Here is a 48432-nt window from a genome sequence, read left to right as displayed (position 1 = left end):
GCGCACCGCGACGAGATCGTGCTCGCGACCAAGTTCGCCGTCGAGCGCACCGACGACCCGCGGTACCGGGGCGTCCGCAACGACCGGACGTACATCCGCACGGCCGTGGAGGCCAGCCTGAAGCGGCTCGGCACCGAGACCGTCGACCTCTACTACATGCACCGGCGGGACCCCGGGGTGCCCTTCGCCGAGTCGGTGGGCGCCATGGCGGAGCTGGTGGCCGAGGGCAAGGTGCGCCACCTCGGGCTGAGCGAGGTGACCGGGGCCGAGCTGCGCGAGGCGCACGCGGTGCACCCGATCGCCGCGCTCCAGTCGGAGTGGTCCCTCTTCAGCCGGGACGTGGAGCGCAGCGCGGTGGGCGCGGCGGCCGAGCTGGGCGTGGCCTTCGTGCCGTACTCGCCGCTCGGGCGGGGCTTCCTGACCGGGGCCTTCGCCGATGCGGGCAAGGAGCTGGCGGCGGACGACTTCCGGCGCCACCAGCCGCGCTTCACCGGCGAGAACGCCGTGGTCAACGGCGCCCTGCTGACGCCGGTGCGGGAGATCGCGGCGGCCCGGGGCGCCACGCCGGCGCAGGTGGCGCTGGCCTGGGTGCACCAGCGGGCCCAGGTGCACGGCCTGACCGTGGTGCCGATCCCGGGCACCCGCAAGCGGTCCCGCCTCGCGGAGAACACCGCCGTCACCCGCCTCCACCTCACCCCCGCCGAACTGGCCCTCCTGGAACCCATCGCCGCCCAGGTCGCGGGCACCCGGTACCCGGACATGTCCAGCACGTCGGCGAGCCGCGAGGAGGCCTGACGGGGGCCCGGTCAGAGCTGGGCGAGGAGTTCGGCTTTCTTCGAGGTGAACTCGGCGTCGGTGAGGAAGCCCGCGCCGTGGAGTTCGCCCAGGTGCCGGATCCGGTCGGCGATGTCCGCGGGGTCGCTGCGGGGCGGGCGGACCGTCCCGGCCGGCTGGGACGGGCCCCGGCCGCGCACCGCGGCGAGGACGGCCGCGGCGAACGGCAGCGACTCGTGCACCGAGCCGTTGCCCAGGCCGAAGAGCACCGCGGCCGGGTCCTGGTCGGCCGCGGCCGGCGGGCCGTCCGGCGCGTCCCGGCGCAGCAGCCGCAGGTGCCCGCCGGGCGCCTCCGGCGTGTGCCACTCCACGCCGCCGAGCGCGGTCACCGGCAGGTGCTGGTCCCCGGCCTTCCACTTCGAGCTGCTGGCCCCGGTCCGCGACCAGCGCAGCGTCACCGCGCTGCCGTCGAAGGAGGCCCGGGCGTCGGCGCCCTTGAAGTGCCGGGGTGCCTCCGGAGCCGGCACAAGGAAACGATTCGCCACCTCGCCCGCCTCCGGTCCCAGCGCCGCCCGCAGCTCCCGGGCCAGCCCGGTGGCCAGCGGGCCCCGGCCCGCCGGCAGCACCAGCCGGTAGGGGTCGCAGACCTCCTTGAGCTGCCCGGCGGCAGCCTCCAGCAGCGGATCGGCCCCCGGCCGCGGCACGGCGCGCCACACCAGCGTGTCCCGCTTCCCGGGGGTGAGAGTCACCTCGGACAGCGCCTCGTACGGCACCGTGCGCGAAGCCAGCGCCCCCCACAGGCGCGGGCCCCTGATCCCCCGTTCGAAGCGGATGAGCACCGAGTCCGAACCGAACTCCCAGACGGCATGATTTCCGGCCAGTACGTCACCCATGCGGGCCATCGTAAGCGGCCCCCGCCCCGGAGTCCCCGGACAGTGATGGGCGAATTTCCCGTCCCTGTGGGCGTCAGGCCCCATCCGTCCCGGAAATACCGCTCCAGCAGGCGTTTTCACCTGCGGCGCAGACCACCGAGCCGTACGCGCCCACGCCGATGCGGGCGAAGTTGTCCAGGGAGGTCGTCCCTGGCGTGAAGTAGCCGGTGTGCCCCTGCGCCCCGGTGGACGCCAGCCGGCGCGCCCCGAAGGACGGCGAGACGGGGTCGGCGCCGTGGCCCACCCCGCCGAGCTCCATGTAGGGCACGTCCGCGATCCAGTCGCCCTGGTCCCGCATGGCCCACACCTGTGCGGAGGTCTCCAGGTCCGCCGCGGAGCCGGCCCGCATGCCGGGGCTGCCGGCCACCGCGATGTCGGTCACCCGGGCCGGCAGCCGGTGCGCGGCCACCCCGCAGACCACCGAGCCGTAGCTGTGGCAGAACAGCGCGACCGTCGAGCGGCCGGGCAGCGCCGCGGTCAGGGCCGCCAGGCGCACCGCGCCCTCCGAGGCCAGCCGGCCGGTGGCCGCGTCCATGCCGACGCCGACCGGCGAGGTGTAGTCGGCCCAGGCGATCACCGCGGTGCGCACCGTCGGGGCGGTCGCGCGCTCGGCGTCGTACAGCGCCTCGGACATGCCGACGGGGGCGGTGTACCGGCGCTGGGTGCGCTCGAAGGTGAGCAGGTCGGTGTCCACGCCGGGCACGATCACCGAGACCCGCTCGGCGCGGTCGAGATCGCCGAAGACCTCGGCGATCCGGCCGCCGCCGGCCGGGTCGAAGGCGAGGATCCGGCGCTCCGGATCGAGCAGCGAGCGGTAGCGGTGGGCGCGCCGGGCCGCCGCGTCGCGGTCGGCCGGCGAGAGCCGGAAGTTCCCGGACTGGCGCTGCTCCTCGGCCCGGGCCTGGCCGATGGCCCGCCGGTTGGCGCGGTAGCGCAGGGACACCGGGGCGCCGCCGAGGTTGCCCACCACGAGCGGGTAGCGGTCGGCCAGCAGGTTCCGCTGAGGGCCCGTCAGGCTCCCGAAGAACCGCCCGATTCCGGCCGCCGGGGCGTCCGCGGCGGGCAGCCGGCGGCCGTCGATCGTGGCGGTGGCCCACAGGGCCAGGGCGGCAGCGCGCGCCGAGGGCTCGTCGTCCGGCCGGTGCAGGGTGGTCCAGCCGGTGGTGGCGAGCATGACGAAGACCACCGCGAGCGCCAGGAGTGCGCGCAGGGCGGTGAGACCGTCGGCGGGGGAGTCGGTGGAAGTCACTTCGAGAAACGATAGGAGACCCGCCCGGGCGACGGTACGGGGGGTGACCATGCTCACCGCCCCGAGGGTGTCTTTCCCGTCTTTTCCGGCCGGACCACCGGTTTCGACGCTACCCTTCGCTACGCTCCGTGGCCGTGCGCTCGCCCGGGGCTGTCGTCCGGGGGGCCGGCCGGGGTGCGCCAGTCGCCGGCGATCGCCGGCACGAGGTGGTCGAGGTAGTCCTCGGTCATCCGGCGGATGGCCTCGACGCTGCTGTCGTCGCCCTGCCCCCACAGCCGGCCGGTCACCCGCATGACCCCCGAGAAGGCGGCCACGGCCACCCGCGGGCGGGGGTCGGCGTCGACGTCCAGCCCCTCGCGCGCGGCGATCAGCCCGGCGATCCGCTCCTCCAGCTCGGTGGAGCGGCGCAGGTGCACGGCGAGCAGCGCCGGGGTGGACTCGATCAGTTGGTAGGCGCGCATGTGCAGGTCCACCGGGACCACGTCGGAGATGGCCTCCTCGATGGTGTCCCAGGCGACGAGCGCCGCGCGGCGCAGTGCGGTGAAGGGGTTCTCGGCGGCCGGCCGGTCCCGCAGGGCGGCCTCGAAGTGGCGCTCGACCAGGTCCTGGACGGTGAAGGCCACTTCCTCCTTGCTCGAGAAGTACCGGAAGAACGTGCGCTGGGAGACGGCCACGGCTTCGGTGATCTCGTCGACCGTGGTCTGCTCGTACCCCTGGGTCGTGAAGAGCACGAGCGCGGCCCGCAGCAGGGCGTCCCGGGTCCGCTGCTTCTTGCGTTCGCGCAGGCCACCGGTGGCCGGGGCGGCCGCGGGGGCCGGAGCCGGGGCCGGTGCGGCGGGCGCGGGCCGCTGATCCGTGGTCACCCGTTTTGTCCTTTCCTCGCCGGGGCGCGCTCACGATACCTGTGAGCCAAATGACAGTCGCTGTCCTGTTAACCCGTTGGAGAAATGTCAGCGACTGTCACTAGCCTTGCGGTCATGACATCTCAGCTCACCGTCCCCGACGGGGCGACCTCCAAGACCCCGGGCGGCGAGCCGGGCAGGGGGCTGCGCGGCCACCCGTGGCTGACCCTCTTCAGTGTCGCGATCGGCGTCATGATGGTCACCCTCGACGGCACGATCGTGGCGATAGCCAACCCGACGATCAAAGAAGACCTCGGCGCCAGCCTCGCCCAGGTCCAGTGGATCACCAACGGCTACCTGCTCGCCCTGGCCGTCTCGCTGATCACCGCCGGCAAGCTCGGCGACCGCTTCGGCCACCGCCAGACCTTCCTCATCGGCATCGCCGGCTTCGCCACCGCCTCGGCCGCGATCGGCCTCTCCCACAGCGTCGGCCTGGTGATCGGCTTCCGCGTCCTGCAGGGCCTCTTCGGCGCCCTGCTGATGCCGGCCGCGCTCGGGCTGCTGCGCGCCACCTTCCCCGCCGAGAAGCTGAACATGGCCATCGGCATCTGGGGCATGGTCATCGGCGCCTCCACCGCCGCCGGCCCGATCGTCGGCGGCCTGCTCGTCCAGCACGTCAGCTGGCAGTCCTGCTTCTTCATCAACATCCCCGTGGGGCTGGTCGCGCTCGTCTTCGGCCTGGTGATCCTCAAGGACCACCGCGCCGAGAACGCCCCGCGCTCCTTCGACGTGGTCGGCATCGTGCTGCTGTCCGCCGCCATGTTCGGGCTCGTCTGGTCGCTCATCAAGGCCCCCGAGTGGGGCTGGGGCGGCGCCCGCACCCTCGGCTTCCTCGGCGGGGCGCTGGTCTGCTTCGCGGTCTTCGCCGTCTGGGAGACCAAGGTCCGCGAGCCGCTGGTGCCGCTGGGCATCTTCCGCTCCGTGCCGCTGTCGGCCGGCACCGTCCTGATGGTGCTGATGGCCTTCGCCTTCATGGGCGGCCTGTTCTTCGTCACCTTCTACCTGCAGAACGTCCACGGCATGAGCCCCGTCGACGCGGGCCTGCACCTGCTCCCGCTCACCGGCATGATGATCGTCGGCTCCCCGGCGGCCGGCGCGGCCATCACCAAGATCGGGCCGCGGATCCCGCTGATGGCCGGTATGGCCGCCACCGCGGCCGCCTGCTTCGGGCTCTCCCGGCTCACCCCGGACTCCGGCACGACCGCCATGTCCCTGTGGTTCGCCCTGCTCGGCCTGGGCCTGGCGCCCGTCATGGTCGGCGCCACCGAGGTGATCGTCGGCAACGCCCCGCTGGAGCTCTCCGGCGTGGCCGGCGGCCTCCAGCAGGCCGCCATGCAGGTCGGCGGCAGCCTCGGCACCGCCGTCCTCGGCGCCGTGATGGCCGGCCGGGTGGACGGCCGCTTCGAGGGCAACTGGGCGAAGGCCGAGCTCCCGCCGCTCGCCCCGGACCAGCTCGACCTCGTGAAGAAGGGCGTCGAGGTGGGCTACGCCCCGCCCGCGCCCCAGGGCACCCCCGCGGCCGTCACCGACAAGATCGCGGGCGTCGTGCACGACACGTTCGTGTCGGGCATGAGCCTGGCCTTCACCGTCGCCGGGGTCGTCGCGGTGCTCGCCGCGGCCGTGGCCACCCTCACCAAGCGGGGCGCCAACGCCGAGGCGGGCGCGGGCGTCGGACACGTCTGACCCGCCCCGGACCGGGCCGCCGGACCCCGCCGGCCCGGCCCGCCGGCACCCCCGTACGGGCGTCAACCCCGTGCCCCCGACAGCCCCGCCGCACGCATCCGGCGGGGCTGTCGCCTATCCGGGTGGACCCGGCCAGGACCCCTTCCGCCCGGGCATCGGCGCAGGTCAGCGTGGTCTCACGGCGCTCCGTCCGGGCCCCCGGTCCGGCAGGACCACCCGGACGGGCCAGCGCCGCCACACGGGAGTGATCCACCATGCGCACCTTCTCCAGCACCCTGGCCGTCGCCGTCCTCGCCGGCGTGGCCCTGGCCGGCGCCGCGCTGCTGCCCGGCGCGAGCACCGCCCAGGCCCGCCCGGCCGTGCGGACCACCACCACCGCCCAGGCCCCGGCCGCCGGGCGTTCGCCGGCCGCGCCGGCCCCGCCGGGCCGGGTGCTCGGCGCCTGCGCGCCCGGCCAGCTGTGCCTCTGGGGCAAGCCGGGCTTCCAGGGCACCCGTACCGTCCACGAACTCAGCTCGGTGGACCTGGAGAGCTGCACGGCGCTGCCCGCGGGCAAGACCGTGCAGGCCCTGGCCAACCGGATGCGGCGGCCGGTGACCACGTACGAGTCGGCCGTCTGCGCCGAGACCGGCGAGTTCCAGACCTACCCGGGCGACGGGGTGTGGCTGCCCGAATCGCCGTACCAGGTCCGCGCGTTCAAGGTGTGGGAGCGGTAGGCCGTCAAGCGGACCCGTCCCGTCCGGGGCCGGCGGCCGGCGCCGGTTCCGGGTGGGCGGGGGCGGCCGGGTGGACCGGGGCGACCGGATGACCCGGGTGCCGCAGGCAGGCCGGGTGCACGGGGAGCACGGCGACGGCCGGGTGGGCGGGGGCGGCCGGGTGCCCCGGGTGCGCGGCCGCCGCCGGGCCGGTCCGGCCGCCGGCGTCCGCCGACAGCCGCGACACCTCCGCGCGCAGCGCCTGTACCTCCTCGGTCAGGGCGGCGATCGCCGCGGTCTGGCGGCGCTCCTCCTGGTCGTCGCGCTCGAAGCGGGCGATGAACCAGGCCGCGATGTTGGCGGTCACCACACCGAGCAGGGCGATGCCCGACAGCATCAGCCCGACCGCCAGCACCCGCCCCAGCCCGGTGGTGGGGGAGTGGTCGCCGTACCCGACGGTGGTCATGGTCGTGAAGGACCACCACACCGCGTCGCCCAGGTTCTTGATGTTCCCGTCGGGTGCGTCCCGCTCCACGCTCAGCACCGCCAGCGAGCCGAACATCAGCAGGCCCACCACCGCGCCCGCCACGTACGTGGTCAGCCGCACCTGGGGCGCCATCCGGGCCCGCCGGCCCACCAGCAGCAGGGTGGCGACCAGCCGCAGCAGCCGCAGCGGCTGGAGCATCGGCAGCAGCACCGCGCACAGGTCCAGCCAGTGCGTGCGCACGAAGTGCCGGCGGTCCGCCGCCAGCGTGAGGCGCACCAGGTAGTCGGCGGCGAAGGCCCCCCACACCACCCACTCCACCAGCAGGCAGCTCTCGTGCACCGCCGGACCGGCGTCCGGGAAGACGATGGGGACGGCGTAGGCCACGCCGAAGGCGATCGCGAACACGAGCAGCGGGACCTGGGTGAGCCGTTCCCACCTGACCTGTACGGGGTGCACCTTCATGCGGAAATCGTAGAGAAGGCCGGGGCCGCCGGCCGGACACGGGAGCGGGCCCCGGCTGCCGCCGGGGCCCGCTCACCGCACCTCACACCGCTGGGGCGGTCAGGCGTCGCCGCCCGCCGCGCCCGGGTCCGCCGCGGCCACGTCCAGCAGCCGGTAGCGGTCGATGGCCTGCTTGAGCACCGAGCGGTCGACCTTGCCCGCCTTGGCGAGCTCGGTCAGCACCGACAGGACCACCGACTGGGCGTCGATGTGGAAGAACCGGCGGGCCGCCCCGCGGGTGTCGGCGAAGCCGAAGCCGTCCGCACCCAGCGAGGTGTAGGCGCCCGGCACCCAGCGGGCGATCTGGTCCGGCACCGCGCGCATCCAGTCCGAGACCGCCACGAACGGCCCCTCGGCCCCGGACAGCTTGCGCGTCACGTACGGCACGCGCTGCTCCTCCTCCGGGTGGAGCAGGTTGTGCTCCTCCACCTCGACGGCCTCGCGGCGCAGTTCGTTCCAGGAGGTCGCCGACCAGACGTCGGCGCGGACGTTCCACTCCTCGGCCAGGATCCGCTGGGCCTCCAGGGCCCACGGCACGGCCACGCCGGAGGCCAGGACCTGTGCCGGGATCGCGCCGGCCGCGCCCGCACTGATGCGGTGGATGCCCTTGAGGATGCCGTCCACGTCCACGTCGGCCGGCTCGGCCGGGTGCTGGATCGGCTCGTTGTAGACCGTCAGGTAGTAGAAGACGTCCTCGGCGTCCGGGCCGTACATCCGGCGCAGGCCGTCCTTGACGATGTGCGCGATCTCGTAGCCGTACGCCGGGTCGTAGGCCACGCAGCCCGGGTTGGTCGAGGCCAGCAGCTGGGAGTGGCCGTCGGCGTGCTGCAGGCCCTCACCGGTCAGGGTCGTGCGGCCGGCGGTTGCGCCGAGCACGAAACCGCGCGCCAGCTGGTCGGCCATCTGCCAGAACTGGTCACCCGTGCGCTGGAAACCGAACATCGAGTAGAAGACGTACACCGGGATCAGCGGCTCGCCGTGGGTGGCGTAGGCCGAACCGGCGGCGATCAGCGAGGCGGTGCAGCCCGCCTCCGAGATGCCGTCGTGCAGCATCTGGCCGGTCGGGGACTCCTTGTACGCCAGCAGCAGGTCGCGGTCGACGGCTTCGTACTGCTGCCCCAGCGGGTTGTAGATCTTGGCGCTCGGGAAGAACGCGTCCATGCCGAAGGTGCGGTACTCGTCCGGCGCGATCAGCACGAACCGGCGGCCGATCTCCTTGTCCCGCATCAGGTCCTTCAGGATGCGGACGAAGGCCATGGTGGTGGCGATCGACTGCTGGCCCGAGCCCTTCTTGGCCGCCGCGTAGGTCTTCTCGTCCGGCAGCTGGAGCGGCTTGGCGCGCACCACGCGGGTCGGTACGTAACCGCCCAGGGAGTTGCGCCGGTCGTGCATGTACTGGATCTCTTCGGAGTTGCGGCCCGGGTGGTAGTACGGCGGCGCGCCGCCCTCGAGCTGCGCGTCGGTGACCGGGATGTGCAGGCGGTCGCGGAAGCCCTTGAGGTCGTCGACCGTGAGCTTCTTCATCTGGTGCGTGGCGTTGCGGCCCTCGAAGTTCGGACCCAGGGTCCAGCCCTTGATGGTGTGCGCCAGGATGACCGTCGGCTGGCCCTTGTGGGCCTTGGCCGCCGCGTAGGCCGCGTAGATCTTCTTGTGGTCGTGGCCGCCGCGGCCGAGGTGGAGCAGCTGCTGGTCGGTCATGCTGTCGACCATCGCGCGCAGCCGGTGGTCGTCGCCGAAGAAGTGCTCGCGGATGTAGCCGCCGGTCTCGGTGGCGTACGTCTGGAACTGGCCGTCCGGGGTCGAGTTCATCTTGTTGACCAGGATGCCGTCGCGGTCCTGGGCCAGCAGCGGGTCCCAGGAGCGGTCCCAGATCAGCTTGATGACGTTCCACCCGGCGCCGCGGAACTGCGACTCCAGCTCCTGGATGATCTTGCCGTTGCCGCGCACCGGGCCGTCGAGCCGCTGCAGGTTGCAGTTCACGACGAAGGTGAGGTTGTCCAGGCCCTCGCGGGCCGCCAGCGAGAGCTGGCCCAGCGACTCCGGCTCGTCCATCTCGCCGTCGCCCAGGTACGCCCATACGTGGGACTTGGAGGTGTCGGCGATCCCGCGCGCCTCCATGTAGCGGTTCATCCGGGCCTGGTAGATCGCGCCGAGCGGGCCCAGGCCCATCGAGACGGTCGGGAACTCCCAGAAGTCCGGCATCAGCCGCGGGTGCGGGTAGCTGGAGAGGCCGTAGGGGGCCTTCGACTTCTCCTGGCGGAAGGCGTCGAGCTGCTGCTCGGAGAGCCGGTCCAGCAGGTAGGCGCGGGCGTAGATGCCCGGGGAGGCGTGCCCCTGGAAGAAGATCTGGTCGCCGCCGTCGCCCTCGTCCTTGCCCCGGAAGAAGTGGTTGAAGCCGACGTCGTACAGGGACGCCGAGGAGGCGAAGGTGGCGATGTGACCGCCGACCCCGATGCCCGGGCGCTGCGCGCGCGAGACCATCACGGCGGCGTTCCAGCGGGTGGCGTTCAGGACCTTGCGCTCGATGTCCTCGTTGCCGGGGAAGAACGGCTCGTCCTTGGTCGCGATCGTGTTGACGTAGTCCGAGCTGCGCATCTCGGGCACGGCCACGCGCTTCTCGCGGGCCCGCTCGATCAGCCGCAGCATCAGATAGCGGGCCCGCTCACGGCCCCGCTCGTCGACGGCGGCGTCCAGGGAGTCCAGCCACTCGCGGGTCTCCTCCGGATCGAAGTCCGGGACCTGACTCGGAAGGCCGCCAATGATGATCGGGTTGCGATCGGATGCGGAAGCCACGCTGTTCCTTCGCTGTCGGGGGAGTCGTGCCTTGGGTCACACCGCCTCCCATCGTCTACCGCCGGGTCTGAATCGTCACCTTTACCGCTAGGTAACGCCTGGACTCTTGAGCAGTCGTACAGGCGGTCGGGGGGACGGTCCGGACATCTCGCAACCTTACGCCCAAGAGGTTTATGGGGTTCGTAAGGCCGTTCGTCCCGCAAAGGGGTAGGAAAGACACCAACGACTTGCGAATACCCTGGAATGGTGTGGCATGGATCACGGGAAGTGCGGCACGCGGTGCCAGGAGTTGCGTTGAGACGACCCAGATCGTCACCGTTTAGACGGTCTGGACGGCCGGGTACTTGCGCGATCCGCCGCTCCCGTGTGGACTACGCCCAATGCTGCGCGTACGCGCGCCGCCCAGAAGACATTCACCGAACATGAGCAGGAGGCAACCCGTGAGCGCGACCGCGGACCACGCGGAGACCAGCCTGGCCGCCAGGCTGGGCTTCCAGTCCGACCAGGTGGTCCAGGAGATCGGCTACGACGAGGATGTCGATCAAGACTTCCGCGACGCCGTAGAGGAGCTGATCGGCAACGACCTCGTGGACGAGGACTACGACGACGTCGCCGACGCCGTACTCCTCTGGTTCCGCGATGAGGACGGCGATCTGACCGACACGCTGGTCGACGCGACCGAGCTGGTCGAGGACAGTGCGCTGATCCTGCTGCTGACGCCCAAGACCGGCCGCGACGGCTACGTGGAGCCGAGCGACATCAGCGAGGCCGCCACCACGGCCGGCCTGTCGCAGACCAAGAGCGTCAGCGTGGGCAAGGACTGGGCCGCCAGCCGCCTGGTCACCCCGAAGTCGGCCAAGTCCGGCAACAAGCGCTGAAGCAGGCGCACCACAGCAGCCGACGGGACCCCCGCCGACCGCCAGGTCGACGGGGGTCCCGCGTTTTCCCGGGGGCCGACCCCGGGCCGGGCCGCGTTTTCCGCGCGGCCCGCCCGCACGCATAGGCTGGGCCCCACCCGAACAGCCCACAGAAGGGACGCGAGATGGCCATCGAGGTCGGCGACAAGGCCCCGGACTTCGAGCTCAAGGACAATCACGGCGCCACCGTGAAGCTCTCCGACTTCCGCGGGGAGAAGAACGTCGTCCTGCTCTTCTACCCCTTCGCCTTCACCGGTGTCTGCACCGGTGAGCTGTGCGAGCTGCGGGACCAGCTGCCCCGTTTCGTCAACGAGGACACCCAGCTGCTGGCCGTCTCCAACGACTCGGTCCCCACCCTGCGCGTCTTCGGCGAGCAGGAGGGCCTGGAGTACCCGCTGCTGTCCGACTTCTGGCCGCACGGCGAGACCTCCCGCGCCTACGGCGTCTTCGACGAGGAGAAGGGCTGCGCGGTCCGCGGCACCTTCATCATCGACAAGGACGGCGTGGTCCGCTGGACGGTCGTCAACGGCCTGCCCGACGCGCGGGACCTGAACGAGTACGTCAAGGCCCTCGACAGCCTCTGAGCCGGTCCACCGGTGGCGGGCGGCCCCTGCGGGCCGCCCGGCCGCGGGCCGGTTGGGACCCGGCACGGCCGGGCAACCTGGGAAAAGCCGGTGCGGACGGGAACCCGTCACTAGGATCCGAGCGTTGATCCGGATAGCAACCGCACGACGGGGCCCCGCCCCACACAAACCACTGGAGGACCCGTGGGAGTCAGCCTCAGCAAGGGCGGAAACGTCTCGCTGACCAAGGCCGCCCCCAACCTGACGGCGGTCATCGTCGGCCTGGGCTGGGACGCTCGCACCACCACCGGGGTTGACTTCGACCTCGACGCCAGCGCCCTGCTGACGAACGACCAGGGCAAGGTCACCAACGACTCGAACTTCGTGTTCTTCAACAACCTGAAGAGCCCGGACGGCTCGGTCGAGCACACCGGCGACAACATCACCGGTGAGGGCGAGGGTGACGACGAGCAGATCAAGGTCAGCCTGACCGGCGTGCCCGCCGACGTCGCCAAGATCGTCTTCCCGGTCTCGATCTACGAGGCCGAGACCCGCCAGCAGAGCTTCGGCCAGGTCCGCAACGCCTACATCCGCGTCGTGAACCAGGCGGACAACGTCGAGCTGGCCCGTTACGACCTCAGCGAGGACGCCTCGACCGAGACCGCCATGGTCTTCGGCGAGCTGTACCGCAACGGCGCGGAGTGGAAGTTCCGCGCCATCGGCCAGGGGTACGCCTCGGGCCTGCGCGGCATCGCGCAGGACTTCGGCGTCAACGTCTGACCCGACCGCACCTCCACCGTCCGGCGCCGCGCCCTGTGTGCGGCGCCGGACGCGCTGTTTCGCAAGACCGCTGGGCGGGCGGCCGGCCCGCCGCAGCGCCTGAGTGTCCGGGGAGGACCACGACATGGGCGTCACACTCGCCAAGGGGGGCAACGTCTCCCTCTCCAAGGCCGCACCGAACCTCACCCGCGTGATGATCGGACTGGGCTGGGACGCGCGCTCGACGACGGGGGCGGACTTCGACCTCGACGCCAGCGCCCTGCTGTGCCGGGCCGGCCGGGTGCTCGGGGACGACTACTTCGTCTTCTACAACAACCTCCGCAGCCCGGACGGCTCGGTCGAACACACCGGGGACAACCTCACCGGCGAGGGTGACGGGGACGACGAGTCGATCCTGATCGACCTCTCCGCCGTGCCGCTCGAGGTCGACAAGATCGTCTTCCCGGTCTCGATCCATGACGCCGACAACCGCCGGCAGACCTTCGGGCAGGTCACCAACGCCTTCATCCGCGTGGTCAACCAGGCCGACGACCAGGAACTCGCGCGCTACGACCTGAGCGAGGACGCCTCCGGGGAAACGGCGATGATCTTCGGCGAGGTCTACCGCTACAACGGCGAATGGAAGTTCCGAGCGGTGGGACAGGGGTACGCGTCGGGTCTGCGGGGCATCGCTCTAGACTTCGGGGTCAATGTTTCGTAAAGCCGCGTCCGGATGAGGTACATGTGGTTCTGAAAACGTTCGGCTGGTCGTTCGCAGTCACTGCGCTCGGCCTCGCCGCAGCGGTGATCTACGGAGGGTGGACCGCGTTCGGGATCGTGGCGATCCTGTCCATCCTCGAGATCTCGCTGTCGTTCGACAATGCAGTGGTCAATGCCGGAATCCTGAAGAAGATGAATGCCTTCTGGCAGAAGATCTTCCTCACGGTCGGCGTCCTGATCGCCGTGTTCGGCATGCGGCTGGTCTTCCCGGTCGTGATCGTGGCCATCAGCGCCAAGATCGGCCCGATCGACGCCGTCGACCTCGCTATGAGCGACAAGGACCGGTACCAGCAGCTGGTCACCGACGCCCATCCGTCGATCGCGGCGTTCGGCGGCATGTTCCTGCTGATGATCTTCCTCGACTTCATCTTCGAGGACCGGGACATCAAGTGGCTCGCCTGGCTGGAGCGGCCCCTGGCCAAGCTCGGCAAGATCGACATGCTCTCGGTCTGCATCGCCATGATCGTCCTGCTGATCACCTCGATGACCTTCGCCACCCACGCCCACCAGCACGGCGGCGCGCACGTCGACAAGGCGCAGACCGTCCTCATCTCCGGAATCGCCGGTCTGATCACCTACCTGGTCGTGGGCGGGCTCTCGGGCTACTTCGAGAACAAGCTCGAGGAAGAGGAGGAGCGGGAGCACGAGGAAGAGGAAGCGGCCAAGAAGAGCGGCAAGTCCGTCTCGGCCGTCGCGCTCGCCGGCAAGGCCGCCTTCTTCATGTTCCTCTACCTCGAGGTCCTGGACGCCTCCTTCTCCTTCGACGGGGTCATCGGCGCCTTCGCCATCACCAACGACATCGTGCTGATGGCCCTCGGCCTCGGCATCGGCGCCATGTACGTCCGGTCGCTCACGGTCTACCTGGTCCGCCAGGGCACCCTGGACGACTACGTCTACCTGGAGCACGGCGCGCACTACGCCATCGGCGCCCTGGCCGTGATCCTGCTCGTCACCATCCAGCACGAGATCAACGAGGTCGTCACCGGCCTGGTCGGCGTCGTCCTGATCGCCTGGTCCTTCTGGTCCTCGGTCCGCCGCAACCGGCGCATCGAGGCCGGCGAGGCCGACGCGGAGGTCACCGCCGGGGTGTGAGCCGGCAGGGATTGCGGAACGCTCTACGCGGGGCGGCCGGACGGGTTCCACGGACCCGGCGGGCCGCCCCGTGGCATGTTGGGCGCCGGGGCACCGGCCCGTGACACGACCAGGGGGTAGGGATGGGGTTCTTCGACGGCCTGCGGGGCGGGGCGGCGCAGTTCCAGTCGGGCAGCGCGTCCTCCAACGCGATCGCGCTGACCAAGCGGAGTCCGACGGTCTCGCTCAGCAAACAGGGCGCGGTCAGCGGCAACCTCCGCGTCAACCTCTCCTGGCGGATGCGCACCTCCGACATCGGCGGGCGCTCCGGCCAGAGCGGACAGCTGCTGCGCCACCCCTTCAAGCTGTTCAAACCGGAGATCGTGCAGGCGCACACCCAGGGCATGGTCAACGTCGACCTGGACATCGGCTGCCTGTACGAGCTGACGGACGGGACCCGGGGCGTGGTGCAGCCGCTGGGGAACTTCCTCGGCGACATCAACAACCCGCCGTACGTGAAGCTCAGCGGCGACGACCGGTTCGGGGCGCCCTCGGGCGAGACGCTCTTCGTCAACCTCGACCACGCCGACAAGATCAAGCGGCTGCTGGTCTTCGTCTACATCTACGACCAGACCCCGGCCTTCGACCGGACGCACGCCCTGGTCACCCTCTACCCGGTGACCGGGCCCCGGATCGAGATCGCCCTGGACGAGCGGGCCCCGGAGGCGCGCTCCTGCGCGGTGCTCTCCCTGGAGAGCGTCAAGGGCGAGCTGGTGGTCCGGCGCGAGGTGAAGTTCGTCTACGGCTTCCAGGCCGAGCTGGACCGGCTGTACGGCTGGGGGCTCCAGTGGGGCCGGGGGTACAAGACGACGAAGGCCTAGCGGGGCTCGGGTCCGGCGTCCGGGTCCCGGGCGCGGCCCCCTGGGCGGGGCCGGTACGGGGCGTCCCGTACCGGCGCTCCGGTACCGGTCAGCGGCGGAGGAACTGCGGGCCCTGCGGCGGCAGCCGGAAGTCCGGGTCGCCACCCGGGCCCGGCACCGGTACCGGCGGGGCCGAGACCGGCTGCGGGTAGCCGTACATGGGCGGCACCGGCGGCGGGGCCTGGGTCGGCCCGGCCGGGGCCAGGGTCGGGCCCATCCGCTGGGTCTGCTGCCCGGTGGCGCCGGCTGCCGGGGCCTCCCGGCCCGCCGGGGCGTCCTCGGCGGCCTCGGGGGCGGCGGCGTTCTCGTCCACCGAGATGCCGTGGTCGGTGGCCAGCCCCTCCAGGCCGTTCGAGTAGCCCTCGCCCAGCGCGCGGAACTTCCACCCGTCCCCGCGCCGGTAGAGCTCACCGCAGATCATCGCGGTCTCGGTACCGGTCTCCGGGTGCACGTCGAAGTAGGCCAGCGGGTCCCCGCCGGCCGCCGGCCCCGCGTCGTACAGCAGGATCCGCAGGTCGGGGACGCGCTCGAAGGGCACGTCCTCGGCGGAGGCGACCACCAGCACCCGGTCCACCACCGGGCCCAGTCCGCGCAGGTCGGCCTGGACGGCGTCGGTGATCGACTCGCCGAGCCGTTTCTTGCCCAGCCGCCAGACCGCGCCCGAGGGGTGCCGGGGCTGGTTGTAGAAGACGAAGTCCTCGTCGGAGCGCACCCGTCCGTCGGGTCCCAGGACCAGGGCCGAGGCGTCCACGTCCGGGACCTCGGGACCGCCGGTCCAGCGCAGCACCGCCCGGACGGCCGTGGCGGCCACGGGGATGTTGGAACCCTTCTGCATCGCGTGCGTCATGCCGGTCATCCTGCCCTCTGCGAGCGGAGCGGGACAATGCGGCCCCCCTTGTGGTCCGGCGGGCCGCGTGGGCATGGTGCAAGAGGGTTACCTGGATTTCATGCACTTGGGGAACTCTTGACACTCATTCGTACGTACTATTACCGGCCACGCCAGATGGGCCGCCGAGGCAGTACGGGGGAAGCACATGCGTCATTTCGGGCACGTATCGCCTGCGCTCCGTGAGGGCCTCTTCCACCAGGAGCCGGCCGAGTTCACCGTCGACTCCCCGGCGCGGATCCTGTCCGCCGCCCTCGGAGCCACCCTCTACAGCCCCGCCACCCGCCCCCGGCTCGCCGACGACATCCGCAAGCAGGCCGGCCGGGGCGTCGTCTCCATGGTCCTGTGCCTGGAGGACTCCATCGGGGACGGCGAGGTCCTGGCCGGCGAGGAGAACCTGATCCGGCAGTTCGCCGAGCTCGACGCGGGCTCCGGCGAGCTCCCCCTGCTCTTCATCCGGGTGCGGCTGCCCGAGCAGATCCCGGACCTCGCGGCCCGGCTGGGAAGATCCATCAGGCATTTGGCTGGATTTGTACTTCCGAAATTCACGGAAGAGCGTGGCATCGCATTCCTGGACGCCCTCACCGTGGCCGAGGCCGCCACCGGCCGGCGGCTCTACGCCATGCCGGTACTGGAATCCCCCGAACTGCTCCATCTGGAGACCCGCGCCCTCGCCCTGGCGGGCGTGGCCCGCACCGTCGACAAGTACCGGGACCGGGTCCTGGCGCTGCGGCTGGGGGTCACCGACTTCTGCTCGGCGTACGGGCTGCGGCGCACCCCCGACATGACGGCGTACGACGTGCAGATCGTGGCCGGGGTGATCGCGGACGTGGTCAACGTCCTGTCCCGGGCCGACGGCACCGGCTTCACGGTCACCGGCCCGGTCTGGGAGTACTTCCGTCACCAGGAGCGCAAGTTCAAGCCCCAGCTGCGCCGCAGCCCCTTCCTGGACGGCCAGGCCGAGGAACTGCGGACCGCACTGATCGAGCACGACCTCGACGGGCTGTTCCGCGAGATCGAACTGGACCGGGCCAACGGCCTGCTCGGCAAGACGTGCATCCACCCCGCGCACGTCACCCCCGTCCACGCCCTGTCGGTGGTCTCCCACGAGGAGTTCAGCGACGCCCAGGACATCCTGCGGCCGGAGCGGGGCGGCGGCGGCGTGCTGCGCTCCGCCTACACGAACAAAATGAACGAGGTGAAGCCCCACCGGGCCTGGGCGGAGCGCACCATGCTCCGCGCCGAGGTCTTCGGTGTGGCCAAGGAGGAGGTCGGCTTCGTCGACCTCCTCACGGCCGGGCTCTCCGGCTGACCCCGTGACGAGGACGACGGAAGAGAAAGCCAACGACGTGGTGTGGTCGGACGAACGGGAACACGGACGCGGACCTGACGCGGACGCCGCGGCACAGGCCTGGTCGGGCGACTGGGTCGCCCGCCGCCTGGGCGTGGAGCTGCGGGACGGGGACGGGACGGGGGAGGAGCCGGGCGGGGCGCCGGCGCTGCGGGAGCTGCTGGGGCTGGCGCTGCGGCGCAACCCCAAGCGGGCCCACCTGCTCGTCTCGAACGTCCTCGGCAAGCACGTGCCCGCCTCTCCCGGCGCGGTCCACGGCGCCGGGTACGGCCTGGGCCGCCGGGTCCGGGCGCTGCTCGGCGAGGCGGAGGCAGGCCGGGCCGTGGTCCTCGGCTACGCCGAAACCGCCACCGCACTGGGCCACAGCGTCGCCGACGGCCTCGGCTCGGCCCCGTACCTGCACTCGACCCGGCGCCCGGTGCCGGGCGTGGCCACGGCCGGGGGCTTCGAGGAGTCCCACTCGCACGCCACCTCGCACCTGCTGCTGCCGGCCGACCCGGCCCTGCTCGCGGGCTCCGGCCCGCTGGTCCTGGTGGACGACGAGTTCTCCACCGGCAACACCGTCCTCAACACCATCCGCGACCTGCACGCCCGGCACCCGCGCGACTGGTACGTGGTGGTGGCCCTGGTCGACATGCGCTCCCCGTCCGACCGCACCCGCCTGACCACCTTCGCCACCACCCTCGGCGCCCGAGTCGACCTCATATCCCTCGCCACCGGCACCGTCACCCTCCCGGACGACGTCCTGGAACGGGGCACGGCCCTGGTGGCGGAGGAGGAGGCCCGGGCGAACGGGGCCGCGGGTGCCTCCGGCCCCCTTCCGGCGGGGGACGCGCAGTCCGCTGCGTCCGGCCCGGGCAGTGCGCCGGTGGGGGCAGATCCTGCCTCGCGCGGACGCGGACCTGTCCCGGCCGGGGACGCACGTCCCGCTACGTCCGGCCCGGGCATTGCACCCGTGGGGGCAAATCCAGCCTCGCCTGGGGGTACCCCCGGACGGAGTCTGGGGGAGTTTGAGGCGCGGGGTCCGGGGCGGCGCCCCGGGAGCCCGGGTGCAGCCCCCTCGGTCCGCCGCGTGCCGCTCGGCTGGCCCGCCGGCCTTCCCGACGGCGGCCGCCACGGCTTCACCCCCGCCCACCGCGCGGAGCTCGAAGCCGCCCTGCCGGCCATGGCGGCCCGCCTCGCCGAGGCCCTGGCGGAGGGCCAGGAGGGCCAGCAGGCCGGGAAGACCCCCCACCGCGTCCTCGTCCTCGGCAACGAGGAGCTGATGTACGCCCCCCTCGCCCTGGCCACCGCCCTGGAAGCCACCGGCACCATCCCCGAGGTCCGCTTCTCCACCACCACCCGCTCACCGGTCCTGGCCGTGGACGACCCCGGTTACGCCATCCGCACCCGCCTGGTCTTCCCGGCCCACGACCGCCCCGCCGACGGCCCCGGCGACCGCTACGCCTACAACGTCGCCGGCGCCGGCTTCGACGCCGTGGTCGCCGTGGTCGACTCGGCCGGCGACACCCCCGAACTGCACGCCCCCGACGGCCTGCTCGCCGCCCTGGCCCCGCACACCGGCCAGGTGCTCCTGGCGGTCGTCCCCGCGTACGTCCCGCCGTACGCGGAACAGCCGCGCGCAGGGCACCCGCACACGGAGCCCGAGCACCCGAAGCACCCGTACCCGAAGCACCCGTACCCGATCGCCGCGCCCGCGACCCGGCAGGAGCCGACAATGCCCGAGCCTCTCAGAGGCCCCGACTTCTCCTCCTACGCCGCCGAGGACGTCGGCTGGCTGCTGCAGGACCTGTCCGGCGTCGAACTGGAGGCCCCGACCGAGGAGCGCGAGGAGGCCATCCAGGCCGGCGGCGCCCACTACGCCGAGTCGCTGCCGGTCGAGTACCAGCCCAGCCCCCGCTACCAGGAGCTCTACCAGAGCGCCCTGACCGCCTCCGCCGCCCGCATCGCCCGCGCCGTCGGCACGGTCACCGAGACGGTCCTGGCGGAACGTTCCCCCAGCCCCGTCCTGGTCTCGCTGGCCCGCGCCGGCACCCCCGTCGGCGTCCTGATGCGCCGCTGGGCCGCCCACCGCCACGGCCTGGACCTCCCGCACTACGCCGTCTCGATCGTCCGCGGCCGCGGCATCGACGCCAACGCCCTGCGCTGGCTGGCCGACCGGCACGACCCGGCCGACGTGGTCTTCGTCGACGGCTGGACCGGCAAGGGCGCCATCACCCGCGAACTGGCCGAAGCCCTCAAGGAGTTCCCCGGCTTCGACCCGGAGATCGTGGTGCTCGCCGACCCCGGCGGCTGCGTCGCCACCTACGGCACCCGCGAGGACTTCCTCATCCCTTCGGCCTGCCTCAACTCCACGGTCTCCGGCCTCATATCGCGTACGGTGCTGCGTGCGGACCTGGTCGGCCCGGACGACTTCCACGGTGCGAAGTTCTACCGCGAGCTGGCCGGGGCCGACGTGTCCCGGGCCTTCGTCGACACCGTCGCCGCCCGTTTCGACGAGGTGGCCGACCGGGTCGACGGCGAGGTCAAGGAGCTGTTGGCAGCGGACCGTTCGCCCACCTGGGAGGGCTGGGCGGCGGTGGAGCGGATCAGCGAGGAGTACGGCATCCACGACGTGAACCTGGTCAAGCCCGGCGTCGGCGAGACCACCCGAGTGCTGCTGCGCCGGGTCCCCTGGAAGATCCTGGCCCGCCGCGACGCCGCGGCCGACCTGGGCCACGTACGCCTGCTCGCCGAGCAGCGCGGAGTACCGGTGGAGGAGGTCGACGGGCTGCCCTACAGCTGCGTCGGACTGATCCACCCGCACTTCACCCGCGGCGCGACCGGCGCCGACGGCAAGGCGGTGACGGCCAAGTGACCACCCTGCCCGCCCCCGCCGGGGCCACCACCGCGACCGCCTCGGCCGCCGCCCCCGGCCCCGTCCTGATCGCCAGCGACCTGGACCGCACGCTCATCTACTCGCACGCCGCGCTGGCCCTGGCCATGCCCGATGCGCAGGCCCCCCGGCTGCTGTGCGTGGAGGTCCACGAGAGCAAGCCGCTCTCCTACATGACCGAGACGGCCGCGGCCCTGCTCGTCGAGCTGACCGCTGACCCGGAGGTGGTCTTCGTCCCGACCACCACCCGCACCCGCAAGCAGTACCAGCGGATCCGCTTCCCCGGCGCCCCGGCCCGGTACGCCATCTGCGCCAACGGCGGGCAGCTGCTGGTCGACGGCGTGCCCGACCGCGACTGGCGGCGGCAGGTCGCCGCCCGGCTGGCGGCCGAATGCGCCTCGCTGGAGGAGGTGCGCGGGCACCTGCTCGCCACCGCCGACCCGGCCTGGCTGCGCAAGGAGCGGGTGGCCGAAGACCTCTTCGCCTACCTGGTCGTCGAGCGGGACCTGATGCCCGCCGACTGGGTCAAGCAGCTGTCGGAGTGGGCCGAGCCGCGCGGCTGGACGGTCTCCCTCCAGGGCCGCAAGGTGTACGCCGTGCCGCGCCCGCTCACCAAGAGCGCGGCGATGCGCGAGGTGGCCCGGCGCACCGGTGCGGTGCGCACGGCCGCCGCGGGCGACTCCCTGCTGGACGCGGACCTGCTGCTGGCCGCCGACCGGGCCTGGCGTCCGGCCCACGGCGAACTGGCCGACACCGGCTTCACCGGGCCGGGCGTGACCGCGCTGGGACTGGCGGGGGTCGCGGCCGGCGAGGAGATCATCCGGCGGTTCGCGAAGTTCCGCCGCCGCGCGGACGGCCACCTGCCGTAGCGGGCCCGCCGGGGGCACACTGGTCCGCATGAGCAAGGGGAACACCACGCGCATGACGGACGAGCTGTACGCCTACACGCTCGCCCACAACCCCCCGCTGGACCCGGTCCAGCGGGGGCTGGTCGAGTCGACGTACGCCCGCTACCCGGACTCCGCGGGCATGCAGTCGGCCGAGGAGCAGGGCCCGCTGCTGGCCTTCCTGGTCCGGCTGACGGGTGCCCGCCACATCGTGGAGGTCGGCACCTTCACCGGCTTCTCGTCGCTGTCGATGGCGCGGGCGCTGCCGGCGGACGGCCGGCTGGTCACCTGTGACGTCTCGGCGGAGTGGACCGCCCTGGCGCGCGAGGCCTGGGCCGCGGCCGGGGTGGCCGACCGCGTCGAACTCCGGCTGGGCCCGGCCCTGGAGACGCTGGCGGCGATGCCCGCCGAGCCGCACGTCGACCTCGCGTACCTGGACGCGGACAAGGAGAACTACGTCGGGTACTGGGAGGCGCTGGTGCCGCGGATGCGGCCGGGCGGCCTGATCGTCACCGACAACACCCTCTTCCACGGCGCGGTCACCGACCCGGCCGCCACCGGCGCGACGGCGGGCGTCCGCCGCTTCAACGACCACGTGGCGGCCGACCCCCGCATGGACAGCGTCCTCACCGTCATCGCAGACGGCCTGACCCTCTCCCGCAAACGCTGAACCGACCGCGCCGGCGCGGGGGTTCAGTAACAGCAAGACCGGCGCGGCGGTTCAGTAACAGAAGGGCCGGCGCGGGGGCTCAGCAGCAGAGGGGCCGGCGCAGGGGGTTCAGCAGCAGCCCCCGCCGCCGCAGCAGCCCCCGCCGCCACCGGCCGGCGGCGCGGCCTTGGTCCCGCCCACGGCCACGGCCGACAGCAGCTTGACGGTGTCCTCGTGCCCGGCGGGGCACTGCGCGGGCTCGGACGACTGCGCCATGGGCCGGCTCACCACGAAGGTGTCCTCACAACTACGGCAGCGAAACTCATAACGGGGCATGCCCCAAGGCTACGACCCGCACCCCCGAGATCCGAGCCCCGTCCCCGGATCCCCGGGCGGCGACCGGCCACTCAAGGGTCCTCAGGCGCTGGCCCGGGCTCCGACGTACACGACGACCATCAGCGCAGCGAACCCGACCGCGAGCCACCCGGTACCCAGCACGATCCACCGCACGGGCTTCGGCACAGGCTTGGTCCGCTGCTTGAACCGCCGCGCCTGGAAGAGAAGGAAGCCGCCCATCAACAGCAGCCCCGGCAGGTACCGCTTGAGGAAGGCCGCATCGAGGTCATCGGACCCCGCCGCCTGCCCCGCAACGCCCGCATACACCTGCTGAGCTGCCACAAACCCGTGCACCGAACCCCCGCACCGAACACCCGACCGATCCGCGCCAGATCAACTCACACCACCCCACCCCCGGTCAACCCTCAAAACCCACGGCCGGCCCCGCCCTCCTCATCCCGCTCCATCTCCCGAATCACCCGCCGCCGCCACCGCACCGCCACCACACACACCACAGTCCCGACCACGACGGACCCCACCACGGACCCGACAACCCCGACCATGAAAAGATCCCCGAGCGTCTCCACGCCCCACCTCCCCTACGAACCTCCGGCAATGCTCCCCGACAAGCCACGGGCAACCGCCCCTGGGTGCCTTGTTGTTGCCAGTCTTGATCGTCCGGTACGTCGGGAGTCGGCATTCGTCTCGACCACAGGCGTCTTCTCGCCGGTGCAGCCGGCGCAGCTCTTCCAGTGCGCCCGCCGGGAACGAATGCCGCGCCCACTTCCTCCGGTAGCCCTCCGCACCGCACAGATCCAGCACCACCTGGGCACCCCGCACGAAGGCATGGCCGAGCGCCCGCCGTGACTGCGCGGACCTCCGCAACTCGACGCGCCCCACGCGGCGCCGTCCACCGACGCCGAAGGCCCCCGACCATGATCGGTCGGGGGCTTTCGTACTGGTTGGCGCGGACGGTTTCGAACCGCCGACATCTGCTTTGTAAGCTCGGCCGGAGGGGCGGTGCAGGGGCCCTGACCTGGAGCGCGAAGGTTGTCCGAGACCGCCGACAACCGCCCGCGTCCACCCCCGTTGTTGTCAGATTTGGTTGTCAGAACCGAGGGCCACTTGGCGGCTTCGGCCGGCCCCCTCACTCGTCATCGCAACGCTCCAGCACCAAGCCCACGGACCCGTCCTCCAAGCCGTTGTTGTCTTCGAGGTGCAAGTGGCTCCCCTCGGGAACACCATCGCCTGCGAGTACGAGCAGGTGTGCCGCAAGCGTCCTGAGCCCCGCGGCGTTCGCCTCGATCACGACCTCGCTCTTCAGCGCCCGCACCTCGATCCGAGCATCCGCCTCCCACCGGAAGACGAGCCCGACGCCATCGGTCACGGCCGTGACTTGGGTGCTCTCAACGGGGGCGGTGCCGGAGTCAGAGGTCATGGGCACCATGATGCCGCCCAGCCTCTTGGCACCGGACGCTCGTGCGTCCGGCAGCATTTATGGGGGCGTCGGCCACCGTCTACCAGCCGCCGCCAAAGATGGGTTGCAGTGATGCTGCTATGGCCGACAGCAGTCCGAGGATGCCCCCCAGCGTCGTCAAAGCTGTCGTGACGTTCGGGAACAGTTCACGGCGCAGCTCGCGCCAGCGCTTCCTGACCACGACACCCTGAAGCTTCTGCCACTTGTGCTGCCGAATATGGCAGCCCATCATCACGCCCTTGCTGTTGTTCCTGCACGCGCCGTCTCGCCCCAGAGCCCCGCACCAGGCCGGAGCCAGGAAGAAGAAGTAGACGGTGCAGACCCCGGACAACGCCAACAACAGGCCTGGGCCGAGATCAGACGTGAGCCAGCCCGCTAACAGGACTGCGAAGACAGCCCATCCCCAATACTTCTGGAAGTCCTTCATGCGCACCGGAAGATAGCGATGCGCGCTTCACGCTGGAAGGGAGCGTGCGAGGCGCAACGGTGGCACATGCCAGCGCAGGTGATCCATCGCTCAACGGCTGATGGGGACCTCATAAACGATCTCGCACAGCGCGGCGGGCACGATGATGTCCGCGGTCTCCACGGGCCGGCCCTCGTCGCTGTAGTACGTCCGCCGGATGTGGGTGACGAGTGAGGCCTTCTGGATCCCAAGGAGGGACGCCTCCTCGGCGGTCGCCTGCCGGGGCTCCGGCTGCTCGACGGCATGGCTGACCGTGATCCCGATCTCGGCCATCCGGTTCACGACACCGATGCCGGCGTGGGGCCCACCCTCGGGCAGGACGACGAGCGTGCCGGCCGTCAGGTCGTACGGCTCCCAACTCGTGGACAGCTGCACGGGCCGGCCGTCAGCAAGGAACTCGTACGCGGTGCGCACGCACAACTCACCCTCGCCGATCCCGAGCCGCGAAGCGATCTCGGCCGGCGCCGGGACCTTCGCCTCGGTCCGGCTCTCCCACCCGCCCCGCTTGCCGGCGGCCTGCATGTCGGCCCGGAACGGCGACTCCTCGCGGTGCTCACGAGCCGAGGAACGGACCACCCGGACCCGCCGCCGCGGCTCGGCGACGTAAGTCCCGGATCCCGCGCGACCCTCCAGGACGCCCTGGGAGATCAACAGCTCCTGCGCGCGCCGGACCACGTTCTCGCCCACGCCGCACTCCTGGGCGATCTGCGCACGTGAAGGAAGGCGGTCGCCGGGCGTCCACTCGCGCCCCGAGATCCGCTGCCGGAGTACGTCGGCGATGCGAAGGTACGGCGGCTGCTCAGGCATATGGAAAATCTAGTCCACTAGCTCTAATCTAGTTAACTAGCTTCACCGAAAGTAACTGCTCGGCGACGGAGGTCCGCTGTGCCTGGTTCGGACGTGAGGGCCGAAGAGCTCGCCGCCCGGCTGTGGGCGCTGGGACTCGCTCCCCGCGTGGAGCGGCACGTCCGCCACATCTCGATCGAAGTGGAGGTCCCGGAAGCAGTCGCCGCCGAGACGTGGCGCGCGGTCCTGGCGGTGGCAGCCGAAGCAGACCGGTTCGGACTCATCGCCAATGAAGCAGCCGGCCGCATCTTGTGGGCGGCCGTAGACAGAACGGCCCCCGCGACGGGCGACGTCCGGGGACCTGGCCATCAGCGATAGGAGCTGATCAGCATGTTCAACCGTATCCGCCGACCAGATGCCCGCACCAGAAGGCGTCAACGGCCGGTAGCCCGCTTAACTCTGACGCGACCGCCGGACGTTCAACCCCGACGAGCACGCTTGCTGCGTCCGGGCTCCTGCTTCGAAGCGCTCCCGGAAGGGGTGCTTGTGCCGGCTTCGGTAGAACGGGCCCGGAACGGAGCGAGCGCGACCCTCGAGTACCAACCGGCCGGAGCCGGCCTCCTGACGCCGGTCCACCCGCGGGGGCCGCTGGTGCCCTGCCGCTGCCAGCACCGCCCCGCGACCACTCCGTACTGCTCGCCCTGGTGCCGCATCGGCACGCACGCGGACTGCCGCCACTCCTCCCCGCCCCCGGCCCCGCCCGGCGTCCCCGTCGTCTACGAGACGTGCTGCTGCACCTGCCACGCCACGGAAGGCAGGGCTACTGCCCGGGGGGTGGCCGGATGAGGGGACAGTTCCCGGCCCCGGCCGCGGTCGCTTCCATAGAGATCACTTCCAACAGCGTGAAGCGCGGCGACGTCATCCAAATCGGCGGCCAGCCGTGCCGCGTCGCCGACCTGATCCACCTGCCCCGCGGAGCGAAGCGCCTCGTCTTCGAGTCCGGCGAACTCCTGACGATGCACCACCAGACCCGCTTCATCGCTCTACGCGTCCAACGGAGGTGGTGACCATGCCCGCCACGTCCCGCCGCCACGCAATCGCCGCCGACCTCCGAACCCAAATTACGGAAGGCCACCTCAAGGCCGGCGACCGCCTCCCCGCGGAGACCCAACTCGCCACCCAGTACGCCGTCAGCACCCCCACGCTCCGCAACGCCCTCGCCGACCTCCAGGCGGAGGGTCTGATCGAGAAGATCCACGGCAAGGGCAACTTCATCCGCCACCCGTGCTCCCGGATCGTCTACGTGGGCGGCGGCCACCCTCTCGCCGAACTGCCCTCGCCGGATGCCCCACTACTGGTTACCGTCCGTACCACCCAGCTCCATGCCCAGGGAGACTTGACCACGCTTCTGAAAGTGCCACCAGGCAGCTCCCTCGTCGAATACCGCTGCCTAAGCCAGGAGGGGAGCGAGCCCCGCACCCTGGCCCGCATCTACGTCCCCCAGGACCTGGCGCCAGCCCACGCTTCAAACGATTCCGGCTGGACGAAGGCCCTGGCAGACCGCCTGTCAGCCTGTGACCACCGCTCGACCGGGATCGAGGAGACGGTCACCACCCGTCGCCCCACCCCAGAAGAAGCCGCCCTCCTCCACATCAGCCCCGCCCTTGCCGTCCTCACGATCACCCGCGTCGCATCAGATAAGGCCGGCCGCGTGATCGAGGCCGTCCGCCTGATCCTCCCCGGCGACAGAGCGGAAGCGACCTTCACTATCCACTCCACGCCCAACGAAGAGGGATCAGAAGGATGACTCCCCACGAGGAGCTACGCCTCCTCCCGTGGTCTGGCCCAGACGAGAAGCCCTGCTTCCTGAGCACCGACAGCGAGCACAGCCACCTGTCCCGCCTGGCCGACGAGATCGAAGAGGCATACCTGGCTGCGGCCGCTGACCTCGCCGGTCATGCCTTGAAGATCATCGCCACCGCAGACGTGGACTCGGCGGAACTCCGAGACTTGGCCGCGGGCCTGTCGCAGTCCCTCTCGCGAACCCTCCGTGTGGCCCAAAGTCGGGGGCGCCGGCTGGCGTCCCCCGATCGTCTGGCCAGCGACGAGAACGGCTGAGATTCGAAGGTGCCAGGACAGAGGCCCCCAGCTCTGCCGGGGGCCTCCTGCCTTGCATCTGCTCGGCAACAGCGGCCTTTTACGCGTCTGAGGGACCTTGTTTGTAGCAATGCGGCGTCATGTGGTGGCCGTCATTCGGCGGGGGCCTTCCGGCGGAGTATGGACCGGTTGGCATGCTTGGTAACGACGCGCAGCTTTGCGTGCTTGCGGTGGTACTCCTGCCAGTCGTTGACGAGCGCAGTGTCTTGCAGCTCGGCAACTGAGAACCCGGCCGCATTGTCTGGGGCGATGACGAACGCCTCCAAGCCGCCGTGCTCTTGGATGAAGCCTGCGGCCAGTTCCTCGAACACTGGCTTGTGGTGGTCCACGTCCGCGTCACGTGCGGAGCCGATGCTGTCTCCTGTGACGGCGCACACCACCGGACCGTGCGCGAAGGCGTCAGTGACGTGCGCGATGACCTGATCCTTGACCGCCCGCCGTAGGCACCCACGTACCTGCTGGCCGTGTGGAGTCGCTTTAAGGCACTCCAACCATGAGATATCGATCTCGGAGCCATCGATCCGCAGAAGCATCAGCCCGCGGTTGTTCCACTCGGTCCGCACCACCATGAATCCGCCGACCCCCACCCCCGCCTTCTCCTCGTAGTCGGGGTGGCGGGTGATCAGGTCCCGCAGGAATTCTTCGTCGCTCTCGCCAACTATCTCGTCGTAGCGGTAGGAGTTCATGATCCCCTGTACCCGCTCCCGTAAGGATTTCTGCGTCCGGAAGTGCTCACCATTGATCAGGTATTCCAACCGCGCCACAGGCCCACCCCTCATCGCCGAAAGCTTCAGGGGAAGTCTGGTCGCCGGCGTTCGCGTGTGTGGCGGACACGACCGAACTGGGCAAGGGGGGCGCTGGGTTTGCGCCAGTACCTGCTGGAGGTTGACCGCTTGGGCTCAGGGAGTTGAGGTGCCTCGAGCGATCAGCACTTGAGAGACCGGGAGGGCTGTCAGGTCAGCTTCTCTCAAGCCGGCACGGGCTGCATGGCCTCTCTGGCACCTATGTTCTCCCGCGGCTTCCGCCACATTTGGCATGGTGCGGCACGGGATGCCCTGCTCCGTGCCGCACCATGCGTCGTACCCTCAGGCGTTGATGATCTTCTGGACTTCGCGAAGCTTCTCTTCCGCAGTGAGCGCCGAGTAGTCGCCACTCACCAGCCCGTCCAGAGTGCTGCGTACGTTGTTTGAATTGGGGCGCAGCACAGCGTCCAAGATGCGGGCACGCTCGCTTCCGTCTCGGGTGTACACCCACACCTGCTGCTCCTTGCGTGGTTCTGTATTGCATCGAGGATCGAGGACAGTGAGTGGGAAGTACCCGAGACCCGATGCTTCGAGCTTGCGAGCGATGGAGCCGAGGACATGCTTGCCGAGCCTGTCGAACCCCAGTGCTGTCCGCAGGCGCCCCAAGTTGTCTTGCATCAGCCCGCCCTCGTCCTCACACGCTTCAGCGGTCTCTTGAAGATCAGCCACTGCACCCTCCCCTGGTGTGTCGTTGAGTCGGAAGCCTATGAGGATCAAGGAAACAGGGCTAGGCAGAGGCGTCAAACTGTCAGACCTTGGCCCACGAATAGGCCGCCGCCACCATCATCGGCTCTTTGGTCGCCTTTGGGAGCCGATCCTCGGAAGGAGGCTGCATCGGCGGCCTGTCACGCCGTGCCTTTCGCTCCACAGTCGCTCTCCCGACCGGGTGAGCATCCATCCGGTGCCCTCGTGGGGCATAAGCTCACCAACGTTAAGCTGTCCGAGCAGGTGTGTCAGCTCGTCGGCGACGCGGAGGTCATGTTCGCGCTGTCGCTCCTCAGCATTTGCGTATCCGTCAGCGCGAGCGACGAACTCCTCATAAGTCATCTCCCCGATCCGGCGTCGGTGGGCCTCCAGGGCTGTTCGCTCGACGTATGCATCGGAGTACTCCTTGTCGAAGCTTCGTCCATACTGACGGACACGATCTTTCTCCTGATCGAGCAGGTCAGGACTGATCCGTCGTTGGCGGGCACTCTCGATGGAATCTGCCCTGGCTAGGAGCTGAGAAAGGGGAGAAGGGCACAGGAAGATCGCAAGCCTTCCGTACCCCTCCCAGTTGCAATGGGTGTAGCTGACTGCTTGATCAACCCATCCGTATCGATCGCTCACGCTGGAGTTTGGAAAGAGGTGCTTGAACTCGACGCCGAACGCAGGGTCAGGGTCGAGCCATGGTTCTGGATCACGAGGCTTCAGCACGGCGTCTATGCGCGTGCGCTCGCCGGTCCAGTACTGGCCAGAGACCTGCTCTTCGACGTGGAACCACTGGTCCATTTTGCTTAGGACAAATGAGGATAGATCCTTCTCGCTGGCGAATGTTCCAGGGGGCGGGGGTAACATCTTCGGTCCGTAGCGCACGCGGCGGACTCTACGCCGGCACCGCGACAAGAGGCCACCCTTGCTGTGCAGTTGCGTTGGCGCCTGGCTTGCAACGCTCGGCGAAGTCGGCTACGGGTGAAAGAGGCATCCGCGAGCCATTGCGGCATCTCTAAGCTGCCGGCCGATCTGCTTTCTCTTTCCCTTGCTGGACACAGCCGTGAAGTCGACAGACGCGTGGTCTGCCTGAGCGCTAGCGGCGGCGTCATCGATCGCTGTGAGGCCGTGAGAGTTTATCTCCCCGACAGATATTCCGAACGTGCCTACCGATTTCATTTGCATGTCCTCGGTCCAGCGGCGATGGGCCTCCTCTGGCCCCACGCGTTCACGCAAAGTCGAAAGCAGATACTTGTCTCGCTCGGATGGAACAAATGCCTCACTTGACGGCGTGTCGACAAGGAACTGGGAAGGGTGGACCTGCCTGAAGAGAGTTTCTTTCAGGTCGGCAATGAGGGGAGATTCTTGATATTCGGTCAATTCATACTCCCGCTCGTGAGGAACTTGACAAGCGCGGTCTCTTCAAATTCCAATTGCTTCTCTTGCAGGTCGTCCGTGACGGTGTTGTCGACGCAGAGAAAAAGTTCATTGTCGTGTTCAATTGCCGCCGTCATCTCCGAATCGCCTCGCCGCCATTCAAGAACAATGGCACCCTCGGCGTTTGGAATTACTGCGACTGGAACACCCAAGCGGGCGATATGTGGCACAAGCCTTCGGACTTTTTCTAGCACTTCCGGTCCTGGTGCCACGCTATCCATGCCAAGCCATCCGACTTCGAGGCCGGCGATATGGTCTAGCCGGGCGAGGATTTCCTTCTCTTCGATTGATCTAAGGAGGGTGATTCTCGCAACACTGACCAATTTCGGATTCTTGGCCAGCGCGTCAGTCGTAACGCCTTCCACGACAACGTCTGGCGCTGTGATTCCGTCAGCTGCCAGGTATTCTTTGGCCTGTCCGGCCAGCTCGGGATGGTCGGGATCTAGGCGACACGTTGAGATTCCCGCCCTCGTCTTGACCCGGAAGCTGAGGCTGGACCCGTCATACTCGACGATCACTCCCTCCACCTGGGCTTGCTCGGGGGTGGGGGCGAGTTCTTCGATTTCTTCCAGGAGTTCGCGTACCGCGTGATCGATTACTGCGCGATGTGTCTCTTTTACGGGGTCGCCCAGGATCATGGTCTCGGAATCGTGAAGACTCGAACCAACGCGTCGGATAGCCTGCATGACGCCCGGCGAAAAATTAATGGACGTCTGCTGCGTCTCTGCGACATTTTGTAGAGTTTCCGTCAGTCTGTCCCGCGCCCGCGCGTAACAGTCAGACCATTCTGACCACTCTTCGTCAGATGCTCTCCTCGAAGGGCGATGAAGTAGCATTCGAGGTCGTGCACTTCCGCTCTCTACGGCAATGAGGCGGAGATCAAAGGATTCGTTGAAGCCGCTGGGTACCCGCTGGCGGTCCGAGTTCCCTTCGAGCCAGATATCCCTTGCGATCTTCAGAATGGCTTCGCGCAAGAAGCCGACCTCGCGTGCTGTCTCGACGGGCATTCCGGGGGCATCAAATCGGTCACCGGTCAGCGACAAGAACGCAAAGTATTCACCTTCGCTGCTCTCCATATCTGAACCCATCCCTCACCGGCGCGTCGAGGCGTCACAAGGTACCAGCGGACACCGACATGCCTGCCTGGTTGGCCTACTCTCTTCCCTCGGCAGAGTGGCCGCAAGCTGGTTGAGCAAGAAACTTGCTGCTGTGCGTTGCAGTCCAGGTCGGTGGAGCGGCTTTGGCCGGTGTCCTGCCCGGTTTGGGGTCGAGCATGATCAGGGGGCCGTACGCTAGTTGGCAACTCGGTCAGGTCTTTGGACCTGACCGCAATGTGATCGAGTGGCCCCCTGGTCTTGCTCGACGCGGGACCCGAACCGGGGAGGTGGGTAAAGCCGTGGAGCCGGCCGCCCCAGCCGCAGTGGGTTTCCCGCCATCTATCCGAGCCGTAGGCGTGCGGACGGCGGCCGGGCTGGAGCGGGGCGGAGACAGGAGCGCAGGCCCGGGCGACGGGCCGCGCGCGCCGCGCCGTGCGCGGCGGGGGTGCCTTGATGAAGTAGGGAAAGTCTTACCGCAGGGCGGCTGGGGTGGTCTGAGGACGATTGGCTTGTAAGCCAAGGCTCGGTCTACGACCCTTTCGGCCGTCGGCTCCGGGTCTGTGTCCCAGAAGATGTAGTCACTGATGTGCGGGCAGCCCAGGGCTCGTTCGAGACCGGGCAACGGCAGGATCCGTTCTGCGTCGCGCCGTTGCGGTGGCAGCGGATGAGGCAGGCGGCCGTGATGGAGAAGGCGGGGGAGGGGTGGGTCGAGACCGGGTACGTGTTCACCACTCGTACCGGGCGGCCGATCGAGCCGCGGAACCTGTACCGGTCCTTCACGCGGGTGGCGAGTACGGCCGGGCTGCGGGTGATCCGGCTGCATGATGCGCGGCACGGGACGGCGACGCTGCTCACCGCCGCTGGCGTCCCGCCCCGCGTCGTGATGGAGATCCTGGGGCACTCGCAGATCGCCGTGACCATGAACGTGTACGCGCACGTGGTGCAGGAGACGCAGAGGGAAGCGGTCGGGCAGATGGACCGGCTGCTCGGGCGGGAACCCCGCCGCTGATGCGGCCGTAATCCGGCGCCGTTGTTGTCAAAAATAGTTGTCAAAGGCCCCCAGCCAAGATCGGCTGGGGGCCTTTTCCCTGGTGGGCGCGGACGGTTTCGAACCGCCGACATCTGCTTTGTAAGAGCAGCGCTCTACCCCTGAGCTACGCACCCGTGGATGAAGGGACAGCCTACATGGGGGGCGGACCCCTGACGCAAACCCGTTCGTGTGGGGGAGAATGGACCGGGCATGGCGGACGCGGTACGGGAGAGGGACAGTGACGGCTACATCCCGGCGGTGGTTCGGTGGGCGGGACGAGAGCCGACGGGCCGAGGCGCAGGCCGCCAAGGATGCGGCCGCGGCCGCCTTCTACGAGCTGGACACCGCTCAGCGGGATCTGCGGATCTCCATGGAGACGATCGCGGCGGCCGACGGGTCGGCGGCGGCGCGGCAGGCGCAGGACGGGTTCGGGGCGCTCGGGCAGCGGATCGACCAGGTGTCGGGTCAGTACATCGAGACCGTGGACCGGTACGACCTGGACCGCCCGGAGCTCGAGGCGGGGGTCGCGGCGCGGGCCCGGGGCGAGCTGGAGCGGGCCCGGGACGAGCTGGGGCGGGTCAAGGGCGAGCTGGACCGGTTCGCGCAGGGGCTGGAGCCGCTGTTGCAGAACGCGGCGAGTCAGTTGGCGCGGGTGGCGCCGGCCAGGGAGCGGGCGAGAGCGGCGCTCCTGGGAGCGAGCGATGCTCTCGACGCGGTGCGGGCGTCCGGGATGAGAGCGGATGATCTGGCGGCCCGGCTGGCCGCGCTCGGCCCCGAGCTGACCAAGCTCAACCAGGGTGCCGCCCAGCACGGCGTGCAGGAGACCGTCCAGCGGGCCGACCGCATCCTGCGGGACGCCGAGACGATCCGGGCCGAGGCCGAGCGGCTGCCCGAGCGGGCCGCCGAGATGGACCGCCGCCTGGTGTCGCTGCGGACCCGCGCCCAGGCCCTGCGCAACCGCGCCGACCGGGTCGACCCGGTGCTCAGCGAACTGCGCCGCCGTTTCAGCGCGGCCTGCTGGCAGGACCTCCAGAAGGTCCCCGAGCAGGCCGACGAGAGCGTGCGCCGGGCCGAGGAGCAGCTGGCGGCGGCCGGCCGGGCCCGGGAGGAGCAGCGCTGGGCCGATGCGACGGCGTCGTTCGCGACGGTACGGGCGCTGCTCGACTCCGTCGACGAGGCGGTGTCGGCCGCCGGCGACCGGCTGCGGGCGCTCTCCGCCGTGGCCGAGGACCCGCAGGAGGAGATCCAGCGGACCCGCTTCGCCATCCGGGACGCACAGCGGCTGGCCATGGAGGGCCGCAGCGTGCCCGATCCCCGGCACGCCCGGCCGCTGGACGAGGCGGTGCTGCGGCTGGAGCGGGCGGTGGCGGCCCTGGACGCCGTGCACCCGGACTACTGGGCCTTCCTCCGCGAGACCGAGGCGGTCCGCGGGGTCGTGGCGGGGGTCGTGGGGGAGATCCGCCGCCAGCGGTGACCCCTTGGCGGGTGCGCCCGCGCCCTGGCGGGCTGCGCCCGCCGACTACGCCCGCCGACTACGCCCGCCGACTACGCCCGCCGGTTGCGCCCGCCCGCTGTGTCCGGTGGCCGCGGGCCCGGTGGCCGCCCGCCCGCGGGTATTCGCCCGGTCAGCAGCCGTCCCGGCGGCAGGCCCGCGGAGTCGCCCTCGTGCCGTGGCAGTGGCCGCCTCCGGCCGTGGTCCTCGTACGCCCCGCGGCCGCGTCCCGCGGTGCCCGCGCCGTCCGTCCCGCGATCGCGGGGGCACCCGGCGCGGGACGGCGTGCGTCCCCGGTGCGGACGCCGGGGCCGGCCAACTCCTTGGCGGTCGCCGCGCTGGGTGTCGTACGCCTGGCGCCGGTCCCGGCCGGCGGTTGTCGTCCGGCGTGCGGCGGCGGATGCTGGAGGGGCGGGGGAGGGTCCGGGTCCGGGGGCCGGCGTAGGAGGTCGTGGTGGCTGCTGGAACGACGCATCGCATCCGCCGGCCGGTCGGCGCGCGGCTGGACGAACACCTGCCCGTCGACCACAAGCTGAGCAGCGTCTACCGGGTCGGGGCCGGCCTCACCGGACTGCTGCTGCTCTGCTTCGGCGTCCTCGGCCTGACGGACCGCATCGGCTTCTTCGACACCGGCGGCGACCGGGTCCTCGGCCTCAACACCAACGGCGCGCTGAGCGTGTTGTCGATCTGCGTCGGGCTGCTGCTCTTCGGTGGCATGGTCGTCGGCGGCAACCTGGCCTCCACCCTCAACATCGTCCTCGGCGTCGGCTTCGTCGCGAGCGGCTTCCTCAACCTCGCCCTGCTCGACACCGGCCTGAACTTCCTCGCCTTCAAGATCCAGAACGTGCTGTTCAGCTTCGTCGTCGGCGTGATGCTGATGTGGTTCGGGATGTACGGGCGGGTCGGCAGCGCCCTGCCGCACGACAACCCGTACTGGCGCGCCCGCCACCCCGAGCAGGCCGCCCGCGAGGACCGGCGGGCCACTCCCGAGATGCGGTCGCTGGCGGGCCGCCGCCTCTGAGCGGCCCCGGCCGCGCGCCGGAGGCCCGCGTCGCCCCCGCCCCCGGCCCCGCCCCCACCCGTACCCCCGGTAGCCGCCGTGCCGGCTGCCCGTACCCCCGGTAGCCCGCTGACCGGGGGTTTTGCTTATTTACTATTACTTGTGCAAATCTTTACCCGTCAGGGGGCGTGTCAGGGAGACAGGAAGTCATGACGTTGACAGACGCCACCGGCGCCGCCTACGCCGGCCGCGGGATCCACCGGACCGCGGTCGAGGGCGTGGCGCGCAAGATCTTCGACGGGACCTACGCCGAGGGTGCGGTCCTGGAGATGCCCGGCCTGATGGACGAGCTCGGCGTGAGCCAGACCGTACTGCGCGAGGCGGTCAAAGTCCTCACCGCCAAGGGGCTGTTGGACGCCCGCCAGAAGCGCGGCACCTTCGTGCGACCGATGGGGGAGTGGAACCTCCTCGACGCCGACGTACTGCGCTGGAAGCTCGAGGCCGACCCGCCCCGCGACTTCTACGCCGACCTGCTCGAACTGCGCCGGTCCGTCGAGCCGGCCGCGGCCTCGCTGGCCGCCGAACGCGCCACCGACGCCGACCTGTCGGCCCTCGAGGACGCCCTCTTCGACATGGCCGTCGCCGGCCGGGACCCGGACCTGCACGCCGAGGCCGACGCGGCCTTCCACTCGGCGCTGCTCGCCGCCTCCCACAACCACTTCTTCCTCCAGATGCGCCGCGTGATCATCCCGCCGCTCATCGAACGCGATCGCAAACTCCATGCCCAGGCCTTCGAGGACCCGGTCGGCATCCACGCGGCCGTGGTCAAGGAGATCCGGAACGAGGACCCGGACGGCGCCTACATGTCGGTCCTGGAACTGCTCGACGTCGCCCAGCGGCACAACCCCTGACGGGGCCGGGCCGGGAGGAGTGGTCATGGAGTTCACCGCTGCCCTGCGGGTGGAGCGGCTGGTCGTCACCGTGCGCGGGAAGGACCCCGAAGCGTCGTTCCGTACGGTGATGACCTTGGTGGAGGAAGGGGTTCCGCTGGTCGAGGTCTCGCTCAGCGGTACCGCGGCGCTGGAGGTCATCGAACGCGCCCGCCGGGCCCTGGGTGAGGAGGCCTGGCTGGGCGCCGGGACGGTGCTCACCGCCGAGGACGCCCAGCGCGCCGCCGACGCGGGGGCCAACCTGCTGGCCACGCCCGGCCTCGGCCGGGGCGTCGCCGAGTCGGTGCGGCAGGGCCTGCCGGTGCTGGCCGGGGTGTCCACGGCGGGCGAGGTGGCCGAGGCCGGCCGGGCCGGGGCGGCGGCGCTGAAGCTGTTCCCGGGCTCGGTGGGTGGGCCCGCCTACCTGCGGGCGCTGCGCGCGCCCTTCCCGGAGCTGGTCTTCGTGCCGGTGGCGGCGGCCGGGGCGGACCCGGCCGGCGCCGCCGAGTACCTGGAGTCGGGCGCCACGGCCGTCAGCGTCGGCGCGCCCCTGGTCGGCGACGCGGCGGACGGCGGGGACCTGCACGAACTGCGGCGGCGCGCCGCGGAGTTCAGGGCCTCGCTGCGGGCGGTGTGCTGACCATGGGCGGGTCGACGACGGTACTGACCTTCGGCACGCCGGAGCTGGCGCTGCGGTTGGCGGGGCTGGGGCACGGGGTGCGGTGGGCCGGGGGGTGCGGGTCCGCCGGTCCTGCTGACGCCTCCGGTACGGGGTGGCCCGGTGGCGGGGGCGCCCGCTGCGGCTGCGCCGGTACCTGCTCCGCGTACGCCGACGGGGGCGGGGTGCTGGCGTACGAGCTGGTGCGGGGCTTCGCCGCGGATCCGCCGGGGCTGCTGCACCTGACGGTGCCCGGCCCCGAGCAGGGGCCCGGGGCGCGGGCGGCGGCCGAGCTGGCCCTGCGGCTGGCGGGGGAGCACTCCGTGCTGGTCTGCCTGGAGGCCGTACGGCGGCCCGACCCCTGGGCCCGGGACGAGACGGCACGGCTGCTGCGCGGCTGGCTGCCGCGGGTGGACGCCCTGGTCACCACGGACGCCGGGCTACGGCTCTGCGCCCCGGGGAGCGCCGATCCGGTGGCCGAGCTGCGGGCGCTGGGCGTGGGCGAGGTCCTGGTGGGCCGGGACGGGCCGGCCGTACGAGGGGACCTGGTGCTGTACGACGACGAGGGGGCGGTGCACCGGGGCGCGGGCGCCCTCTCGGTGCCCGGCTACCTCGCCGCGCTGCTGGCCGGGGCCCCGGCCGCGACCCGGCTGGCCCGTGCGGGCGCCGGCCCGGCCGCCGCGGGACCGGCGGCGGCCTGACAGGCCCCGGGGGAGCCGGCCCGGGACGGCGCCCGGCTCCCCCGGTCCTCCCGTCGCCGCCCGCGTCCGTGCGGGCGGCGGGATACTCGGAGTATGTGCCGCAGTATCAAGACCTTGCGTCCGCCAGCCATCCCCGAGAAGGCCACGGAGGAGGAGATGCACGCCGCCGCCCTGCAGTACGTCCGGAAGGTGTCGGGCTTCCGCGCCCCCGCGGCGCACAACCAGGAGGTGTTCGAGCGGGCCGTCGAGGCGGTCGCCGAGGCCACCCGGGACCTGCTGGAACACCTCGAGGTACGCGGGGCCAGGCCGGCTCCCGCGGAGGCGGCGGCGGGGTAGTCCGGGCGGGACCCCCGGCGGCTCGGGCCCGGCCCGGGGGTGCCGCCGCCGGGGCTCCTCCCCCCGCCCCCAGCGCCTCGAACGCCGGCGGGGCCGGAAGGCGCCGGGGCGCTTCCGGCCCCGCCGGCGTTCGACGGTCGGCAGGGAGGGGCGGGACGGTCAGGCGGTGGGGTTCGTGCTGCCGCGACGGCGGAGGATCCAGACGCCGGTGCCGAGGGCGCCCGCCACCAGGGCGCCGCCCATCGCGATCTGCCCGGGGCTGATCTGTCCCACGCTGCCGCCGAGGCCGCCCCGTGCGGGGCCGGCGGCGACCGTCAGGGGGGCGGTGGTGCTCCGTCCGCCGCACTGGAAGGTGACCGGGTGTGAGCCGGGGGTGATGGTGCGGAAGACGGTGGCGTAGGGCGGGGGATTGCCGGGGGTCAGCGTCACTGTGCCGAAGGCGGTGGAGGTCGCGGTTCCGGTGCTGCTGCCGCAGTTCTCCAAGCGGAGCCTCACTGAGCCACCTGGCGCGACGGAACTGGGCGAGACGGTGCCGGAGGGGTGGCCGGAGCCGTGGTCCCCGTGGTCGTAGCGACCGCCGTCGTCGCTCTCCCAGCGGTCGTCGCGGTCATTGGCCGCCGCGGCCGTGGCCAGGGTGAACGGCAGGGCGGTGACCGCGGTCAGTACGGCGGCGGCCGCGACGCGCTTGAGACGTCGGGTGGGCATGGGAACTCCTCGGGCTCCTCGGGAACGGCGCGGCCAAGCCGTGGAACTGACGCGTGTTCGGTCGCGCGGTGCGTTGCTTGGACGCTAGGAGCCCGCGCCCCGCGGGGCGATCGGGACCGAGTGAACGGGTGAGCAAACTCCGCCGCCCGGGGGAGCCGCCCGGCGTGTCGCGCTGGGCGATGGCGCAGCGGCCCGCACGTCGGTACGGACCCCTAGACCGCCGCCGCGTCCCCCTCCGGCCGCCTCAGCAGGAACGCCGCGAGGGCGCCCGCTGCGAAGAGGGCGACGACGGAGACCGCCGTGCCCAGCCAGGTGGCGCCGAGCCACTGGGTGCCGAAGTAGCCGAGGGCGACGCTGTAGCCGGCCCAGGCCACGCCCGCCAGGGCCGACCAGGGCAGGAACGTCCGGATGCCGCGTTGGGCCGCGCCCGCGGCGAGGGAGACCACCGAGCGGCCCGCCGGGGCGAACCGCGCGACCACCACCAGGGCGCCGCCGCCCTGGCCCAGGGCCCGGCCCAGGCGCTGCTGGGCGCGGCTCAGGCGGCGGGAGCGGGCGATGGCCCGGTCCAGCAGGCCGCCGCGGCTCGCCACCCGGTAGGCGGCCAGGTCGCCCAGGACGGAGGCGGTCGCCGCGCAGAGGAGGAGCACCACGAGGTCCGGTCCGGCCGGCGGCACCGGGGCCCCGGCACCCACCGCCGCCCCCGCGGCCGCGGCCGCCGCGGCGGCGGTGATGACCAGGACGCCGCTGGGCAGGACCGGGAGGAAGACGTCCAGCAGCACGGAGAGCGCCACCAGGGCATAGATCCACGGGCTCGAGGTCAACGACCCCAGACTCTCAAGCAAAACAGGACTCCCCGGCTCCGGTTTCATGATCTTCGGGCGACATGCCGCGATGTCGCGGGGGAGGCGGCAGGAGCGGCTTGACAGCCATACAGCGTACGCGTGGAGTTCGTCCGCCGTACGCGCAGGGCCGCTCGGTGGCCACGTGTCAGCGGCCCGCCACCTGCCCCGGACGGGGCCCCCGGCCCGATCCCCGCCCGCCCGGGCTCAATTCACGGCCGGCCACTCCCGCGAACCTCAGCCGCACCACCCGCACCAGGTACATCACTCATGCCAGACGCCTCGGCCCCATCAGCTACATCAGGCCCATCAGTCACATCAGACGCACCAGAGCCGCCGGGCGTTGCCTCCACCCGGGGCCCGGGCAGATCGGGCAGCGGGGCCGCGTCCAGTCGTCCGGGCAGCCCGGGGAGGTCCGGGTCCGGCGGGGTGAGCAGCCGGTCGAGGACGGTGACCAGGCGCTCCGGCCGCCGGCGCCGGGCCGGCCGGGCCTGGTCCAGCCGCAGCCGGGCCGAGCGGCCGGTCAGGGCCAGGCTCATCAGCTGGTTCCCGAACCAGGGCCCGCCGGTCCGGCGCCAGGTCAGGTGCGGGCGCCCGGTCCGCCCGTGCCGGCTGAGCAGCCGGCCCACCCAGCGGCCGGCCCGCGACCAGCCGAACCGGAATCCCATGTTCACCGCCCCGTGCACCGAGTTGTGCACCGGCGAGCAGGTGAGCTGGAGGACCGCGGACGAGGTGGGCAGCCGGGGCTCCGCCACGTACGCGTGGTGCACGTCCCCCGAGAGCACCAGGACCGTCGCCGGCGCCCTCGGCCCGGTGGCCACCTCCTCCACCAGATCGCTGAGCGCCCTGAAGGAGGCGGGGAAGGCCGCCCAGTGCTCCAGGTCGCTGCGCCGCCGCAGGTCCTCCCCGATCGCGGCCCAGCGCGGGCCGCGCACCCCCGCGCACAGCGCTGCGTCCCAGGTCTCCGCGTCGTGGATCAGCGGCGGCAGCAGCCAGGGCAGCGAGGAGCCGATCAGCAGGTGGTCGTAACTCCCGTGCCCGTCCAGGGCGTTCTGGCGTACCCAGGCCTGCTCGTCGGGGTCGAGCATGGCCCGGGCGCCCTCCGTCAGCACCCGCGCCGCCCGGGTGTCCACCATCAGGAGCCTGGTCCGGCCGAAGTCGCGCCGGTAACTCCAGCGCACCGAGGCCGGGTCGGCGTCCGCGGCCGCCACGAACCGGCGCAGCTCCTCTGTGCCGTCGGCCGCCGCGGTGACGGCCGAGTACACCGGATCCGCGGCCAGTTCGGCGGGGGAGAGGTTGCCCAGGTGCTGGTGGACCCAGTACGCCATGAGCCCGCTCACCACCAGCTCGCCCCACCAGGGCGTGGCCCGCATCTGCGCGACCCAGGCGGCGCTGGTGTTCCAGTCGTCCGACAGGTCGTGGTCGTCGAAGATCATGCAGCTGGGGACGGTGGACAGCAGCCAGCGCACCTCGGGATCGCGCCAGGACTCGCGGTAGAGCCGGGTGAACTCGTCGTAGTCCGCCACCTGCGCGCCGGGTGCCTCGCGCAGGTCGCGGCGGGTGGCCAGCCAGTCGCGGGTCGCCCGCGAGAGCTGGTCGGCGTACACCTGGTCGCCGAGGAGGAGCAGGACGTCGGGGCGGCCGTCGGGGCGGCCGTCGGGGCCGCTCGTCGGTTCGCCGGGGCGGCCGTCGGGACCGCTGACCGGCTCGTCGGGGCCGGCCGCCGCGGAGGTCCCGGGCGCCGGCTCCCCGAGGGCGGCCGCCGCCAGCCGGGAGGCCAGGGCGTCCAGCGCGTCGGGGCCGTGCGGGCCCTTCCCGGCGGCGGGCGGGGCGGCCTGCCGGCAGGAGCCGAAGGTGACCCGGACCGGGGGCGCGGGCCGGCCCGGGACGGTGACGGCCGGCGTGGTGATGGTGCTGGCGGGGAAGGGGCTGTCGGGCAGCGGCCACACCTGCCGGCCCTCGATCAGCACCTCGTAGGAGGTGGTGCTGCCCGGGGTCAGCCCGGTCACCGGTACCAAGGCGTAGTGGTGGCCGGACACGTGGAAGGTGTGGGCGGTGCCGCCCGCGCCGTCGGCGCAGCGCACCTCGACCGTGGCCGGGCGGGCGGACTCGACCCACACCGTGGCCGTGTCGCAGGCCGTCCAGTCGACGTAGCGCAGCAGTGGTCCCAGCACCAGTGCGGTCACGCGGCTCCCCCTCGTCCGTGGCCCCTCGGGACAAGGTACGACGGAGAGGGGGAGCGTGGTTCCCGAACCGGCCGGGAGCGTCGATCAGGTCTGGATCAGCAGCCGTTGAGGGTGTTGACCAGGGCGGTCTTCTCGGCGGAGTCCATGCTCAGGCCCCAGTACTGCTTCACGTCCACCCACATCCGCGCGTAGGTGCAGCGGTAGGAGCTCAGCGACGGCATCCAGTGGGCCGGGTCGGAGTCGCCCTTGGCCTGGTTGACGTTGTCCGTCACGGCTATCAGCTGCGGGCGGGTCAGGTCGTTGGCGAACTGCTGGCGCTTGGCGGTGGTCCAGGAGCTGCTGCCCGAACGCCAGGACTCGGCGAGCGGCACGACGTGGTCGATGTCCAGGTCCGACGCGGCGGTCCAGGTGGCGCCGTCGTAGGCGGAGTACCAGGAGCCGCTGACGGCGGCGCAGCTGGAGTCGGTGACGACGTTCGAACCGTCGCGCTTGAGGACGACCTCACGGGTGTTGCAGGTGCCGGACTGGGTGATCCAGTGCGGGAAGAGGGTGCGGCTGTAGCCGCTGAGGGAGCCCTCGGCCTGCGGGGTGACGGTGGCCAGGTAGGCGCGGGCGGCGGCGGCGCTGATGGGGGCGGGCGGGGCGGCCTGGGCGGCCGGAGCGTTGACGAGGGCGGTGACGGCGAGGGCGGCGGCGGCCGTACAGAGGCTGAGTCGACGCGCGTAGACACCGGGCATGAGGGCTCCTTGAGGCGGGGGTTCTGGCCGACCGGCCCCTTGTGGGGGCCGCAGGTCAGCGTGGCGGCGCGGGGTTGCGTGAGGGTGGGCGCCAGGTAACAGGGTGGCGACATGGGCACGTCACAACAAGGCGGTTAACGGGCCTCTGTTGGCCGGAAGTTGACGCTCTGTCGGGAGGTTTGCCCTGGGGTGGGAGGGTCTGGAGTGCTTCGGGGGGACGCCCTGCGGCCAGACGGCGGGCGGGGCTCCGGACGGTGAGCAGCGCTCTCGTCGGTGGTCGGCGCTCGGCGTGCGGAGCGGCGCTCCGGAGGCGGGTCGGTGCTCCGGGCGTGAGATGGCGCACGCGATGTCCGGTTCAGGACCAAAGTCCCTGCTTGCCGGTGCCGGGGCTCGCGTATCGTGGACCGAGCAGAAGGGGAGTAGCTCTTCGCCGGACCGTCGACATACTGCTGGGCTCGCCCAGCCGGCGCCCGGAGGCAGGCCGCCGTCGGATCACGGCGCGGTCGGCCAGCGAGACCTTCGGCCGCAGTGTTCCGGTACGTACGTCCATCTCCGTACGGGTCGCTGTCGAGCCGAAGCGACCCCGGAAACGGCCTGAACGGCCCGGTCTCTCGGCCCGGCGGCATCCCGCCCCGACCGATTGAGGTTTCACCCCGTGATCAGCTTCAGCATCCTGGCGATCGCCTTCGGCGTTGTCTTCCTCGCCGAGCTCCCCGACAAGACGGCCCTCGCCGGACTCATGCTGGGCACCCGCTACCGCGCCTCCTACGTCTTCGCCGGGGTCGCGGCGGCCTTCGCCGTGCACGTCGCCCTGGCCATCGCGGCCGGCAGCGTGCTCACGCTGCTGCCGCACCGGCTGGTGCAGGCCTTCGTCGGCGTGCTCTTCCTGATCGGCGCGGCCATGCTGCTGCTGAAGAAGGACGACGGCGAGGAGTCCGTCAAGGCGCCCGAGGACCAGTCCTTCTGGAAGGTCTCCGGAGCGGGCTTCATGCTCATCCTGGTCGCGGAGTTCGGCGACCTCACGCAGATCATGACCGCCAACCTCGCCGCCCGGTACGACGACCCGGTCTCGGTCGGCATCGGCGCGGTGCTGGCGCTCTGGGCGGTGGCGGGACTGGGCATCCTCGGCGGCCGCACCTTGATGAAGCGGGTCCCGCTGCGGCTGATCACGAAGATCGCGGCCTGCGTGATGGCCGCCCTGGCGGTCTTCAGCCTGTACGAGGCGATCGCGGGCTGATCACGGCGAAGCGCCGGGCCCCGCGTGAGCGGGACCCGGCGCTTTCGTGTGTACGGGCGCGCCCCCGGGGCGCGCCGGACGCGGCCTCGGTACGGGGCGTACCCCGCAGGGTGCGGCGGAGGTCAGGCCGCGGCGGGGGTGACGGTCAGGCGGATCGCGCCGTCGGGGGTGGCGGTGACGTGGACGGCCGTCAGGTCGGCGGCGTGCACGGTGGGGGTGTGGGCGCCCGCGCGGGGGCCGATGCCGACCACGCGCATGCCGGCCGCCCGGCCGGCTGCGATGCCGGCGGCGGAGTCCTCGAAGACGATGCAGTCGGCCGGGTCCACGCCCAGCTCGGCGGCGCCCTTGATGAAGCCCTCCGGGTGCGGCTTGCTGGCGCTGACCCGCTCGGCGGTGACCCGAACCTGCGGCATCGGCAGCCGCGAGGCGGTCATCCGGGCGGTGGCCAGCGCCTCGTCGGCCGAGGTCACCAGGGCGTGCGGAAGGTCGCCGAGGGCGGCCATGAAGGCGGGGGCGCCGGCGACCGGCACCACGCCGTCGGTGTCGGCCGTCTCCCGGGCGAGCATCACGGCGTTGTCGGCGTGGTTCTGCTCCATCGGGCGGTCCGGCAGCAGGAGCGCCATGGTGGCGTAGCCCTGGCGGCCGTGCACCACCTTCATGGCCTCGTGCGGGTCCAGCCCGTGCCGCTCGGCCCAGTCCCGCCAGCAGCGCTCGACCACCGCGTCCGAGTTGACGATCGTGCCGTCCATGTCCAGCAGGAGGGCCTTGGCGGTCAGGACGACCTGCTCGGCGGGGACGGCTTCGGCTTCGGCGGGGGCCGGCATGACGGGGGCTCCAGAGGTCTGGACGAAGAGAACAAGTGGTTCCGTCCACCGGTCAGGGAGTGCGGACGGAACCACTTTGTTTCTTCACGATACAAAACATGAGGCCGTCTGCGCCACTGCCCCTTCCGTCGCGTACGTCACTCCACGCGGGAGCGGGGGCGGGGGAGGGGGGTCGGGGGCGGGGTGGGGCGACGGAGGGGGTCGGCCCAGGCGCGGGCGCGGCGCCGCCGGGCGGGCTGGCGGGATCAGGGCTCGTGGGTGACGTGTTCCAGGATCCGGCGGGTGGCCGGGCCGTAGACGCCCTCCGGGTCGTCACGGATGCCGACGTCCCGCTGGAACCGGGCGACCGCATCCCCGAGCTTGTGGACGTACTTGCCGTTCAGCGGACCGGAGTAGTACCTGAACTCGGCCAGCCGCTCCTGGAGTTCCAGCACCTCCGCCCCCGAATCGCCAGGGCCCAGCGTGGGGGCGGTGGTCGCGGGCGGGGTGGCGCGGGTGCGGGTCGGGGTCGGCTCCGGGGCGGTGCTCGGGGCCGTCGGGGAGGGCCCGGTGCCGGGGTCACCGGTGGCGGTGGGGGTCGGGGCACCGGTCGCCCCGCCGTCCTGCCGGCTCTCGCCGGCGTCGTCGCCGGTACGGCCCGGTGCGGGCAGTTCCGCGGGGGCGGTCGGGCCGGTGGTGGGGCCCTCGGGGGCGCCGGTGATCGCGGGAGCCGAGAGCTTCGGGTCGGGCAGGGCGCGGTCGCTCGGGCCGTCGTCCCCGAGCAGTCCGGCCGTCAGTACGCCCACGCCGATCACCGCCACCGCCGCCGCACCGACCACCAGGGGCAGCCCCGGCCCCCGCCGCCCCTCGCGCCGCCGGCCGGCCCGCCCGCCGCCGGATATCCCGCCCAGCTCCACCGGCCGCAGCTCGGCCGTCTCCGGGCCCGCCGGATGCCCCGCGTACCCGTATCCCTCCGCCCCCTGCCCCGCGTACCCGTATCCCTCCGCCCCCTGCCCCGCGTAGGCGTGCTCACCGGCAAGCGGCCCGTCGTGGCCGTGGTCCGGGCCGGCCTGTTCGTCGTACGCGACCCCGGGCGCGGGGGTTTCGTACGTCGGCCCCGGGTAGGAGGGGCCGCCCGGCGGGACCGGGGGCAGGAGCGCGGTCGGGGCGTCCCCGGCGGGGGCGCCCGCCCAGGCGGGGTCCTGGGGCTGGACCACTCCCAGGAGGCGGGGTCCGGGCGCCGGGTCCGCCGGGGCCTCGGCGGCGGGCATCGCCAGGTAGGGCCGGATCCGCAGTGGGTGGAAACCGGCGGGCGGGGAGCATGCGCAGCCGCCCTGGGCAGCACTGCAAACCGGACAGCGCTCAGCGCTCACTGATGGATCCCCTCCCAGGCAACTGCCAGCGATTATGCAGATCCGGCGGGATCCGCCCAAGCCGCCCAACAGGCCATAACCGGCCACACGCCCGAGGATGGAGGTTGTGATCGGCCCTGAGGAGGAGTCCATGGCTCAGGAAGTGACGGCCACACCGGTGGATCCCGGTTCCGGCCCGGAGCACGCCGAACGGAACGTGCTCGTGGCCATCGGCGCCCTTTTGCTGGGTCTGCTGATCGCCGCGCTCGACCAGACCATCGTCTCCACCGCGCTGCCGACCATCGTCAGCGACCTCGGCGGTATGGAGCACCTGTCCTGGGTGGTCACCGCCTACATGCTGGCCTCCACGGCGGCCACCCCGCTCTGGGGGAAGCTCGGCGACCAGTACGGCCGCAAGAAGCTCTTCCAGGGCGCGATCGTGCTCTTCCTGATCGGCTCCGCACTGTGCGGCCTGGCCCAGAACATGCCCCAGCTCATCGGCTTCCGCGCCCTCCAGGGCCTGGGCGGCGGCGGGCTGATCGTGCTGTCCATGGCGATCGTCGGCGACATCGTGCCGCCGCGCGAACGCGGCAAGTACCAGGGTCTGTTCGGCGCGGTCTTCGGCGCCACCAGCGTGCTCGGCCCGCTGCTCGGCGGGCTCTTCGTGGACCACCTCAGCTGGCGCTGGGTCTTCTACATCAACCTCCCCATCGGCATCGTCGCCCTGTTGGTCATCGCGGCCGTCCTGCACATCCCGGTGCGCAGCGAACGGCACACCATCGACTACCTCGGCACCTTCCTGATCGCATCGGTCGCCACCTGTCTCGTGCTGGTCGCCTCGCTCGGCGGCAGCTGGGGCTGGACCTCGCCCATGATCATCGGGCTGGCCGTGCTCGGCGTGGTCCTGCTGGTGGCGTTCGTCCTCGTCGAACGACGGGCCGTGGAGCCCGTGCTCCCGCTCAAGCTCTTCGCCATCCGCACCTTCACCCTCTGCTCGGTGATCAGCTTCATCATCGGCTTCGCGATGTTCGGTGCGATGGTCTACCTGCCCACCTTCCTCCAGGTCGTCCAGGGCATCTCGCCCACCATGTCCGGTGTCCACATGCTGCCGATGGTGCTCGGCATGCTCATCTCCTCCACGGCCTCCGGGCAGATCGTCAGCCGGACCGGGCGGTGGAAGGTCTTCCCCATCGCCGGCACGGGTGTCACCGCCGTCGGCCTCCTGCTGCTGCACCAGCTGGAACGCACCAGCTCCACCTGGGAGATGAGCCTCTACTTCTTCGTCTTCGGCTTCGGGCTCGGCCTGGTCATGCAGGTGTTGGTACTGGTGGTGCAGAACTCCGTCAGCTACGCCGACCTCGGCGTCGCCACCTCGGGCGCGACCTTCTTCCGCTCCATCGGCGCCTCCTTCGGCGTGGCCATCTTCGGCACCGTCTTCACCAACCGCCTCGACGACAAGCTCAGCAAGGCTCTGGCCGGCCAACAGCTGCCGCCCGGCGCCGGGGCCGCGCAGCTGGAGGCCGACCCCCGGTCCATCGGCCTGCTGCCACCCGCCCTGCGCCCGACGGCCCTGGACGCCTACGCCAGCTCGATCACCGACGTCTTCCTCTATGCCGTGCCGGTCGTGCTGCTGGCCTTCCTCGTCGCGTGGTTCCTCAAGGAGGACAAGCTGCGCGCCTCCGTCACCGCCCCCGACGTCAGCGAGACGCTGGCCTCCAACCCCGTCCAGCGCTCCTCCCACGACGAGGTGGCCCGCGCGCTGTCCGTGCTGGGCACGCGCGAGGGACGCAAGCACATCTACGAGAAGATCACCGTGAAAGCGGGCTTCGACCTGCTGCCCGCCAGCAGCTGGATGCTGCTGCGGATGAAGAAGTACGGGTCCGTGGAGCCCGCGGTACTCGCCGAACGCACCGCCGTGCCGCTGCACGCGATCACGGAGGGTGCCCGGCAGGTGGAGGAGCGCGGGCTGGCCGCGCGCGAGGGACTGGATCTGGTGCTCACCGACCAGGGGCGGGCGGCGGCCGTGCGGCTGGCCGCCGCCCGGCAGGAGTCGCTGGCGGAGCTGCTGGGCGACTGGTGGGGCCCGGACCGGCCCACCGACCTGGTCAAGCTGGTCGAAGAGCTCAACCACGAGCTGTGCGGATCGGACGCCGAGGAGCCCTACGACACCCTGCCCCGCCGGGACCACGCGGCCCACTGACCGGCGGCGCCGTCAGACGAGCTTCTTCTCGAACCAGTGCTGGGCGTACGGGCCGGAGTTGTACGCGGGTATCTCGGCGTAGCCGTGCCGCGTATAGAGGGCTCGGGCCTCCACCAGGTCCGAGCGCGTGTCCAGGCGTATGCGCTCCGCGCCCATGCCCCGGGCGGCGTCCTCGACGGCCGCGAGCAGGGCCGCGCCGCCGCCCGTGCCGCGCAGCGCCGGGCGGACGTACACCCGCGTCAGCTCGGCCGTACGGTCGTCGAGCCGCCGGATGCCGGCGCAGGCGGCCGGGCTGTCGCCGTACCGGCCGACGAAGAACTCGCCGGTGGGCGGGAGCAGGTCGGTGGCCGGGTCCTCGGCGAGGCCCTGGTCGATCTCGGCTTCGGTGGCCTCCCGCTCCCAGTACCGGCCGGCCACTTCGGCGAAGTAGTCGCGGCGCAGCGCGATCGCGTCGGCGGTGGTGAAGGACTCGGGGACGACCGTCCACCGCGAAGGTGCCGTCCCCGTCCCTGTCTGTACATCGCTGTTCGTGTTCATGCGGCCATGATGGCCGCATCCCGCCGACTGCCCGCGTGGATTATCCACAGCCACGGGCGGATGATAGGACAAAGCCGATCAAGCGATTGAAGGGTGTGAACCGCCATGTCGGAGCATCCGGACGCGGCCCTCGTGCGCCGCGGCTACCAGGCCTTCTCCACGGGGGACATGGACTCCCTCGCCGCGATCATGACCGCGGACGTCATCCACCACGTGCCCGGCAACAGCCTCTTCTCGGGCCACCACAAGGGCCGGGAGGCGGTCCTCGACCTCTACCGCGGGCTCGGCACGGAGACCGACGGGACCATCCAGGTCCAGGTCGAGTCCGTCCTCGCGGACGGCCGCGGGCACGTCATGTCCTTCCACACCCTGCGGGCGGACCGCGGGGACCGGGGCATCGAGATCCGCGAGGGGCTGTTCTTCACGATCGTCGGCGGCAAGATCACCGACATCGACCAGTGCACGGAGGACATCGACGAGGAGGATGCGTTTTGGGGGCCGGCGGCGTGACGAGGTGAGTGCCGCGGGCGCCGGGCGCCGGGCGCCGGGCGCCGGGCGCCGGGCGCCGGGCCATAGGGGAGGACGGTGGTCGGTCGGGAGGTGCGGGTCCCCGCGCCGCTTGACGGGGGCGGCCTGCAGGCCCTGCGGCAGGCCCACCCCTGGGACGAGCGGCTTCGCCGTGGCCCTCCGGGCCATCCCAGGCCCGGGCCTGCCTCCGGACCAGCCTGCCACCCCCGTCAAGCGGCGCTCCCCACACATCCCGACCG

48 protein-coding genes, 1 tRNA gene and 1 pseudogene are annotated in these 48432 nt (G+C 71.5%); 27 read left to right on the top strand and 23 right to left on the bottom strand.

Annotation, left to right across the window (positions count from 1 at the left end; genetic code table 11):
• On the top strand, positions 1-795 hold a 795-nt coding region (locus tag AB0O40_RS24005; protein WP_365045277.1), incomplete at its 5' end, for an aldo/keto reductase.
• Positions 796-806: 11 nt separating this feature from the next.
• Here AB0O40_RS24005 and AB0O40_RS24000 read toward each other — a convergent pair.
• The 3 genes from AB0O40_RS24000 to AB0O40_RS23990 form a co-directional block, all read right to left on the bottom strand.
• Positions 807-1667, bottom strand: a complete 861-nt coding sequence (locus tag AB0O40_RS24000; protein ID WP_365045275.1) for a DUF4429 domain-containing protein — start codon at positions 1665-1667, stop codon at positions 807-809.
• A 73-nt stretch (positions 1668-1740) separates the two neighbouring features.
• Positions 1741-2955, bottom strand: coding sequence for an alpha/beta hydrolase (locus AB0O40_RS23995; protein ID WP_365045272.1), 1215 nt, complete (start codon positions 2953-2955; stop codon positions 1741-1743).
• 119 nt (positions 2956-3074) lie between these two features.
• A complete protein-coding gene (locus AB0O40_RS23990; RefSeq protein WP_365045286.1) occupies positions 3075-3740 on the bottom strand; it encodes a TetR family transcriptional regulator in 666 nt (221 codons plus the stop codon).
• A 192-nt stretch (positions 3741-3932) separates the two neighbouring features.
• Here AB0O40_RS23990 and AB0O40_RS23985 point away from each other — a divergent pair, with 192 nt between their 5' ends.
• Entirely contained in the window at positions 3933-5540 is a 1608-nt protein-coding gene (locus AB0O40_RS23985) for an MFS transporter (RefSeq protein WP_365045269.1), read from the top strand.
• A 254-nt stretch (positions 5541-5794) separates the two neighbouring features.
• Entirely contained in the window at positions 5795-6256 is a 462-nt protein-coding gene (locus AB0O40_RS23980) for a peptidase inhibitor family I36 protein (protein WP_365045266.1), read from the top strand.
• A gap of 4 nt (positions 6257-6260) precedes the next feature.
• Here the strand turns inward: AB0O40_RS23980 and AB0O40_RS23975 are convergent, their stop codons facing one another.
• Complete coding sequence (locus tag AB0O40_RS23975) at positions 6261-7184, bottom strand: potassium channel family protein (RefSeq protein ID WP_365045263.1); 924 nt, start codon at positions 7182-7184, stop codon at positions 6261-6263.
• 99 nt (positions 7185-7283) lie between these two features.
• A complete protein-coding gene (gene aceE / locus AB0O40_RS23970; protein ID WP_365045260.1) occupies positions 7284-10016 on the bottom strand; it encodes a pyruvate dehydrogenase (acetyl-transferring), homodimeric type in 2733 nt (910 codons plus the stop codon).
• Positions 10017-10456: 440 nt separating this feature from the next.
• On the opposite strand from aceE, the gene AB0O40_RS23965 reads away from it, so the two are divergent.
• The 6 genes from AB0O40_RS23965 (at position 10457) to AB0O40_RS23940 (ending at position 14987) form a co-directional block, all read left to right on the top strand.
• Positions 10457-10894, top strand: a complete 438-nt coding sequence (locus AB0O40_RS23965) for a DUF3052 domain-containing protein (protein WP_365045258.1) — start codon at positions 10457-10459, stop codon at positions 10892-10894.
• Between the two features lie 164 nt (positions 10895-11058).
• Positions 11059-11517, top strand: coding sequence for a peroxiredoxin (locus AB0O40_RS23960; protein WP_365045255.1), 459 nt, complete (start codon positions 11059-11061; stop codon positions 11515-11517).
• A 183-nt stretch (positions 11518-11700) separates the two neighbouring features.
• A complete protein-coding gene (locus AB0O40_RS23955) occupies positions 11701-12276 on the top strand; it encodes a TerD family protein (protein WP_365045252.1) in 576 nt (191 codons plus the stop codon).
• Between the two features lie 124 nt (positions 12277-12400).
• Positions 12401-12976 carry a TerD family protein gene (locus AB0O40_RS23950; RefSeq protein ID WP_365045249.1) on the top strand — a complete coding sequence of 192 codons (576 nt, stop codon included), beginning with the start codon at positions 12401-12403 and terminating at the stop codon, positions 12974-12976.
• Positions 12977-12999: 23 nt separating this feature from the next.
• Positions 13000-14127 (top strand): DUF475 domain-containing protein, encoded by a 1128-nt coding sequence (locus AB0O40_RS23945; protein WP_365045246.1) that lies wholly within the window; start codon positions 13000-13002, stop codon positions 14125-14127.
• Positions 14128-14249: 122 nt separating this feature from the next.
• Entirely contained in the window at positions 14250-14987 is a 738-nt protein-coding gene (locus AB0O40_RS23940) for a Tellurium resistance (RefSeq protein ID WP_365045243.1), read from the top strand.
• Positions 14988-15075: 88 nt separating this feature from the next.
• Here the strand turns inward: AB0O40_RS23940 and AB0O40_RS23935 are convergent, their stop codons facing one another.
• Positions 15076-15873, bottom strand: a complete 798-nt coding sequence (locus AB0O40_RS23935) for a TerD family protein (RefSeq protein WP_365045240.1) — start codon at positions 15871-15873, stop codon at positions 15076-15078.
• A gap of 187 nt (positions 15874-16060) precedes the next feature.
• Here AB0O40_RS23935 and AB0O40_RS23930 point away from each other — a divergent pair, with 187 nt between their 5' ends.
• From AB0O40_RS23930 to AB0O40_RS23915, 4 genes are read left to right on the top strand one after another with little or no spacing between them, the layout of a single operon-like run.
• Positions 16061-17224, top strand: coding sequence for an HpcH/HpaI aldolase/citrate lyase family protein (locus AB0O40_RS23930; RefSeq protein WP_365045237.1), 1164 nt, complete (start codon positions 16061-16063; stop codon positions 17222-17224).
• 40 nt (positions 17225-17264) lie between these two features.
• Positions 17265-20120 (top strand): phosphoribosyltransferase domain-containing protein, encoded by a 2856-nt coding sequence (locus tag AB0O40_RS23925; RefSeq protein ID WP_365045283.1) that lies wholly within the window; start codon positions 17265-17267, stop codon positions 20118-20120.
• A 5-nt stretch (positions 20121-20125) separates the two neighbouring features.
• The gene (locus AB0O40_RS23920) at positions 20126-21007 is read left to right on the top strand and encodes an HAD family hydrolase (RefSeq protein WP_365045280.1); all 882 of its coding nucleotides are present in this window, start codon (positions 20126-20128) and stop codon (positions 21005-21007) included.
• A 28-nt stretch (positions 21008-21035) separates the two neighbouring features.
• Positions 21036-21695: an O-methyltransferase gene (locus AB0O40_RS23915; RefSeq protein ID WP_365045234.1), complete on the top strand. Its 660-nt coding sequence runs from the start codon at positions 21036-21038 to the stop codon at positions 21693-21695.
• 108 nt (positions 21696-21803) lie between these two features.
• Here AB0O40_RS23915 and AB0O40_RS23910 read toward each other — a convergent pair whose 3' ends face one another.
• The 5 genes from AB0O40_RS23910 to AB0O40_RS23890 all read right to left on the bottom strand — a co-directional run bounded on the left by AB0O40_RS23910 (position 21804) and on the right by AB0O40_RS23890 (position 24760).
• Positions 21804-22010: a zinc ribbon domain-containing protein gene (locus tag AB0O40_RS23910; protein WP_365045231.1), complete on the bottom strand. Its 207-nt coding sequence runs from the start codon at positions 22008-22010 to the stop codon at positions 21804-21806.
• An 81-nt stretch (positions 22011-22091) separates the two neighbouring features.
• Positions 22092-22352 carry a hypothetical protein gene (locus tag AB0O40_RS23905; RefSeq protein ID WP_365045228.1) on the bottom strand — a complete coding sequence of 87 codons (261 nt, stop codon included), beginning with the start codon at positions 22350-22352 and terminating at the stop codon, positions 22092-22094.
• A gap of 805 nt (positions 22353-23157) precedes the next feature.
• Positions 23158-23448: a hypothetical protein gene (locus AB0O40_RS23900; RefSeq protein WP_365045225.1), complete on the bottom strand. Its 291-nt coding sequence runs from the start codon at positions 23446-23448 to the stop codon at positions 23158-23160.
• A 79-nt stretch (positions 23449-23527) separates the two neighbouring features.
• Positions 23528-23914, bottom strand: a complete 387-nt coding sequence (locus AB0O40_RS23895; protein ID WP_365045222.1) for a hypothetical protein — start codon at positions 23912-23914, stop codon at positions 23528-23530.
• A 90-nt stretch (positions 23915-24004) separates the two neighbouring features.
• Positions 24005-24760, bottom strand: a complete 756-nt coding sequence (locus AB0O40_RS23890) for a GntR family transcriptional regulator (RefSeq protein ID WP_365045219.1) — start codon at positions 24758-24760, stop codon at positions 24005-24007.
• A gap of 78 nt (positions 24761-24838) precedes the next feature.
• Here AB0O40_RS23890 and AB0O40_RS23885 point away from each other — a divergent pair, with 78 nt between their 5' ends.
• The 4 genes from AB0O40_RS23885 (at position 24839) to AB0O40_RS23870 (ending at position 26857) form a co-directional block, all read left to right on the top strand.
• Entirely contained in the window at positions 24839-25117 is a 279-nt protein-coding gene (locus tag AB0O40_RS23885; RefSeq protein WP_365045216.1) for a hypothetical protein, read from the top strand.
• A gap of 464 nt (positions 25118-25581) precedes the next feature.
• A complete protein-coding gene (locus AB0O40_RS23880) occupies positions 25582-25806 on the top strand; it encodes a hypothetical protein (RefSeq protein WP_365045214.1) in 225 nt (74 codons plus the stop codon).
• Positions 25807-25808: 2 nt separating this feature from the next.
• Complete coding sequence (locus AB0O40_RS23875; RefSeq protein ID WP_365045211.1) at positions 25809-26546, top strand: GntR family transcriptional regulator; 738 nt, start codon at positions 25809-25811, stop codon at positions 26544-26546.
• The gene (locus AB0O40_RS23870; protein ID WP_365045208.1) at positions 26543-26857 is read left to right on the top strand and encodes a hypothetical protein; all 315 of its coding nucleotides are present in this window, start codon (positions 26543-26545) and stop codon (positions 26855-26857) included. Before AB0O40_RS23875 ends, AB0O40_RS23870 begins: the two co-directional genes overlap by 4 nt.
• Positions 26858-26988: 131 nt before the next feature.
• Here AB0O40_RS23870 and AB0O40_RS23865 read toward each other — a convergent pair whose 3' ends face one another.
• The 4 genes from AB0O40_RS23865 to AB0O40_RS23850 form a co-directional block, all read right to left on the bottom strand.
• Positions 26989-27660: a DUF3223 domain-containing protein gene (locus AB0O40_RS23865; RefSeq protein ID WP_365045205.1), complete on the bottom strand. Its 672-nt coding sequence runs from the start codon at positions 27658-27660 to the stop codon at positions 26989-26991.
• A 321-nt stretch (positions 27661-27981) separates the two neighbouring features.
• The gene (locus AB0O40_RS23860) at positions 27982-28368 is read right to left on the bottom strand and encodes a hypothetical protein (protein WP_365045202.1); all 387 of its coding nucleotides are present in this window, start codon (positions 28366-28368) and stop codon (positions 27982-27984) included.
• A 114-nt stretch (positions 28369-28482) separates the two neighbouring features.
• Entirely contained in the window at positions 28483-29274 is a 792-nt protein-coding gene (locus AB0O40_RS23855; protein WP_365045199.1) for a hypothetical protein, read from the bottom strand.
• A gap of 491 nt (positions 29275-29765) precedes the next feature.
• The gene (locus AB0O40_RS23850; RefSeq protein ID WP_365045197.1) at positions 29766-30902 is read right to left on the bottom strand and encodes a hypothetical protein; all 1137 of its coding nucleotides are present in this window, start codon (positions 30900-30902) and stop codon (positions 29766-29768) included.
• Positions 30903-31560: 658 nt separating this feature from the next.
• Between AB0O40_RS23850 and AB0O40_RS23845 the strand changes: the two are divergent.
• Positions 31561-31932: pseudogene (locus AB0O40_RS23845) on the top strand (tyrosine-type recombinase/integrase); the annotation flags it as partial.
• Positions 31933-32012: 80 nt separating this feature from the next.
• Here AB0O40_RS23845 and AB0O40_RS23840 read toward each other — a convergent pair.
• A tRNA-Val gene (locus tag AB0O40_RS23840) sits at positions 32013-32087 on the bottom strand.
• 65 nt (positions 32088-32152) lie between these two features.
• Between AB0O40_RS23840 and AB0O40_RS23835 the strand changes: the two genes are divergently transcribed.
• The 6 genes from AB0O40_RS23835 (at position 32153) to AB0O40_RS23810 (ending at position 37069) form a co-directional block, all read left to right on the top strand.
• Positions 32153-33427 carry a hypothetical protein gene (locus AB0O40_RS23835; protein ID WP_365045194.1) on the top strand — a complete coding sequence of 425 codons (1275 nt, stop codon included), beginning with the start codon at positions 32153-32155 and terminating at the stop codon, positions 33425-33427.
• A gap of 472 nt (positions 33428-33899) precedes the next feature.
• Entirely contained in the window at positions 33900-34466 is a 567-nt protein-coding gene (locus AB0O40_RS23830; protein ID WP_365045191.1) for a DUF4383 domain-containing protein, read from the top strand.
• Between the two features lie 188 nt (positions 34467-34654).
• Positions 34655-35356, top strand: a complete 702-nt coding sequence (locus tag AB0O40_RS23825) for an FCD domain-containing protein (protein WP_365045189.1) — start codon at positions 34655-34657, stop codon at positions 35354-35356.
• Between the two features lie 25 nt (positions 35357-35381).
• Positions 35382-36014: a bifunctional 4-hydroxy-2-oxoglutarate aldolase/2-dehydro-3-deoxy-phosphogluconate aldolase gene (locus AB0O40_RS23820; RefSeq protein ID WP_365045187.1), complete on the top strand. Its 633-nt coding sequence runs from the start codon at positions 35382-35384 to the stop codon at positions 36012-36014.
• Positions 36015-36016: 2 nt separating this feature from the next.
• Positions 36017-36733 (top strand): hypothetical protein, encoded by a 717-nt coding sequence (locus AB0O40_RS23815; protein ID WP_365045185.1) that lies wholly within the window; start codon positions 36017-36019, stop codon positions 36731-36733.
• 93 nt (positions 36734-36826) lie between these two features.
• A complete protein-coding gene (locus AB0O40_RS23810; RefSeq protein ID WP_365045183.1) occupies positions 36827-37069 on the top strand; it encodes a DUF2277 domain-containing protein in 243 nt (80 codons plus the stop codon).
• A gap of 159 nt (positions 37070-37228) precedes the next feature.
• Here AB0O40_RS23810 and AB0O40_RS23805 read toward each other — a convergent pair whose 3' ends face one another.
• The 4 genes from AB0O40_RS23805 to AB0O40_RS23790 all read right to left on the bottom strand — a co-directional run bounded on the left by AB0O40_RS23805 (position 37229) and on the right by AB0O40_RS23790 (position 41536).
• Positions 37229-37774, bottom strand: coding sequence for a hypothetical protein (locus AB0O40_RS23805; RefSeq protein ID WP_365045181.1), 546 nt, complete (start codon positions 37772-37774; stop codon positions 37229-37231).
• Between the two features lie 212 nt (positions 37775-37986).
• Complete coding sequence (locus tag AB0O40_RS23800) at positions 37987-38616, bottom strand: VTT domain-containing protein (RefSeq protein ID WP_365045179.1); 630 nt, start codon at positions 38614-38616, stop codon at positions 37987-37989.
• A 209-nt stretch (positions 38617-38825) separates the two neighbouring features.
• Positions 38826-40799 (bottom strand): alkaline phosphatase D family protein, encoded by a 1974-nt coding sequence (locus AB0O40_RS23795; protein WP_365045177.1) that lies wholly within the window; start codon positions 40797-40799, stop codon positions 38826-38828.
• A gap of 95 nt (positions 40800-40894) precedes the next feature.
• Positions 40895-41536 carry an HNH endonuclease family protein gene (locus AB0O40_RS23790; RefSeq protein WP_365045175.1) on the bottom strand — a complete coding sequence of 214 codons (642 nt, stop codon included), beginning with the start codon at positions 41534-41536 and terminating at the stop codon, positions 40895-40897.
• Between the two features lie 655 nt (positions 41537-42191).
• On the opposite strand from AB0O40_RS23790, the gene AB0O40_RS23785 reads away from it, so the two are divergent.
• Entirely contained in the window at positions 42192-42773 is a 582-nt protein-coding gene (locus AB0O40_RS23785) for a TMEM165/GDT1 family protein (RefSeq protein ID WP_365045173.1), read from the top strand.
• Between the two features lie 122 nt (positions 42774-42895).
• On the opposite strand, the gene AB0O40_RS23780 is transcribed toward AB0O40_RS23785, so the two are convergent.
• On the bottom strand, positions 42896-43597 hold the full coding sequence (locus AB0O40_RS23780; protein ID WP_365045171.1) for an HAD-IA family hydrolase: 702 nt from the start codon (positions 43595-43597) through the stop codon (positions 42896-42898).
• A 245-nt stretch (positions 43598-43842) separates the two neighbouring features.
• The gene (locus AB0O40_RS23775; RefSeq protein WP_365045169.1) at positions 43843-44847 is read right to left on the bottom strand and encodes a peptidoglycan-binding domain-containing protein; all 1005 of its coding nucleotides are present in this window, start codon (positions 44845-44847) and stop codon (positions 43843-43845) included.
• Between the two features lie 232 nt (positions 44848-45079).
• Between AB0O40_RS23775 and AB0O40_RS23770 the strand changes: the two genes are divergently transcribed.
• Positions 45080-47128 (top strand): MDR family MFS transporter, encoded by a 2049-nt coding sequence (locus AB0O40_RS23770; protein WP_365045167.1) that lies wholly within the window; start codon positions 45080-45082, stop codon positions 47126-47128.
• Positions 47129-47140: 12 nt separating this feature from the next.
• On the opposite strand, the gene AB0O40_RS23765 is transcribed toward AB0O40_RS23770, so the two are convergent.
• Complete coding sequence (locus AB0O40_RS23765; RefSeq protein ID WP_365045165.1) at positions 47141-47665, bottom strand: GNAT family N-acetyltransferase; 525 nt, start codon at positions 47663-47665, stop codon at positions 47141-47143.
• A gap of 105 nt (positions 47666-47770) precedes the next feature.
• On the opposite strand from AB0O40_RS23765, the gene AB0O40_RS23760 reads away from it, so the two are divergent.
• Positions 47771-48175, top strand: a complete 405-nt coding sequence (locus AB0O40_RS23760; RefSeq protein WP_365045163.1) for a nuclear transport factor 2 family protein — start codon at positions 47771-47773, stop codon at positions 48173-48175.
• Positions 48176-48432: the final 257 nt, after the last annotated feature.

This window comes from Streptomyces sp. NPDC089919 (genome assembly GCF_040684615.1).
In the GTDB taxonomy this organism is placed as follows: domain Bacteria; phylum Actinomycetota; class Actinomycetes; order Streptomycetales; family Streptomycetaceae; genus Streptomyces.
Note: the sequence above shows the minus strand (reverse complement) of the source record. Positions and strands in the feature narration are given on the sequence as shown.

What these genes read in the sequence shown, in the direction of transcription:
- AB0O40_RS24000 (WP_365045275.1), bottom strand. Translation starts at nt 1,667, where the DNA reads ATGGGTGACGTACTGGCCGGAAATCATGCCGTCTGGGAGTTCGGTTCG.
- AB0O40_RS23985 (WP_365045269.1), top strand. Translation starts at nt 3,933, where the DNA reads ATGACATCTCAGCTCACCGTCCCCGACGGGGCGACCTCCAAGACCCCG.
- AB0O40_RS23980 (WP_365045266.1), top strand. Translation starts at nt 5,795, where the DNA reads ATGCGCACCTTCTCCAGCACCCTGGCCGTCGCCGTCCTCGCCGGCGTG.
- AB0O40_RS23975 (WP_365045263.1), bottom strand. Translation starts at nt 7,184, where the DNA reads ATGAAGGTGCACCCCGTACAGGTCAGGTGGGAACGGCTCACCCAGGTC.
- AB0O40_RS23960 (WP_365045255.1), top strand. Translation starts at nt 11,059, where the DNA reads ATGGCCATCGAGGTCGGCGACAAGGCCCCGGACTTCGAGCTCAAGGAC.
- AB0O40_RS23950 (WP_365045249.1), top strand. Translation starts at nt 12,401, where the DNA reads ATGGGCGTCACACTCGCCAAGGGGGGCAACGTCTCCCTCTCCAAGGCC.
- AB0O40_RS23940 (WP_365045243.1), top strand. Translation starts at nt 14,250, where the DNA reads ATGGGGTTCTTCGACGGCCTGCGGGGCGGGGCGGCGCAGTTCCAGTCG.
- AB0O40_RS23935 (WP_365045240.1), bottom strand. Translation starts at nt 15,873, where the DNA reads ATGACGCACGCGATGCAGAAGGGTTCCAACATCCCCGTGGCCGCCACG.
- AB0O40_RS23930 (WP_365045237.1), top strand. Translation starts at nt 16,061, where the DNA reads ATGCGTCATTTCGGGCACGTATCGCCTGCGCTCCGTGAGGGCCTCTTC.
- AB0O40_RS23915 (WP_365045234.1), top strand. Translation starts at nt 21,036, where the DNA reads ATGAGCAAGGGGAACACCACGCGCATGACGGACGAGCTGTACGCCTAC.
- AB0O40_RS23910 (WP_365045231.1), bottom strand. Translation starts at nt 22,010, where the DNA reads ATGCCCCGTTATGAGTTTCGCTGCCGTAGTTGTGAGGACACCTTCGTG.
- AB0O40_RS23900 (WP_365045225.1), bottom strand. Translation starts at nt 23,448, where the DNA reads ATGACCTCTGACTCCGGCACCGCCCCCGTTGAGAGCACCCAAGTCACG.
- AB0O40_RS23895 (WP_365045222.1), bottom strand. Translation starts at nt 23,914, where the DNA reads ATGAAGGACTTCCAGAAGTATTGGGGATGGGCTGTCTTCGCAGTCCTG.
- AB0O40_RS23890 (WP_365045219.1), bottom strand. Translation starts at nt 24,760, where the DNA reads ATGCCTGAGCAGCCGCCGTACCTTCGCATCGCCGACGTACTCCGGCAG.
- AB0O40_RS23880 (WP_365045214.1), top strand. Translation starts at nt 25,582, where the DNA reads ATGAGGGGACAGTTCCCGGCCCCGGCCGCGGTCGCTTCCATAGAGATC.
- AB0O40_RS23875 (WP_365045211.1), top strand. Translation starts at nt 25,809, where the DNA reads ATGCCCGCCACGTCCCGCCGCCACGCAATCGCCGCCGACCTCCGAACC.
- AB0O40_RS23870 (WP_365045208.1), top strand. Translation starts at nt 26,543, where the DNA reads ATGACTCCCCACGAGGAGCTACGCCTCCTCCCGTGGTCTGGCCCAGAC.
- AB0O40_RS23850 (WP_365045197.1), bottom strand. Translation starts at nt 30,902, where the DNA reads ATGGAGAGCAGCGAAGGTGAATACTTTGCGTTCTTGTCGCTGACCGGT.
- AB0O40_RS23835 (WP_365045194.1), top strand. Translation starts at nt 32,153, where the DNA reads ATGGACCGGGCATGGCGGACGCGGTACGGGAGAGGGACAGTGACGGCT.
- AB0O40_RS23825 (WP_365045189.1), top strand. Translation starts at nt 34,655, where the DNA reads ATGACGTTGACAGACGCCACCGGCGCCGCCTACGCCGGCCGCGGGATC.
- AB0O40_RS23820 (WP_365045187.1), top strand. Translation starts at nt 35,382, where the DNA reads ATGGAGTTCACCGCTGCCCTGCGGGTGGAGCGGCTGGTCGTCACCGTG.
- AB0O40_RS23815 (WP_365045185.1), top strand. Translation starts at nt 36,017, where the DNA reads ATGGGCGGGTCGACGACGGTACTGACCTTCGGCACGCCGGAGCTGGCG.
- AB0O40_RS23810 (WP_365045183.1), top strand. Translation starts at nt 36,827, where the DNA reads ATGTGCCGCAGTATCAAGACCTTGCGTCCGCCAGCCATCCCCGAGAAG.
- AB0O40_RS23805 (WP_365045181.1), bottom strand. Translation starts at nt 37,774, where the DNA reads ATGCCCACCCGACGTCTCAAGCGCGTCGCGGCCGCCGCCGTACTGACC.
- AB0O40_RS23790 (WP_365045175.1), bottom strand. Translation starts at nt 41,536, where the DNA reads ATGCCCGGTGTCTACGCGCGTCGACTCAGCCTCTGTACGGCCGCCGCC.
- AB0O40_RS23780 (WP_365045171.1), bottom strand. Translation starts at nt 43,597, where the DNA reads ATGCCGGCCCCCGCCGAAGCCGAAGCCGTCCCCGCCGAGCAGGTCGTC.
- AB0O40_RS23775 (WP_365045169.1), bottom strand. Translation starts at nt 44,847, where the DNA reads ATGCCCGCCGCCGAGGCCCCGGCGGACCCGGCGCCCGGACCCCGCCTC.
- AB0O40_RS23770 (WP_365045167.1), top strand. Translation starts at nt 45,080, where the DNA reads ATGGCTCAGGAAGTGACGGCCACACCGGTGGATCCCGGTTCCGGCCCG.
- AB0O40_RS23765 (WP_365045165.1), bottom strand. Translation starts at nt 47,665, where the DNA reads ATGAACACGAACAGCGATGTACAGACAGGGACGGGGACGGCACCTTCG.
- AB0O40_RS23760 (WP_365045163.1), top strand. Translation starts at nt 47,771, where the DNA reads ATGTCGGAGCATCCGGACGCGGCCCTCGTGCGCCGCGGCTACCAGGCC.